The 49,502-nt window shown below is 62.1% G+C and carries 37 protein-coding genes (1 of these 37 cut by a window edge); 24 read left to right on the top strand and 13 right to left on the bottom strand.

The window, feature by feature from the left end:
• Positions 1–210: 210 nt before the first annotated feature.
• From C5J22_RS27700 to C5J22_RS27680, 5 genes are all read right to left on the bottom strand, one after another.
• Positions 211–1,065 carry a dipeptide ABC transporter ATP-binding protein gene (locus C5J22_RS27700; RefSeq protein WP_371412678.1) on the bottom strand — a complete coding sequence of 285 codons (855 nt, stop codon included), beginning with the start codon at positions 1,063–1,065 and terminating at the stop codon, positions 211–213.
• Positions 1,062–1,919: an ABC transporter ATP-binding protein gene (locus tag C5J22_RS27695; RefSeq protein ID WP_080955217.1), complete on the bottom strand. Its 858-nt coding sequence runs from the start codon at positions 1,917–1,919 to the stop codon at positions 1,062–1,064. The genes C5J22_RS27700 and C5J22_RS27695 overlap by 4 nt, the downstream gene beginning before the upstream one ends.
• A gap of 2 nt (positions 1,920–1,921) precedes the next feature.
• Positions 1,922–2,788 carry an ABC transporter permease subunit gene (locus tag C5J22_RS27690; RefSeq protein ID WP_105440875.1) on the bottom strand — a complete coding sequence of 289 codons (867 nt, stop codon included), beginning with the start codon at positions 2,786–2,788 and terminating at the stop codon, positions 1,922–1,924.
• Between the two features lie 77 nt (positions 2,789–2,865).
• Complete coding sequence (locus C5J22_RS27685; RefSeq protein WP_046637329.1) at positions 2,866–3,870, bottom strand: ABC transporter permease subunit; 1,005 nt, start codon at positions 3,868–3,870, stop codon at positions 2,866–2,868.
• A gap of 156 nt (positions 3,871–4,026) precedes the next feature.
• Positions 4,027–5,622, bottom strand: coding sequence for an ABC transporter substrate-binding protein (locus C5J22_RS27680; RefSeq protein WP_105403811.1), 1,596 nt, complete (start codon positions 5,620–5,622; stop codon positions 4,027–4,029).
• A gap of 530 nt (positions 5,623–6,152) precedes the next feature.
• Between C5J22_RS27680 and C5J22_RS27675 the strand changes: the two genes are divergently transcribed.
• The 6 genes from C5J22_RS27675 to C5J22_RS31395 all read left to right on the top strand — a co-directional run bounded on the left by C5J22_RS27675 (position 6,153) and on the right by C5J22_RS31395 (position 12,884).
• Positions 6,153–7,586 carry a M20 family metallopeptidase gene (locus C5J22_RS27675; protein WP_105430725.1) on the top strand — a complete coding sequence of 478 codons (1,434 nt, stop codon included), beginning with the start codon at positions 6,153–6,155 and terminating at the stop codon, positions 7,584–7,586.
• 133 nt (positions 7,587–7,719) lie between these two features.
• Positions 7,720–9,075 carry an aspartate aminotransferase family protein gene (locus tag C5J22_RS27670; RefSeq protein WP_105440869.1) on the top strand — a complete coding sequence of 452 codons (1,356 nt, stop codon included), beginning with the start codon at positions 7,720–7,722 and terminating at the stop codon, positions 9,073–9,075.
• Between the two features lie 75 nt (positions 9,076–9,150).
• Positions 9,151–10,611, top strand: a complete 1,461-nt coding sequence (cls, locus tag C5J22_RS27665; RefSeq protein WP_105403814.1) for a cardiolipin synthase — start codon at positions 9,151–9,153, stop codon at positions 10,609–10,611.
• Positions 10,612–10,674: 63 nt separating this feature from the next.
• Positions 10,675–11,505: an endonuclease/exonuclease/phosphatase family protein gene (locus C5J22_RS27660; protein ID WP_046637333.1), complete on the top strand. Its 831-nt coding sequence runs from the start codon at positions 10,675–10,677 to the stop codon at positions 11,503–11,505.
• A gap of 86 nt (positions 11,506–11,591) precedes the next feature.
• Positions 11,592–12,566: a threonine/serine dehydratase gene (locus tag C5J22_RS27655; protein WP_105440868.1), complete on the top strand. Its 975-nt coding sequence runs from the start codon at positions 11,592–11,594 to the stop codon at positions 12,564–12,566.
• A 180-nt stretch (positions 12,567–12,746) separates the two neighbouring features.
• Positions 12,747–12,884 carry a hypothetical protein gene (locus C5J22_RS31395; protein ID WP_172746018.1) on the top strand — a complete coding sequence of 46 codons (138 nt, stop codon included), beginning with the start codon at positions 12,747–12,749 and terminating at the stop codon, positions 12,882–12,884.
• A 98-nt stretch (positions 12,885–12,982) separates the two neighbouring features.
• Here the strand turns inward: C5J22_RS31395 and C5J22_RS27650 are convergent, their stop codons facing one another.
• A complete protein-coding gene (locus C5J22_RS27650; RefSeq protein ID WP_245440557.1) occupies positions 12,983–14,146 on the bottom strand; it encodes a M20 aminoacylase family protein in 1,164 nt (387 codons plus the stop codon).
• A gap of 353 nt (positions 14,147–14,499) precedes the next feature.
• On the opposite strand from C5J22_RS27650, the gene C5J22_RS27645 reads away from it, so the two are divergent.
• Positions 14,500–23,085, top strand: a complete 8,586-nt coding sequence (locus C5J22_RS27645) for a GH36-type glycosyl hydrolase domain-containing protein (protein WP_371412677.1) — start codon at positions 14,500–14,502, stop codon at positions 23,083–23,085.
• Between the two features lie 124 nt (positions 23,086–23,209).
• Here C5J22_RS27645 and C5J22_RS27640 read toward each other — a convergent pair whose 3' ends face one another.
• A complete protein-coding gene (locus tag C5J22_RS27640) occupies positions 23,210–24,982 on the bottom strand; it encodes a glucan ABC transporter ATP-binding protein/ permease (RefSeq protein WP_105403878.1) in 1,773 nt (590 codons plus the stop codon).
• 311 nt (positions 24,983–25,293) lie between these two features.
• Between C5J22_RS27640 and C5J22_RS27635 the strand changes: the two genes are divergently transcribed.
• The 6 genes from C5J22_RS27635 (at position 25,294) to C5J22_RS27610 (ending at position 34,321) form a co-directional block, all read left to right on the top strand.
• Positions 25,294–26,034 carry a LuxR family transcriptional regulator gene (locus C5J22_RS27635; RefSeq protein ID WP_105403817.1) on the top strand — a complete coding sequence of 247 codons (741 nt, stop codon included), beginning with the start codon at positions 25,294–25,296 and terminating at the stop codon, positions 26,032–26,034.
• A gap of 119 nt (positions 26,035–26,153) precedes the next feature.
• Positions 26,154–29,615, top strand: coding sequence for a pyruvate carboxylase (gene pyc, locus C5J22_RS27630; RefSeq protein ID WP_105440866.1), 3,462 nt, complete (start codon positions 26,154–26,156; stop codon positions 29,613–29,615).
• A gap of 247 nt (positions 29,616–29,862) precedes the next feature.
• Entirely contained in the window at positions 29,863–31,053 is a 1,191-nt protein-coding gene (locus C5J22_RS27625; RefSeq protein ID WP_105440865.1) for an MFS transporter, read from the top strand.
• Between the two features lie 125 nt (positions 31,054–31,178).
• Entirely contained in the window at positions 31,179–32,429 is a 1,251-nt protein-coding gene (gene ispG / locus C5J22_RS27620) for a flavodoxin-dependent (E)-4-hydroxy-3-methylbut-2-enyl-diphosphate synthase (protein ID WP_046626272.1), read from the top strand.
• A gap of 3 nt (positions 32,430–32,432) precedes the next feature.
• Positions 32,433–33,497 (top strand): histidinol-phosphate transaminase, encoded by a 1,065-nt coding sequence (hisC, locus tag C5J22_RS27615; protein ID WP_105440864.1) that lies wholly within the window; start codon positions 32,433–32,435, stop codon positions 33,495–33,497.
• Between the two features lie 164 nt (positions 33,498–33,661).
• Positions 33,662–34,321, top strand: coding sequence for an OmpA family protein (locus C5J22_RS27610; RefSeq protein ID WP_105403880.1), 660 nt, complete (start codon positions 33,662–33,664; stop codon positions 34,319–34,321).
• A gap of 29 nt (positions 34,322–34,350) precedes the next feature.
• Here C5J22_RS27610 and C5J22_RS27605 read toward each other — a convergent pair whose 3' ends face one another.
• Together C5J22_RS27605 and C5J22_RS27600 are read right to left on the bottom strand one after the other, a co-directional pair.
• Entirely contained in the window at positions 34,351–34,992 is a 642-nt protein-coding gene (locus C5J22_RS27605) for a LysE family translocator (protein WP_105440863.1), read from the bottom strand.
• Between the two features lie 19 nt (positions 34,993–35,011).
• Entirely contained in the window at positions 35,012–35,926 is a 915-nt protein-coding gene (locus C5J22_RS27600; protein WP_105440862.1) for a polyprenyl synthetase family protein, read from the bottom strand.
• A 130-nt stretch (positions 35,927–36,056) separates the two neighbouring features.
• On the opposite strand from C5J22_RS27600, the gene mtgA reads away from it, so the two are divergent.
• From mtgA to C5J22_RS27580, 4 genes are all read left to right on the top strand, one after another.
• Positions 36,057–36,803 (top strand): monofunctional biosynthetic peptidoglycan transglycosylase, encoded by a 747-nt coding sequence (mtgA, locus tag C5J22_RS27595; protein ID WP_371412676.1) that lies wholly within the window; start codon positions 36,057–36,059, stop codon positions 36,801–36,803.
• Between the two features lie 71 nt (positions 36,804–36,874).
• The gene (locus C5J22_RS27590; RefSeq protein WP_105440860.1) at positions 36,875–37,522 is read left to right on the top strand and encodes a glutathione S-transferase family protein; all 648 of its coding nucleotides are present in this window, start codon (positions 36,875–36,877) and stop codon (positions 37,520–37,522) included.
• A gap of 149 nt (positions 37,523–37,671) precedes the next feature.
• Positions 37,672–37,857 (top strand): 50S ribosomal protein L32, encoded by a 186-nt coding sequence (gene rpmF / locus C5J22_RS27585; protein ID WP_038546808.1) that lies wholly within the window; start codon positions 37,672–37,674, stop codon positions 37,855–37,857.
• A 138-nt stretch (positions 37,858–37,995) separates the two neighbouring features.
• Complete coding sequence (locus C5J22_RS27580; RefSeq protein WP_105440859.1) at positions 37,996–38,403, top strand: hypothetical protein; 408 nt, start codon at positions 37,996–37,998, stop codon at positions 38,401–38,403.
• Between the two features lie 12 nt (positions 38,404–38,415).
• Here C5J22_RS27580 and phaR read toward each other — a convergent pair whose 3' ends face one another.
• Positions 38,416–38,991: a polyhydroxyalkanoate synthesis repressor PhaR gene (gene phaR / locus C5J22_RS27575; RefSeq protein WP_105440858.1), complete on the bottom strand. Its 576-nt coding sequence runs from the start codon at positions 38,989–38,991 to the stop codon at positions 38,416–38,418.
• Between the two features lie 260 nt (positions 38,992–39,251).
• Between phaR and C5J22_RS27570 the strand changes: the two genes are divergently transcribed.
• Positions 39,252–40,433 carry an acetyl-CoA C-acetyltransferase gene (locus C5J22_RS27570; RefSeq protein ID WP_105440857.1) on the top strand — a complete coding sequence of 394 codons (1,182 nt, stop codon included), beginning with the start codon at positions 39,252–39,254 and terminating at the stop codon, positions 40,431–40,433.
• A gap of 141 nt (positions 40,434–40,574) precedes the next feature.
• Entirely contained in the window at positions 40,575–41,303 is a 729-nt protein-coding gene (locus tag C5J22_RS27565; RefSeq protein WP_046665176.1) for a beta-ketoacyl-ACP reductase, read from the top strand.
• Positions 41,304–41,553: 250 nt separating this feature from the next.
• Here C5J22_RS27565 and C5J22_RS27560 read toward each other — a convergent pair whose 3' ends face one another.
• The gene (locus C5J22_RS27560; protein ID WP_037081355.1) at positions 41,554–41,811 is read right to left on the bottom strand and encodes a YMGG-like glycine zipper-containing protein; all 258 of its coding nucleotides are present in this window, start codon (positions 41,809–41,811) and stop codon (positions 41,554–41,556) included.
• A 41-nt stretch (positions 41,812–41,852) separates the two neighbouring features.
• Positions 41,853–42,008, bottom strand: coding sequence for a DUF3309 family protein (locus tag C5J22_RS27555; protein ID WP_007775119.1), 156 nt, complete (start codon positions 42,006–42,008; stop codon positions 41,853–41,855).
• Positions 42,009–42,732: 724 nt separating this feature from the next.
• Between C5J22_RS27555 and C5J22_RS27550 the strand changes: the two genes are divergently transcribed.
• From C5J22_RS27550 to C5J22_RS27530, 5 genes are all read left to right on the top strand, one after another.
• Positions 42,733–45,963, top strand: a complete 3,231-nt coding sequence (locus C5J22_RS27550) for a helicase-related protein (protein ID WP_245440562.1) — start codon at positions 42,733–42,735, stop codon at positions 45,961–45,963.
• 5 nt (positions 45,964–45,968) lie between these two features.
• The gene (locus tag C5J22_RS27545) at positions 45,969–46,382 is read left to right on the top strand and encodes an RNA-binding S4 domain-containing protein (protein ID WP_105435737.1); all 414 of its coding nucleotides are present in this window, start codon (positions 45,969–45,971) and stop codon (positions 46,380–46,382) included.
• A 203-nt stretch (positions 46,383–46,585) separates the two neighbouring features.
• Positions 46,586–46,924 (top strand): ferredoxin FdxA, encoded by a 339-nt coding sequence (fdxA, locus tag C5J22_RS27540; protein WP_046637350.1) that lies wholly within the window; start codon positions 46,586–46,588, stop codon positions 46,922–46,924.
• Positions 46,925–47,311: 387 nt separating this feature from the next.
• Positions 47,312–47,884 carry a CarD family transcriptional regulator gene (locus C5J22_RS27535; RefSeq protein WP_046605164.1) on the top strand — a complete coding sequence of 191 codons (573 nt, stop codon included), beginning with the start codon at positions 47,312–47,314 and terminating at the stop codon, positions 47,882–47,884.
• A gap of 308 nt (positions 47,885–48,192) precedes the next feature.
• The gene (locus C5J22_RS27530) at positions 48,193–49,059 is read left to right on the top strand and encodes an RNA polymerase factor sigma-32 (RefSeq protein WP_037081362.1); all 867 of its coding nucleotides are present in this window, start codon (positions 48,193–48,195) and stop codon (positions 49,057–49,059) included.
• A 14-nt stretch (positions 49,060–49,073) separates the two neighbouring features.
• Here C5J22_RS27530 and C5J22_RS27525 read toward each other — a convergent pair whose 3' ends face one another.
• Positions 49,074–49,502: the 3' portion of a M48 family metalloprotease gene (locus C5J22_RS27525; RefSeq protein WP_105440855.1), read on the bottom strand. It continues 1,086 nt past the right edge of the window; only the last 429 of its 1,515 coding nucleotides appear in the window; the start codon falls outside the window, past its right edge; its stop codon occupies positions 49,074–49,076.

The raw sequence follows: 49,502 nt of genomic DNA, 5'->3' as shown, positions 1-49,502 counted from the left end.
CCCTTGTGGGGAGGGTGGCCGGCAGGTGGGAGGGGTTTTCATGCTGGATGAAGTCCCCTCCCCAACCCCTCCCCACAAGGGGGAGGGGCTCCACGCGCCGTCCCATACATTCATAGGCGATCCGCTTGAGGTGGGGGTGGCTCGGCTCGCGGGCTTCCTCAAACAGCAGATTTTCCAAGCTTGGAAGCGCCCGGTAGCCAGGTGCTCAGCCTAGGCTGCCGCCGTCGCCTTCTTCTTGGCCACGCGCGCACGGATCGACTCGATGTCGGCCTTCGGCGTCGCCTTGAAAAGCGTGCGGGTATAGTCGTGCTTCGGGTCGGAAAACACCTCTTCGCGGGTGCCGTATTCCACGGCCTCGCCGAAATACATCACCATCACCTCGTCGGCGATGTAGCGCACGACGGAGAGGTCGTGGCTGATGAAGACGTAGGTGAGGTTGAACTCGTCCTGGAGATCGGCGAGCAGGTTCAGCACCTGGGCCTGGACCGAAAGGTCGAGCGCCGAAACCGGTTCGTCGAGCACGAGAAGCTTCGGGTTCATCATCAGCGCGCGGGCTATCGCGATGCGCTGGCGCTGACCGCCCGAGAACATGTGCGGGTAGCGGTTATAGTGCTCCGGGCCGAGGCCGACCTTCGTCAGCATTTCGCTGGCGCGGTCGCGGCGTTCGCCGGCCGACATGTCGGTGTTGATCGCCAAGGGTTCGCCGAGCACATCGCCGATCTTCTGGCGCGGGTTCAGTGAGCCATACGGGTTCTGGAAGACGATCTGCACCTTCTGGCGCATTTCCTGGGTCAGGTGGCCGGGGCGGGTATCGACCTTCTTGTTGTCGATCAGCAGATCGCCGCCGGTCGGTTCGTCGATGAAGGTCAGCATGCGTGCAAGGGTGGATTTGCCGCAGCCGCTTTCGCCAACGATCGCCAGCGTCTTGCCGCGTTCGAGCTTGAAGGAAACGCCCTTCACCGCATGGATGATCTTCTTCGGCTTGAAAAGGCCGCCCGGCAGTTCGTAATCGCGCTTGATGTCGCGCACTTCGAGCATGGTGTTATCGGTCATATTATTGCTCATGCGCGTGCCTCCGGCGCGGGTTCCGGATTGCCGTCGAAGAAGGCGGAAACGGTGGTGAGGCGGTCGCCGGTCGCGTTTTCCGGCAGGGCCGCCAGCAGCGCCTTGGTATAGTTGCTCTTCGGGCTCTCGAAGAGGGAAAGCACATCGGCTTCCTCCATCTTGCGGCCCTTGTACTGCACGATGACGCGGTCGGCGGTCTCGGCGACGACGCCCATGTCATGGGTGATCATGATCAGGCCCATGCCGTTCTTGGCCTGCAGCGCCATGATCAGGTCGAGAATCTGCTTCTGGATCGTCACGTCGAGCGCGGTGGTCGGCTCATCGGCGATCAGCAGTTTCGGATTGCAGGCGATCGCGATCGCGATCATCACGCGCTGGCACTGGCCGCCCGACATCTGGTGCGGAAAGTGGTTCAGCCGCTCTTCCGGGTTGGGCAGGCCGACCTGGCTGAACAGCTCGATTGCGCGGGCGCGACGGGCTTTTGCGTCGAGGCCGAGATGGATGCGCAGCACTTCCTCGATCTGGAAGCCGACCGTGAAGCACGGATTGAGGCTGGCGACCGGCTCCTGGAAGATCATCGCGATATCCTTGCCGATCAGCTTGCGGCGCTCGGCCGGGCTGATGTTCTGGATGTCGCGGCCTTCGAAGAGCATGCGATCGGCGGTGATCTTGGCGGTCCACGGGAGCAGTCCCATGACGGCGAGCATGGCGACGGACTTGCCGGAGCCGGATTCGCCGACGATTGCCAGAACCTCGCCCTTTTCGACCGAGACGGAGACGCCGTCGACGGCGCGGAACCAGCCGGTTGCGGTTTCGAATTCGACGATGAGGTTATCGATTTGCAAGAGCGCCATGATCAGGACCTCTTCAGTTTCGGGTCGAGCGCATCGCGCAGGCCGTCGCCCATCAGGTTGATGGCGAGAACGGTGACGAGAATGGCGACGCCGGGGAAGGTGACGACCCACCAGGCGCGCAGGATGAATTCACGCGCTTCGGCAAGCATCGTGCCCCATTCCGGTGCCGGCGGCTGGGCGCCCATGCCGAGGAAGCCGAGAGCGGCTGCATCGAGAATGGCGTTCGAGAAGGAGAGCGTCGCCTGGACGATCAGCGGCGCGGTGCAGTTCGGCAGGATGGTGCGGAACATCAGGCGCAGCGGCCCGGCGCCGGCAAGCCTTGCGGCAGTCACATAGTCGCGGGACTTCTCGGCCATCACGGCGGCGCGGGTGAGGCGCACGAAATGCGGCTGCAGGGTGAGCGCGATGGCGATCATGCCGTTGGTGAGGCTCGGCCCGAGGATCGCGACGAGCACGAGGGCGAGCAGCAGCGACGGGAAAGCGAGGATGATGTCCATCAGGCGCATGATGACGGTATCGATCCAGCCGCGGTAATAACCGGCGATCAGGCCGACGATGATGCCGCCGGTGAGCGACAGCGTCGTCACGAAGACGCCGATGAACAGCGAATACTGCGCGCCATAGATCAGGCGGGACAGGATGTCGCGGCCGACAGGATCGGTGCCGAGTAGATAGGACGGGTTGCCGCCCTCGGCCCAGGCCGGCGGAAGCAGGGCGAAATCGCGATACTGCTCGAACGGCGAATGCGGGGCGATGAACGACGCGAAGATCGCCACGATGACGAGGGCGACGAAAATGATGAGGCCCAGAACGGCGCCGCGATTTTCGGAAAAGTAGAACCAGAACTCGCGGAGCATCTGGCGGCGCATCGCGGCGCTGGAAACCGGTTCGGCGATCTTGGTAACAGTGGTATCGGCCACGGGATTTTCTCCTTCTTGATGCCGGATCAGTGTCGGATTCTGGGGTTGATCAGGCCGTAGAGCAGATCAACGATGAGATTGACGAACATGATGATGGCCGCGATCAGGAGCAGGCCGCCCTGGATGACGGCGTAGTCGCGGCGGAAGACGCTGTCGACCATCCACTTGCCGATGCCCGGCCAGGAGAAGATCGTTTCGGTCAGGATGGCGCCGGCGAGCATGACGCCGATCTGCAGGCCGATCGTGGTGATGACCGGGATCATCGCGTTGCGCAGTGCATGGATGCCGACGACGCGGAAGGGCGAGAGGCCCTTGGCGCGGGCGGTGCGGACGTAGTCTTCCGAGAGCACCTCCAGCATGGCGGAACGCGTCTGGCGGGCGATGACCGCGAGCGGAATGGTCGCAAGCACGATCGACGGCAGGGCAAGATGGCTGATCGCCGAGGCGAAGGCGCCCTTCTGTCCCGACAGCAGCGAATCGATCAGCATGAAGCCGGTGACCGGCGGGAAGAAGAACATCAGCGAGATGCGGCCGGAAACCGGGAACCATTGCAGGGTGCCGGAGAACAGGATGATCAGCAGCAGGCCCCACCAGAAGATCGGCATCGAATAACCGACAAGCGCGATGCCCATCAGCCCCTGGTCGAAGATCGAACCGCGTTTGATCGCGGCGATCACGCCGGCCGGAATGCCGAGCGCGACGGCGATGACGATGGCACAGAAGGAAAGCTCCACGGTCGCCGGAAACAGCGCCCAGAACTGGTCGAGGATCGGCTTCTTGGATACGATCGACGACCCGAAATCGCCGGTCAGCACGCCGCCGAGATAATCGAAATACTGGACGACCAGCGGCCGATCCAAGCCGAGCTGTGCACTGATCTGGGCATGCCGCTCCGGCGACATGACACGTTCGCCGGAAAGAAGCGCAACCGGATCACCCGGCAGAAGTCGGATAAATGAAAAAGCAATGATCGAGACCCCGATGAAAGTCGGGATCAACACGGCGATACGCCGCAACAGGAAGCCAAACATTCGAAACCTTCGTGGTTTTTGGTTCGTGGCCGATTCACGGTTTTGTCAAGCCATGAAGACGGCAATCGTGGCGTCTTCGCCAAATTTTGGCGTCTCATAAGAAAATGCCGCGGGAAACGCAACGCGTCCCGCGGCAAAATCGTCGTGAAGCAGAAATTACTGCGCGATATCGACCGCTTCGAAGGTGAAGTCGCCGAGCGGGCTCTGGGTAAAGCCGGTCACGCCCTTGCGCATCGGTACGACCGAGAGGGAGTGATCGATGGTTGCCCAGGGAGCGTCCTTCTTGAAGATCGCCTGAGCCTGTTCGTAGAGCTTGGTGCGCTCGGCCAGGTCGGAGACGACCTTGGCCTTCTTCACCAGGGCGTCGAACTCCTTGTTGCACCACTGAGCGCGGTTGTTGCCGCCGACAGCATCGCAGCCGAGCAGCGTATCAAGGAAGTTGTCCGGATCGCCGTTGTCGCCGGTCCAGCCCATGATGGCGGCGCCATCGCGGTTCTTGTCCTTCGAACGCTGCAGGTATTCAGCCCATTCGAAGGAAACGATCTCGACCTTGACGCCGATCTTGGCAAAATCGTCCTGGATGATTTCGGCCGCGCGGCGGGCATTCAGCATGTAGGGACGCGAAACCGGCATCGCCCAGACCTTCATGGAAAGGTCCTTGACGCCTGCGTCGGCGAGCATCTTCTTGGCCGCTTCGAGGTCGTACGTGTCGTCCTGGGTGGCCTTGCTGTAGGACCACATGGTCGGCGGGATCGGGTTGACGGCAGGTGTCGCCATGCCCTGGAAGACGGAATCGACGATCGCCTTCTTGTTGATCGCCTTGTTCAGCGCCTTGCGGACTTCCAGCTTGTCGAACGGAGCCTTGGTCGTGTTGTAGGCGAGATAGGCGACGTTCAGGCCTTCCTGCTCCAGAACCTGGAGGCTGGGATCAGCCTTCATGGCCTTCACATCGGCAGCGTTCGGATAGGGCATCAGGTGGCATTCGCCGGCCTTGAGCTTCTGGTAACGAACGGCAGCGTCGGTGGTGATCGCGAATACGAGGTCGTCGATCTTCGGAGCCGGGCCCCAGAAATCGGCGTTCTTCTTGAAGCGGATGACGGCGTCCTGCTGGTAGCCGACGAAGGTGAACGGACCGGTGCCGACCGGCATCTGGTTCAGCTGTTCCTTCTTGCCGGCCTTGTCGAGGCTGTCGGCATATTCCTTCGACACGATCGAGGCGAACGGCATGGCGAGGTTGGCGAGGAACGGTGCTTCCGGACGGTTGAGCGTGACCTTGACGGTCAGGTCGTCGACCTTCTCGATCGACTTGATGAGCTTCGGAAAGCCCATGCCATCGGCATATTCCCAGGTCGCGCCGGAAATGTACTTGTTCCAGGCGTTCTTCTCGTCGATCTGGCGGCCGATCGAGAAGACGACGTCGTCGGCGTTCAGGTTGCGGGTCGGCTTGAAGAAGTCGGTCGTCTGGAACTTGACGTTCGGACGCAGCTTGAAGGTGTAGACGGTGCCGTCAGCGGAAATCTCCCAGCTCTGGGCGAGGCCTGCTTCCGGCTGGGTCGTGCCCGACTTGAACTCGAGCAGGCGATTGTAGATCGGATGCGCCGAAGCGTCGAAGGTCGTGCCGGCGGTGTAGATGCCGGGGTCGAAGCCTTCCGGAGAACCTTCCGAGCAATATACGAAGGTCTTGGCGCTGGCGCCGCTTGCGAAGAATGTTGCCGACAGCAGCGCTGCGGCAAGGGTGAGTTTATATTTCATTTGGATCTCCCGATGACCTGTGGCCGGCTTATACGCCGTGCCCGGTGGATGTCTTCAGCTGGAATGGCGCGTATATAGCGCCCAACGACTGGTATTCCCGTGTTCACCTCCTGGCCGGCGATATTTCGCTGCGGCCGGCCTACAAAATGCGTTTCTCCTGGCGGGTCCGCGACGGCCTTCTGACCGCGCATGCCCCTGTTACCTGATTCCGATCAACGGCCTCCCGCCGTATCGAATTTCACGCCCGCTTCATTCTTTAGAAAATTTTCCACAAAATTGGCCAAATCTCGGTGCATTCTTATTGGTTTCGGCGCGTTTCGTAGATTTGCCTGCGGGCCGTGGCGCGGGAGCATAACGATTATGATCCGGTTGTCGAGATACTAACATTCGCGTATCAATCACATCCGTATTCCTTCCGCCCCATCCCTCCGCACAGCCTGTTTTTGCTGCAATGCCGCATTGCCATCGGCCAGGAATTGGCTACGGTTCGGACCTTCCGACCAGCATAGATCTATCGAGGCAATGGTTTCATGACGACAGGCAATTCCAATCTCCCGCTCGTTTGGGATTTCATCGACCGCAAAAAAGAGGTCTTCACGGAACTCGCGGACCGCGTTTGGGAGACGCCGGAAACCTGCTACATGGAGACGCTTTCGGCTGCCGCGCATCGCGAGATGCTGGAGGCGCAGGGCTTCAAGATTACCGAAAACGTCGCCGGCATTCCGACCGCGCTGATCGGCGAGGCGGGCGAGGGTGGTCCGGTCATCGCCTTCCTCGGCGAATACGATGCGCTGGCCGGTCTCAGCCAGAAGGCCGGCGTCACCCGGCATGACCCGACGACCCCTGGTGCCAACGGCCATGGCTGCGGCCACAATCTTCTCGGTTCCGCATCGCTGCTGGCCGCGACCGCGCTGAAGGATTGGCTGGAAAAGACCGGCACTCCCGGCCGCGTGCGATACTACGGCTGCCCGGCGGAAGAGGGCGGCGCCGCCAAGGCGTTCATGGTGCGGGCCGGCGCCTTCGAGGACGTCGACATCGCGATCAGCTGGCACCCGAGCAATTTCGCCGGCGTGCAGCGGGAGACCTCGCTTGCCAACTGCCGGATCGACTTCACCTTCACGGGTCGCGCCGCGCATGCGTCCGCCGTGCCCGAACTCGGCCGCAGCGCGCTCGATGCCGTCGAACTGATGAGCGTCGGTGTCAATTATATGCGCGAGCACATGCCGTCCGAGAGCCGCATCCACTATGCGGTCCTGGATAGCGGAGGCATCTCGCCGAACGTCGTGCAGGCGCATGCCAAGGTGCGCTACGTCGTTCGCTCCGCTGACCTGCCCGGGCTTTTCACCCTGATCGAGCGCGTCAAGAAGGTCGCCGAAGGTGCGGCGCTGATGACCGAGACCAAGGTCGAGAGCACGATCCTGGCCGGTGTTTCCAATCTCGTCGTCAACACACCGCTGATGGACGTCATGCAGGACGTCTGGGACAGCATGGGCCCGCCGCCGTTCGACGCGGCGGATATCGAGTTCGCCGAACAGATCCGTGCCACGCTGACGCCGGAAGACATTGCGGCGAGCTGGAACCAGGAGCGCCTGGAGCAGCGGGATATCCCGCTTGCCGACTTCATTCTGCCGGCGCACACCGAAAACCGCCAGATGGGCGGCTCGACCGATGTCGGCGACGTCAGCTGGGTCGTGCCGACCGTGCAGGCCTATGGTGCGACGCTCGCCGTCGGCACCCAGCTTCATACCTGGCAGGTGGTGGCGCAGGGCAAGAGCCCGCTTGCCCACAAGGGCATGGTTTCCGTCGCCAAGGCGATGGCCGCGACCGGACTGGCCGCCATGACAAGCGACCAGCTCCGCGAGGCGGCCTGGGCCGATCTCAAGAAGCGGCGCAAGGGACAGGACTACAAAAGCCCCATTCCGGCCGGCGCCGAACCCCCGGTCGCGGCAATGACGCTGAAATGACCAAATAAACTGATCGACGCGTCAACTATTTTGAACGGTCGACCTCTCTGAAAACGGCGATTTGGGCTGTCCAATATCGCCGTTTCCGCCTATGAAATTTATGCGCCGTTGCGTGTCTCACAGGAGGTCCGTCGTGACTATTCAGCCCAATTCCATCGAAGCCCGGGACAAGGCTTACCAGCTCCACTCCTACACCAATGCCCGCGCGCTGGAGCGTGACGGATCGCTGGTGATCGACCGCGGCGAGGGCATCTATGTCTACGACGTGAACGGCAACAAATATATCGAAGGCATGGCGGGGCTCTGGAGCGTCGGCGTCGGTTTCGGCGAAAGCCGGCTCGTCGAAGCGGCCGCGAAGCAGATGGCGAAGCTCCCCTATTACCATACCTTTACGCTCCGCAGTCACGGCCCGTCGATCGATCTTGCCGAAAAGCTGATCCAGATGGCGCCGGTGCCGATGTCGAAGGCCTATTTCACCAATTCCGGTTCCGAAGCCAACGACACCGCCATGAAGATGGTCTGGTATCGTTCGAACGCGCTCGGCAAGCCGGAAAAGAAGAAGATCATTTCGCGCATCAAGGGCTATCACGGCGTGACGATCGCCAGCGCCAGCCTCACCGGCCTGCCGAACAACCACCGCTCCTTCGACCTGCCGCTCGCCGGCGTCTTCCACACGACCTGCCCCCATTACCGCGCCTTCAAACAGGAAGACGAGACGGAATCGGCCTTCGTCGAGCGTTGCGCCAAGGATCTCGAAGACCTGATCCTCAAGGAAGGTCCCGAGACCGTCGCCGCCTTTATCGGCGAGCCGGTCATGGGGGCGGGCGGCGTCATCGTTCCGCCGGCCGGTTACTGGGATGCCATCCAGAAGGTGCTCAGGAAATACGACATCCTGCTGATCGCTGACGAGGTGATCTGCGGTTTCGGGCGCACCGGCGAGATGTTCGGCACCACGACCTATTCCCTGCAGCCGGACATCATGACGCTGTCGAAGCAGATTTCGTCGTCCTACCAGCCCATCTCGGCGCTGCTGATCAACGAGAACGTCTACGGACCGCTTGCCGACGAATCGGCGAAGATCGGCACGTTCGGCCATGGCGTGACCGCGGCCGGCCATCCAGTCGCCGCGGCGGTCGCGCTGGAAAACCTGGCGATCATCGAAGAACGCGATCTCGTCGGCAATGTCCGGGCGCTGGCGCCAAAGTTCCAGAGCCGGCTGAAGGCGCTGGAAAGCCATCCGCTGGCGATCGAAGCGCGCGGCGTCGGCCTCATCGGTGCCCTGGAACTGAAGCCACGCGACGGGTTCGCGGCCGGCCAGCTCGGCCCTAGGCTGCTGGCGCTCATGCTCGAAAAAGGCCTGATTTCGCGGGCGATCGGCGACTCGCTGGCGCTCTGCCCGCCGATGATCATCAACGAGCAACAGATCGACACGATCTTCGACACGTTCGAAGCTTCGCTCGAGGTCTTCGAGAAGCAGTTCGCTGGCTGATACCTGCCGGAGCCGCGCTAACCTATTGGTGCGGCTCCGATTGCGATTGCGCGAAGCGCGCCTATATTGCTCGCCATGCTGGATCTCATCGAACCCTATTGGCCGCATATCCTCTTCGTTTTGTCGGTCCTGATGGGGGCCGCAGCTGCGATTCACGCAGCGATGACCAAGGAAGAAGTCCGCTCGGCGATCGGCTGGGTCGGCGTCATCGTTCTGTCTCCGATCGTCGGCGCGCTGCTTTACCTGGTCGCCGGGATTAACCGCATCCGACGTTCGGTGATCAGCGACCGCCGCGCGCTGCTGCAGGGAGAAATCCGCGCGCATGTGGTTTCCTATGACGCGACGAACAACCTGATCATCGAGGATTTCGGACACCGCTTCCGGGCGATGAAGACGCTCGGCGACCGGGTGACGCGCCACCGGCTGACGACCGGCAATACGATCGTCGCGCTCGATACCGGCGACGAAGCCTATGGGGCGATGCTGAAGGCGATCGCCAAGGCGAAACGCAGCCTCATCCTCGAGACCTATATCTTCGACCGGGACAGGATCGGCATCCGGTTCGCGGAAGCCCTGATTGCCGCGGTCAAGCGCGGCGTCGAGGTGCGCGTGCTGATCGATGCGGTCGGTGCCCGATATTCGGTTCCGAGCGTGCTCGGCATGCTGAGAGACGGCGGCGTCACCGCCGATGTCTTCAACGGCAACGTCATCATGGGGCTGCGTCTCCCTTACGCGAACCTGCGCACCCACCGGAAGATCCTGGTCATCGACGGTCGGGTGGCGTTTACCGGCGGCATGAACATCCGCGAAGGTTTTTCGAGCGAATTCAGCGGCAACAAATGTTCGTTCGACACCCATTTCAAGGTAACCGGGCCGGTTGTCGCCGACCTGTTCGCAATTGCCGCCGCCGATTGGCGATATGCCGCCGACGAGGCCTTGGAGGGCGCGGCCTGGGCGCTGCAGGCGCCGGAGACGGAGGCCGGTTCGCCGGTCATCATGCGCGCCGTTTCCTCCGGCCCCGACCGGAGCGTCGAGACGAACCACAAGATGCTGATGGGCGCGTTTTCCGTGGCGCGCTCCTCGATCCGCATCGTGTCGCCCTATTTCCTGCCGGACCGCGAACTGATCACCGCGCTCGTCACGGCTGCCCGGCGCGGGGTGGAGGTCGATATCGTCGTGCCGACCGCCAACAATCTCGTTCTGGTCGATCGGGCGATGACCGCCCAGTTCGACCAGATGCTGAAGAACTACTGCCGGATTTGGCGGGCGTCCGGCCCGTTCAACCATTCCAAGCTTCTGGTGATCGATGGACGCTGGGCCTATGTCGGTTCCTCGAACCTCGATCCGCGATCGCTGCGGCTCAATTTCGAGGTCGACCTCGAAGTCCTGGACTGCCCTTTCGCGGAAGCTTTGGAACGAAGGATAGATCTGGCCATTTCTTCCGCAACCGAAGTGACGCTCGATGGGTTGATGGCAAGGCCCTTCCTCGTGCGCCTCATCGAACGCGTGTTCTGGCTTGGCTCACCCTATCTCTAGTTGCTGGATAGATGGGTCGCTTGCCCTATAAATTTCATTGATCGGCGGATAGTCAAAAGAACCATGCGGGAAAAACGTCCCAACCTTCCGAAAAGCATTCTGGCTTCCATCCGGGCTCGAAGGAACCGCGGCGCCGGAACGCATGAGGGGCGCGAACGGGGTCACGGCATGCTGATCGCCTCCTATAACGTTCACAAATGCGTGGGTATCGACGGCAGGTTCGATCCCGCCCGCACCAGCCACGTGATCCGCGAGATCGGCGCCGATGTGATTGCGCTGCAGGAAGCGGATTCCCGGTTCGGCGAGCGACGCGGCCTGCTCGACCTCGCGTGGATGGAGCGGGAGACGGGGCTTTTTCCGGTGCCTGTTTCCGGCGTCGCCAAGGCGCATGGCTGGCATGGCAATGTGATCCTCTTTCGCGAAGGCCTGGTGCGCGACGTTCATCAGGTCAAGCTGCCGGGGCTCGAGCCGCGCGGTGCCTTGATCACCGAACTGGAGCTCAAGGACGGCAGCGCATTTCGGATCATCGCGGCCCATCTCGGCCTGCTCAACCGTTCGCGTCAGCAGCAGGCCCGCATGATCCTCGACATTCTGCGTTCGCGTGACGAGCAGCCGACCGTGCTCATGGGCGATCTCAACGAATGGCGGCTTGGCGACCGTTCTTCCCTGAACACGCTTGCGACCGTGTTCGGTCTCCCGGCTGCGGTGCCGAGCTTTCCCTCGCGCCTGCCTGTCCTGGCCCTCGATCGCATCATGGCGAACCAGCCCGGGCTGATCGATGCCGTCGAAACCCATGACAGCCCGCTTGCGCGGCTTGCCTCCGACCACCTGCCCATCAAGGCGGTGGTGAAGCTCGGTTCCCTGCCGTTGTCCCAAGGAGCGGAAGCCGGCTGAACCGATCTTTTCCGGTCTTTACCGAAACGGAAACCGCCGATAGGTTTGCGGCCTCGCCGCCTCGCCCTCCGAACGGAATTTCCCGCATGACCGATATTGCCATGATCGAAGCCGCCCGTGCCCGTCTCGACGGCCACGCACGCCGCACCCCGCTGCTGTCCTCGCCCTTCCTTGACGACATCGCCGGGCGGCGCATCTTCGTGAAGCCGGAATGCCTGCAGCACACCGGTTCGTTCAAGTTTCGCGGCGCCTGGTCGGCGATCTCGGCGCTGTCGCCCGACGTCCGGGCCAAGGGCGTGATCGCCTTCTCGTCGGGCAACCATGCCCAGGGCGTGGCGCTGGCGGCCAGGATGCACGGCATTCCGAGCGTGATCATCATGCCGTCCGATGCGCCGCGCATCAAGATCGAGAATACCCGCGCCTATGGCGCCGACGTCGTGCTCTATGACCGGCTCAACGAGGATCGCGATGTGATCGGCGCGCGGCTGTCGCAGGAGCGCGGTCTGACGCTGATCAAGCCGTTCGACGAGCCGCTGGTGATCGCCGGCCAAGGCACGACCGGGCTTGAAATCGCCGAACAGGCCGGGGAGGAAGGCATCGAGAAGGCCGACGTGCTGGTGCCGACGGGCGGCGGCGGCTTCATTTCCGGCGTCGCGCTGGCATTGAACGCCAAGGCGCCCGGTTTCGTTGTCCACCCCTGCGAACCGCAAGGCTTTGACGACGTGACGCGGTCGCTGGCCTCCGGACAGATCGAGCGCAATGCCACCCAGGGCGGTTCGCTCTGCGATGCGATCGTCACGCCGCAGCCCGGCAACATCACCTTCCCGATCATGTCGCGGCTTTGCGGCGCGGGTCTCGTGGTGACCGACGACGAAGCGTTGCATGCGGTGGCGCTTGCCTTCAGCCGGCTGAAGATCGTCGTGGAACCCGGTGGGGCGGTGGCATTGGCGGCTGCTCTTTTCCATGGCGAGACGCTGGGCGATACGGTGATTGTCGTCTGCTCGGGCGGCAATATCGACCCGGATATCTTCCGTCTGGCGCTGGATCGTTTCGGCGCCTGAAGGGCTCGCGAGGGGCTTGGGTATAATAAACCGTTAAACACCCGGAAGGGCCGTTAAGAAAAAAGGATTTTCTACGGAACTGGCGGCAGGTTGGAACATTATCTCTATCGGCTTGGTAGAGATAAGCTAGGATAGGCTGAACGTCCGAAAAGGGCGAGAGCAGAACCCGGGAGACATCCAATGCGTCATATTGAGCATCAGACACGGTCTTTCGCAAACCGCGGTATCGCGGGCAAATGGCAGTGGGCGGCGAATACCGTCCTGGTGACGGCAGCCTTCATCTTCGTCGGCGCCGTGACACTCGGCCTTTTCCCATGAGGCCTTCGGGCTTCGCCTTTTGAAATTCGGGCTTGGTCCCCCAAGACCGAAAACACCTCCCGCGCTTCGCCGCCCGGGAGGTGTTTTCGTTTAAGGGCCTATTTCGCCGGGAGATAGGCTTCGGCAAGCTCCACCCAGAAGCTCGTTCCGATCGGCAATGCGTCGTCGTTGAAGTCGAAACGCGGGTGGTGCAGCGGCGGGTCGTTATCGGTGCGCCTGGTGCCGAGCAGGAAATAGGTGCCCGGCCGTTCGGCCAACATATAGGCGAAATCCTCTGCGCCCATGGACGGGCGGGGCAAGTCGACGACCTTGTCCTCGCCGATGACACGACGGGCGAGGTCGCGGACGAAATCGGTTTCCGCCTTGTGGTTGACGGTCGCCTCGTAACCGCGCTTGTAATCGAGCGTGACGCTCATGCCGTAGCTGGCGGCCTGGCCCTCCGCGATCATCCGGATGCGCCTTTCCAGCTCGTTGCGGACGTCCGGGTCGAAGGAGCGGATGGTGAGCAGCATTTCCGCCCGCTCGGGAATGACGTTGCTCGCCATGCCGGCATGGAAGGCGCCGACGGTGATCACCATCTGGTCGAGCGGGTGGATGTTGCGCGAAGCGATCGTCTGCAGCGCCATGATGATGCTCGCGCCGCAGACGATCGGATCCGACGTATCCTGCGGCTCGGCGCCGTGGCCGCCGTGGCCATTGACCGTGATGCGGCATTCGTCGACCGCCGCCATCATCGGGCCTTCCTTGACGCCGATCTGCCCAAAGGCGAGGCTGGGATCGTTATGCAGGCCGAACACGGCATCGCATGGGAAGCGCTCGAAGAGGCCATCCTCGATCATCAGTCTCGCGCCGCCGAAATTCTCCTCCGCCGGCTGAAAGATCAGATGGATCGTGCCGTCGAAATTCTTCCTCTCCGCAAGGATCCTGGCGGCGCCCAGCAGCATCGCGGTGTGGCCGTCATGGCCGCAGGCATGCATCAGGCCTTTGTTCCTGCTTGCATATTCGGCGCCGGTCTCTTCCTCGATCGGCAGCGCGTCCATATCGGCGCGGATGCCGATCGACCGGCCGCCGGTGCCGTTCTTCAAGGTGGCGACAACGCCCGTCTTGCCGAGGCCGCGGGTGACTTCATATCCGAGGTCCGCCAGCTGCCTGGCGACGAAATCGGATGTGTTGAACTCCGAGAGGCCGAGCTCCGGATATTGATGAAGGTAACGGCGGGTGGCCACCACATCGGCCATGTCATTGGAAAACTGGATCGTCATTGCTCAAAACACCGAAAGTTCGATTGGATTGGTTGCGGGGCACGACGAGATCGCCCTTGTGTCATGAGATGAATAGCAGCGCGGCCTTTGGAAGGTAACCCTCGGTGTTAAATTTTGCTCGGTTGGGTTGCCGCAAGACGTTCTGGCGCGCCTGTTGCGCAAGTGCGGAATTCCTCGAATTATCAAGGGCCTGCTTCCGTTCAGGTTTCATTCAGGCTAGGCTCGATAGAGCCGGAATATGTGTCAATCCGCAGGAAGTGAGCAATAGATTCCAGTCAGTCATTTGCAATATCCGGACTGCTCTCTATTTCCCATCCTCGCGGGCTTGCATCCTGCCGGTCACCATAATCCAAATGATGACTGGCGCTTCCGATGCAGGCCGAGTAAGGCGAGGCCGACAAACCCCTCAGAGTTTTCAGCAGAAGCCCGTATCCATGTCATTTCACACTCCGCCGTCAGCTTCCTCGCGCGAAACCGAAGCCAAGCAGATCGATCACAACGATTCGATCCGCTCGACCTATTTCAACATCGATGCATTGCGGGAATGCGGCGAGAAACTCGGCAAGGAGGGCACGCCCAGCTTGCCGGGCCTGATGGAGTTCGAGTTCTTCAAGCGGCATCATGAAAACGAGAAGGAAATCCTGCGGGTCTATCGGGCGACTGCGACCGACGTCGATGCCGGCGCGTCGATTACGCCCGCCGCCGAATGGCTGCTCGACAATTATTACATCGCCGAAGAGGCGATCCAGGAAGTCCGCCGCGACTTCCCGAAAAAATTCTTCCGCCAGTTGCCCACGATGACGGTCGGCGGCCAGGAATTGCCGCGTGTACTGGTGCTCGCCTGGCTCTATGTCGCCCATACGCACAGCAGCGTTTCCCGCGAGGCGCTGGCCGCCATGGTCCAGGGTTTCCAGGTCAAGGAACCGCTCGAGATCGGCGAGCTCTGGGCGCTGCCCTCGTTCATCCGTTTCGTGCTGATCGAGAACCTGCGCCGCATCGCGACCCGCGTCGATCGCTCGCGCAACATGCGCCGCCGCGCCAACGAGACGGCCGACGAGATCATCCGCCTCAATAACGAGGAGGCGAGCGCCGATGTCCTGAAGGGCATCGAGAGCCTGACGAACGACAATACGTTCACGGCACAATTCCTCTATCGCCTTCGCAACGCCTCGCAGACATCGGGGTTTGCGGTCGCCTGGCTCGAGCAGCGGCTCGAACAGGCGGGCACCGACGTCGAAGAGGTGATGCTCGCCGAGCAGAACCGCCTTTCGTCTGGCAACGTGACGATGGGCAACATCATCAAGAGCCTGCGCGAGATCGACGATACGGAATGGAGCGTCTGGTTCGAAGACGTCTCGCAGATCGACAAGATCTTCCGCCTGCGCACCGATTATCAGGCCCTCGATTTCGGCTCGCGCAACGCCTATCGCAACCGTATCGAACAGATTGCCCGCCGCTCTCGCAAGAGCGAGGCCGAGGTTGCGGAAGCTGCCATCCAGCTCGCCGAAAAGGCGTCGGCGGAAGAAAATGCCGATCCTCGCGAGACCAATGTCGGCGCCTTCGTCGTCGGCCGCCGCCGCCGGGAGCTGGAAGCGGCCGTCGGTTACAATCTGCTGTTCGTCCAGAAGGTTGTCCGTCTTGTCCGCCGCCTCAACTGGTTTGCGATCGCCGGCCCGGTCATCCTCATTACCGTTCTCGCGATGGCGATCGCGGGCTGGTTCCTGGTGCAGGCGGATATTCCGCTGCCGGTCGTCTTCTGCTTCCTGCTGATGTTTGCGCTGCCGGCTTCCGAAGGCGCAACCGGCCTGTTCAACACGCTGGTGACCTATGTGGTGAGGCCGGCGCGGCTGGTCGGCTACGAATTCAAGGAAGGCATTCCGGAAGCGGCAAGAACGCTCGTCGCCGTACCCTGCCTGATCACCGACCGGGATACCGTGGACGAGCTCGTCCGCAACCTCGAGGTCCACTATCTCGCCAATCCGCATGGCGAAATCTACTTCTCGCTGCTCAGCGACTGGCGCGACAGCAAGTTCGAGGAGACCGATACCGACCTCGAAATCCTCGATTATGCGAAGCGCGAGATCGCGGCGCTCAACGCCAAGTATGGAGAAGACGGCAGGGTGCGCTTCTATCTGCTGCATCGCCGTCGTCTGTTCAATCCCGCCGAAGGCGCATGGATGGGCTGGGAGCGCAAGCGCGGCAAGCTGCATGAGCTCAACATGCTGCTGCGCGGCGATCGCGATACCAGCTATCTTACAGGCGCCAACACCGTGCCGGCCAACGTCCAGTATGTCATGACGCTCGATGCCGATACCCGCCTGATGCGCGATGCGGTGACCAAGCTCGTCGGCAAGATGCACCACCCGATCAACCAGCCGGTGCTCGATCCGAAAACCAATCGCGTCATCCACGGCTATGGTCTGATGCAGCCGCGCGTGACGCCGTCGCTGACGACCGGCAAGGAAGCTTCGGTCTTCCAGCGCGTCTTCTCCGTAGGCCGCGGTCTCGACCCCTACGTCTTCACCGTCTCCGACGTGTATCAGGACCTGACCGGCGAAGGCAGCTTCACCGGCAAGGGCCTCTATCACGTCGATGCCTTCGAGGCCTCGCTCAAGGGCCGGATCGACGAGAATTCGGTCCTCTCGCATGACCTTCTCGAAGGTTCGTTCGCACGCTGCGCTCTCGTCACCGACGTGGAACTGGTCGAGGACTTCCCGGTTCGCTACGAGGTCGAAGTCTCGCGCCAGCATCGCTGGGCCCGCGGCGACTGGCAGCTCCTGCCCTACATCCTCGATCCCAAGCGCGGCGTGACTGCGCTCGGCCGCTGGAAGATGGTCGACAACCTGCGCCGGTCGCTGACCCCGATCGCCTGGTTCTTCGCTTCCGTGCTCGGCTGGTATTTCATGGATCCGCTCGGCGCGCTGATCTGGCAGATCCTGCTGATCTTCTCGCTGTTCGTCGCTCCGACCCTCAGCCTGGTCACCGGCCTCCTGCCGGGCTCCACCGACATCGTCCCCGGCGCGCATTTCTATTCCGTCTGGTCGGACATGCGCTCCGCCAACGCGCAGGTCGCGCTCCGCGTCGTCTTCATCGCGGATTCCGCCTGCATCATGACCGATGCGATCGCTCGGTCTCTCTACCGCCTGTTCTTCAGCCGCAAGCTGATGCTGGAATGGCGCACCGCCGCCTCGATCCAGTCGAGCGCGCAAGGGAGCCCGCAGGATTATTACAAGACGATGTGGCATGCGCCGGCGATCGCCGTGCTCAGCATCATCCTGGCGGCCATGCCGGGCGACAACGCGTTCCTGGTCGGCATCCCGTTCGCCGTGCTGTGGATCTTCTCGCCGCTCGTCGCCTGGTATGTCAGCCAGTCGGCCGAGACCGAAGACCGGCTGTTCGTGCCGGAACCCGTGTCGGTCGAACTGCGCAAGATCGCCCGCCGCACCTGGCGGTATTTCGAGACCTTCGTGACGGCAGAACAGAACTACCTGCCGCCGGACAATTTCCAGGAGAAGCCGAACCCGGTCATTGCCAAGCGGACGTCGCCGACCAATATCGGCGTCTACCTGCTGTCGACGATCTCGGCGCGGCATTTCGGCTGGATCAGCTTCACCGACACGATCGAGCGCATCGAGCAGACGATCTCGGCGGTTGAAAGAGCCGACAAGTTCCGCGGCCACATGTACAACTGGTATCATACCGACACGCTGCAGCCGCTGATGCCTCGCTACGTCTCGTCGGTCGACAGCGGCAACTTCGCCGGCCATCTGATCGCCATCTCGTCGGCCTTGCGCATCTGGGCCGAGGCACCTTCGGCGCACCTTCAGGGCAATCTCGACGGTATCGGCGACGTTTGCGGCATTCTGGCCGAAACGCTGAAGGCTCTGCCGGACGACCGCAAGACCGTGCGCCCGCTGCGTCGCCGTCTGGAAGAACGTATCGTCGGCTTCGGCAACGCGCTTGCCGCGGTGAAGCGCGAGCATGAATTCGCCTCGATCCGGATCATCAACCTCGCCGTGCTTGCCCGCGACATCCAGAAGCTCGCGGTCAACCTCGACCAGGAAGTCCGTTCGGCGCAGAGCGACGAAGTTACCCGCTGGACGGCGTCTCTCGTCGCCGCCTGCGAGGTGCATATCGCCGACAGCGTCTTCGACAATGCCAATATCGAATCGCTGCGGGAGCGGCTCGGCGTGTTGCGCGACCGAACCCGCCGGCTCGCTTTTGAGATGGATTTCAGCTTCCTGTTCCGCAAGGAGCGTCGTCTTCTGTCGATCGGCTATCGCGTCGAAACCAACGAGATCGACGAAGCCTGCTATGACCTGCTCGCATCCGAAGCGCGCCTGACCAGCCTGTTCGGGATTGCCAAGGGCGACCTGCCGACCGAGCACTGGTACAAGCTCGGCCGCCAGGTGGTGCCGATCGGTGCGCGAGGCGCCCTGGTCTCCTGGTCCGGCTCGATGTTCGAATACCTCATGCCGCCGCTCGTCATGCAGGAGCGCCAGGGGGGCATTCTCAACCAGACCAACAATCTGATCGTGAAGGAACAGATGAACCACGGCCGCCGCCTCGGCACGCCATGGGGCATCTCGGAAGCGGCGTTCAACGCTCTCGACCATCAGATGTATTATCAATATTCGAACTTCGGGGTGCCGACGCTCGGCCTCAAGCGCGGTCTCGGGCAAAACGCCGTCATCGCTCCCTACGCGTCGATCCTGGCCAGCCAGTACGACCCGATCGCCGCTTCGGAAAACCTGACAGAACTGCGCTCGCTCGGAGCGCTCGGGGTGTTCGGCTTCTATGACGCGGTGGATTTCACGCCGACCCGCGTGCCGGAAGGCAAGCGTTATGCGGTAGTGTTCAACTATTATGCCCACCACCACGGCATGTCGATCGCCGCGATCGCCAACGTCGTGATGAACGGCCTGCTGCGCGAGCTCTTCCATTCCGACCCGACCATCGAGGCTGCCGAACTGCTGCTGCAGGAAAAGGCGCCGCGCGACATTCCGGTGATGAGCGCCAAGCACGAAGAAACCCCCGGCAAGGGCCAGGGCGAACTGTTGCGCTCGGAAATCCGCACCATCACCAACCCGGCCACCAAGGATCGGGAACTGGCGCTGCTCTCCAACGGTCACTACTCGGTCATGCTCACCGCGACCGGCTCGGGATATTCCCGCTGGAACGGACTGTCTGTCGCCCGCTGGAAGCCCGACCCGACCGAAGATCGCTGGGGCCAGTTCCTGTTCCTGCGCGACACCACGAACGGCGAATGGTGGTCTGCCACCGCCGAACCGCGACGTATCGAAGGCGAAAAGACCAGGGCGATCTTCTCCGACGAACGGGCTGAATTCCACAAGACGGTCGGCGACCTCACGAGCACGGTCGAATGCATCGTCGCCAGCGAACACGATGCCGAAGGCCGCCGCCTGACGCTGCTCAACATGGGTACCGAGGATCGCTTCATCGAAGTGACCTCCTATATGGAACCCGTGCTGACCACCGAGGACGACGACAACGCCCACCCGGTCTTCCAGCGGATGTTCGTCCACACGGAAATCGGCCGCCGCGGCGACGTCATCCGCGCTTGGCGTAACAAGCGCGCGCCGAACGAGCCGGACATGGTGATCGCCCATCTGGCCGCCGACAATGCCGGTTCGGCTCGCCCGACCGAATTCGAGACCGACCGCCGCAAGTTCCTCGGCCGCGGCCGCACGCTTTCGGAAGCTGCAGCCTTCGATCCCGGCGCGACGCTGTCGGGTACCGACGGCTTCACGCTCGATCCGATCCTGTCGCTGCGCCGCGTCGTGCGGGTGCCGGCCGGCAAGAAGGTGAGCGTCATCTTCTGGACGATCGCAGCGCCCAAGCGCGAGGAGCTCGATCAGGCGATCGAACGTTATCGCCATCCGGATGCCTTCCAGACCGAGCTCACGCAGGCCTGGACACGCACGCAGGTGCAGATGCGCCATCTCGGCGTCTCGTCGCAGGATGCGGCGGCGTTCCAGCACCTGGCGCGTTATCTCATCTATCCGGACATGCAGCTGCGCGCCGACCAGGCGACCATCCACGCCGGTATGCAGCAGCAGTCGTCGCTCTGGCCCTCGTCTGTTTCGGGAGACTTCCCGATCTTCACGCTGCGCATCAACGACGACAACGACATGCCGGTCGCCAAGGAAGCGATGAGCGCCCAGGAATATCTGCGCTCGCGCGGCGTCATCACCGATCTCGTGATCTTCAACGAGCGGGCGGCCTCCTACGCACAGGAAATGCAGCAGGCGCTCGAACATCTCTCCGAAAGCGCCCGCCGCCTCAGCCAGCAGGAAGGCCAGCGCCAGCATGTCTTCTCGCTGCGCCGCGACATCATGGATGACGAAGGTTCGGAAGGCCTGATCGCCGCATCCCGCGTGGTTCTGCACGCCCGCAACGGCAAGATCAGCGACCAGCTCAACCGCACGGCAACGATCTTCGCGCCGCCGAAGGACCAGCAGATCGAGGTCGATCGTCGTCCGCTGCTGAACGGCGAGATCTTCCAGCCTCCGGCTCCGATCGAGGCGCCGGCGGATCTCGACTTCTGGAACGGTTTCGGCGGTTTCACCAAGGACGGCAGCGAATATGTGGTGCGCCTGCACGGCGGCCAGTCGACGCCGCAGCCGTGGATCAACATCATCTCCAACGACAAGTTCGGCTTCCACATTTCGGCGGAAGGTTCAGGCTTCACCTGGGCCAAGAACTCCCGCGACTATCAGCTGACGACCTGGACCAACGACATGGTCATCAACCGTCCCGGCGAAGCATTCTACATCGCCGACCGGGATAACGGCGCTGTCATGACGCCGTTCGCGGTTCTGTCGCGCAAGCCGGAGGTCAAGTTCGAAGCCCGGCACGGCCTTGGTTACTCCGTCTTCTCGAGCGAAGAAGAAGGCCTGAAGATCAGGCTGACCCAGACGGTCGACAGGACAAGGGCGGCAAAGGTCTCGTCCATCCTCCTCCATAACGGCGGTTCGGAAACCCGCAGGCTGCGCGTCTACGGTTATGTGGAATGGCTGCTCGGCGCCAATCCGGCCCGGTCCATCCCGTTCATCCTTTCCAGTCGAGACGAGGAAACGGGGACGCTCTTCGCCACCAACTCCTACAGCATCGACTACCGCCGCTTTGCCTTCATGGGCATGAAGGAGACGCCGGTCGGCTTCACGGCGAGCCGCCGTGAATTCATCGGCCGTTTCGGTTCGATCCAGATGCCGGCGGCGGTGATGTCCGCTTCCGCGCTCGGCAACGCTCTCGATCTCGACGGCGACCCCTGCGCGGCGCTCGCCTACGACATCGAGCTCGCGCCGGGCGAAGAGCGGACGGTGACCTTCTATCTCGGCGATGCCGATACGAAGGAAGAGGCCCAGGCGCTGGCGGCCCAGCTGCGCGGCGAGGAGTTCGCTCCGATCCTCGCGGCGAACCGCGACTTCTGGACCGGCTTTACCGGCCGCCTGAAGATCTCGACGCCGGACAAGTCGCTCGACAACATGGTCAACCACTGGCTGCCCTACCAGGCGCTCGGCTGCCGCATCATGGCCCGCACCGCCTTCTACCAGGCATCCGGCGCCTTCGGCTTCCGCGATCAGCTGCAGGATACCTTGGCCTTCCTGGTGCACGAGCCGTCGCTCGCCCGCCGCCAGATCGTCAACGCAGCTTCGCGGCAGTTCAAGGAAGGCGATGTGCTGCACTGGTGGCTGCCCGGCTCCGGCGCCGGCGTCCGGACGATGATCTCCGACGACGTCGTATGGCTCGCCTACGGTATCCACCAGTATGTCTCGGTAACCGGCGATGCATCGCTGCTCGACGAGGAACTGGCGTTCATCGATGGTCCGGTGCTCGAAAAGAACAAGCACGACTCCTTCTTCCAGCCGACTATCTCGACTGAGATCGCGACTGTCTACGAGCATGCGGCAAGGGCGCTGGACCTGGCGATCACGCGCACCGGCGACAAGGGCCTGCCGCTCATCCTCGGGGGCGACTGGAATGACGGCATGAACCGCGTCGGCATCGGCGGCCGCGGCATGAGCGTCTGGCTCGGCTGGTTCCTGGCCGCGGCGCTGCGCAACTTCCTGCCCTATGCGGAAGCCCGCAAGGACAAGAAGCGCATTCAGCGCTGGACGGATCATATCGAGACGCTCAAGCAGGCGCTCGAAAAGGCCGGCTGGGACGGCACCTACTATCGCCGTGGCTATTTCGACGATGGCTCACCGCTCGGCTCGAGCACCAGCGACGAATGCCGCATCGACTCGCTTGCCCAGTCCTGGAGCGTGCTCTCGGGCGAAGGCGATCCGGAGCGTGCCGCCCAGGCGATGGATGCGGTGCTCGAAAAACTGGTCGACAGCCAAGCGGGCATCATTCGCCTGTTCACGCCGCCGTTCCAGGATACCCGCAAGGACCCGGGCTATATCAAGGCCTATCCGCCGGGTGTTCGTGAAAACGGCGGCCAGTATACCCATGCGGCGATCTGGGTCGTGCTGGCGCTGGCCGCGCTGAAACGGGGCGACGATGCCTGGAAGTGCTTCCAGATGCTGAACCCGATCAACCATGCGCTGGACCGCGACTCGGCCGAGACCTATCGCGTCGAACCCTATGTGGTCGCGGCCGATGTCTATGGTCACGGTTCCCATACCGGCCGCGGCGGCTGGACCTGGTACACGGGTTCCGCGGGCTGGCTCTACCGTGCGGCGACCGAGGGCATCCTCGGCATCCGCCGCCAGGGCGACCGGCTGTTCGTCAATCCGGCGCTGCCGACCGACTGGGATGGCTTCACCGCCGAACTGACCATCGACGACACGGTGCACAAGATCACCGTTGAAGGCGACAAGGTCACGATCGACGGTCAGGCGGTCAATGAAACGGAAGGTTTCCTTCTTGCCGGAGCCGCTGCCAAGCGTCTGCCGGAACCGGCCAACAGCTGAGACCTCGGCCGACCGGGAAGCTGAAACTGTCAAAAGAAAACCCGCCGCCATGCGAATGGCGGCGGGTTTTTCATTGAAGTTCCCCTAGCGATCGGGCTGGGAGCAGCGATCAGACGGGTAGCGATCAGGCGGGCTGTGCCAGCGTCCCGCCAGGGTCGGCCGCTTCCTCGTCGTCGGTCAGGATGCCGCTTGCCTTCAGCAGCGAGGCGAAGCGTCCGCCGCTGGCGCTGAGTTCCTCATAGCTGCCCATTTCGGCGACGCGTCCGTTCTCGAGGAAGATCACCTTGTTCGCGTCGCGAACGGTCGAAAGCCGGTGGGCGATGATGAAGGTGGTGCGGTTTTCGCGGAGGCGGTCTATGGCCGTCTTGACGCGAGCCTCGGTCTCGACGTCCAGCGCACTGGTCGCCTCGTCGAGCACAAGGATCGGCGCGTTCTTGAGGATGGCGCGGGCAATGGCGATACGCTGGCGTTCGCCGCCGGACAACCGGTTGCCGCGCTCGCCGACCGGAGTCTCGTAGCCGTTCAACCGCGTTTCGATGAACTCGGTCGCGGCGGCGGCTTCCGCAGCCCTGGCGATGTCCTCTTCGCTGGCGCCCTCGCGGCCGAGGCGGATGTTCTCGCTGATCGACCGGTTCAGGAGGCCTGCATCCTGGAAGACGGTGGCGATCGAATGGCGCAGCGATTTCCGCGTCACCTTGCCGATATCGATGCCATCGATCAGGATCTTGCCTTCCTGGGGGTCGTAGACGCGCTGAAGGAGGTTGATGAGCGTGGTCTTGCCGGCGCCGGTCGGCCCGACGATGGCGACGGTTTCCCCGGCTTTTGCCGTGAAGGAGACGTTGTGGACGCCTTGGCTCGTGCTGGCAAAGCCAAACGAGACATCGCGGAATTCCACCTCGCCGCGGACCTCGCCGAGGTCGGCGGCATCCGCCGGCTCGGCGCGCTCCTCGACGGAATCCTCGAGGATGAAGAAATCCTCGAGCTTGGCGCGGGCTTCGAAGATCTGGGTCGCGAACTGGCGCAGGAGGTCCAGTCGGCCGATCAGCAGGTTGGCGAAGCCGATGAAGGCCACGACATCGCCGACCCGGATTTCGCCGCGCTGAACCAGAAGCGTGCCGATGACCAGGATGACACCCATGGAGACTGTGGACGCGGTGCGGTTGAGGGCACCGGCCAGAGCCCACCAGTCGAGTACCGGATACTGGGCGGCAAGCAGGTCCTTGGTATAGTCCTTGAGCGCCAGGGTCTCGGCCTCGATGCGATTGTAGCTGTGCAGCACCGATACGTTGCTGATCGCGTCGCTGACGTGGGAGAAGACCGTGTGGTAATGGTTCTCGACCGACGCCTGCCCCTCCTTGGTGCGGTTCATCACGGTCACGCCGATGATCCAGTAGAGGATGCTCAGCACCAGAAGGACGAGGCTCAGCCGCCAGTCCATCGAGATCGCCGTCGGGACCAGCAGGACGAGCGCCACTGCGGTCGCAAGGTGGGTACGCATGAATTCGAGCCACAGGCCGAACAGGCTCTCGGCCGCACGCAGCAGGGTGTGCAGCGCGTTGGAGGTGCCACGGGTATGGTGCCAGGCGAGCGGCATGGAGATGATGCGTCCGAAAGCCTCGGTCAGCAGCGATGCGCGTCGGCCATGGGCGAGCCTGTCGGCCTCACGGGCGACAAGCACATAGGCAACGGTATTGAAGACACCGAAGCCGGCCCATAACATCAGCACCGGCGTAACGGTAGTGCCGGACGAAATGGCATCGATGATCCGGCCGAAAAGGATCGGTTCGGCAATGGTGATGACGGCAAGCACGATATTGGCGATGACGACCGCGGCGACGCGCCACTTGTTCTTCGCCAGATATTGGAGGGCTCGTGCGTAAACCTGGAACAGCGTCAACTGGCGCAACCTCTTTCAAGTGGAGCCGCCATCGGGGCGGCGCCGGTAATCTAGTGATCGGAAACGGCAATTCCGCGACGGAAGCCGGAGATAATACTCTTCTGCCAGAAATGTTTCATCGAGGGCAAGGCTTCCCGCATTCAGTGTCTTGAACCAACCCACGGCTTATTGCACAAAACCGTCAAGGGCTAGATTTCGCGGTATACCTTCAAAGAATGATAACTATGCTAATCGATTGTGAATAAGGGAAGTTACTGAAATTTAACATAAAGACAAGAATCGCCCGGAAAGAACGCGGCGGGGAGCAAGCCTTGAACATTCAGCTGGTCGTGCAACTCTTGGTACTCGTCGGGGAAATCAAGACCGAGGCGGAGCTCACGGCCCAGCTCGAATCTCTGCTGAAAGCCTATGGATTCGAATATTACGGACTGGTCATCCGGCCGCGCTCCCTTCAGAATCCGGGCGGCCTTGTCCTGGCCGGCCGTTGGCCGGAAGGCTGGCAGGAAATCTACGAAGCCCGCAAATATGCCCTGGTCGATCCGACCGTTCGCATGCTCAGCATCGCGCAAAGGCCCTTCCGTTGGCGGGATGCGGTGCTCAGGCTCCGGAACGATCCGCATCGGCAGCGCATGCAGCGGATGATGCAAGAAGGGGCACGTCACGGCCTCCAGGACGGCTACCTGTTTCCGGTCCATGGCCGCAACGGCCTGCTCGGCAACATGACGCTTGGCGGCCGCCCGGTGGATCTATCGCCCGCCGAAATGGCGCTGTTCGATGCCGCCGCCAAGAAGGTGTTCTGGCGCTTTCTGGACCTGCGCGGACAGGCGGAGGAGCTGGAGGCCGTCGCCAAGGTGGACACCCAGCTTACCCGCCGCGAGATGGAAGTCATCGTGCTGCTCGCCGACGGCCTGACCTCCAACGAGGTCGCGAAGTCGCTGGATATCTCCAGCCATACGGTCGACTGGTACATCAACGGGCTTCAGGAGAAGCTGCGCGCCAAGAACCGCCAGCATGTGGTCGCTTCGGCATTTCGCCTCGGTCTCATCGCCTGAGCGATTGCTCTCTTTGCGACGCATACGGTCTCCCCGAGAAATTGCGCTTGCCTGATTAAGGCAATACTGATTTCTTTGCAGTGCAGCATTATTCTCGATGGCGTCTGAGGAGATCCGTCTTGCCCATTTCCAAGATCCTAGTTGCCAACCGCTCCGAAATAGCGATCCGGGTCTTCCGTGCCGCCAATGAGCTCGGCATCAAGACTGTTGCGATCTGGGCGGAAGAGGACAAGCTTTCGCTGCACCGGTTCAAGGCCGACGAGAGCTATCAGGTCGGCCGCGGCCCGCATCTTTCCAAAGACATGGGGCCGATCGAGAGCTATCTATCGATCCCGGAAGTGATCCGGGTCGCCAAGCTTTCCGGCGCCGATGCCATCCATCCGGGATACGGCCTGCTTTCCGAAAGCCCGGAGTTCGTGGAGGCCTGCAACGATGCAGGCATCATCTTCATCGGTCCGCGACCGGACACGATGCGCCAGCTCGGCAACAAGGTTGCGGCCCGCAACCTGGCGATTTCGGTCGGCGTGCCGGTGGTGCCGGCGACCGAGCCGCTGCCGGACGATATGGCCGAAGTCGCCAGGATGGCCGAGGAGATCGGTTATCCGGTGATGCTGAAGGCGTCCTGGGGCGGCGGCGGGCGCGGCATGCGCGCCATTCGCGATCCGAAAGACCTTGCCAAGGAAGTGGTGGAAGCCAAGCGCGAGGCGATGGCCGCTTTCGGCAAGGACGAAGTCTATCTCGAAAAGCTCGTCGAGCGCGCCCGGCACGTGGAGAGCCAGATCCTCGGCGACACGCACGGCAATGTCGTTCATCTCTTCGAGCGCGACTGTTCGATCCAGCGCCGCAACCAGAAGGTCGTGGAGCGTGCGCCGGCTCCCTATCTGTCGGAGGCTCAGCGGGCCGAGCTTGCGGCCTATTCGCTGAAGATCGCGGCGGCGACCAACTATGTCGGTGCCGGCACGGTCGAATACCTGATGGATTCCGATACCGGCAAGTTCTACTTCATCGAGGTGAACCCGCGCATCCAGGTCGAGCATACGGTGACCGAGGTCGTCACCGGCATCGATATCGTCAAGGCGCAGATCCATATCCTCGAAGGTTTTGCGATCGGCACGCCTGAATCCGGCGTGCCGGCCCAGGGAGACATCCGCCTTCACGGCCACGCGCTGCAATGCCGGATCACCACCGAAGACCCCGAGCATAACTTTATCCCGGATTACGGCCGCATCACCGCCTATCGTTCGGCCGCGGGTTTTGGCATCCGTCTCGACGGCGGCACCGCCTATTCCGGTGCTGTCATCACCCGCTATTACGATCCGCTGCTGGTCAAGGTGACGGCGGCCGGCTCGACGCCGGCCGAAGCGATCAGCCGCATGGACCGGGCGCTCCGGGAATTCCGCATCCGCGGCGTGGCCACCAACCTGACCTTCCTCGAAGCGATCATCGGCCACCCGAAATTCCGCGACAATTCCTATACGACGCGGTTCATCGATACGACGCCGGAACTGTTCGAGCAGGTGAAGCGGCAAGACCGCGCAACCAAGCTCCTGACCTATCTCGCCGACGTCACCGTCAACGGCCATCCGGAAACCAAGGGTCGGCCGGCACCGTCCGAACATAGCGCCAAGCCTGTCCTGCCCTATATCAACGGCCCGGTCCCGGACGGCACCAAGCAGCTGCTCGACACGCTTGGTCCGAAAAAGTTCGGCGAATGGATGCGCAACGAAAAGCGCGTGCTGATCACCGATACGACGATGCGCGACGGCCATCAGTCGCTGCTCGCCACCCGCATGCGCACCTATGACATCGCGCGTGTCGCCGGCGTCTATGCGCGGGCGCTGCCGAACCTGTTCTCGCTGGAATGCTGGGGCGGGGCGACCTTCGACGTCTCCATGCGGTTCCTCACCGAAGATCCGTGGGAACGCCTGGCGATGATCCGCGAGGACGCGCCGAACCTTTTGTTGCAGATGCTGCTGCGCGGCGCCAACGGGGTCGGCTACAAGAACTATCCCGACAACGTGGTGAAGTATTTCGTCGCCCAGGCCGCCAAAGGCGGTATCGATCTCTTTCGTGTCTTCGACTGCCTCAACTGGGTCGAGAACATGCGCGTCTCGATGGATGCGATCAACGAAGAGAACAAGCTTTGCGAGGCGGCGATCTGCTATACGGGCGATCTCCTGAACTCCGCGCGCCCGAAATACGACCTCAAATATTACGTCTCGCTGGCCGAAGAGCTGGAGAAGGCGGGCGCCCATATCATCGCGCTGAAGGACATGGCCGGTCTCCTGAAGCCGGCTGCGGCGCGGGTGCTGTTCAAGGCGCTGCGCGAGGCGACCTCGCTGCCGATCCATTTCCACACCCACGACACGTCCGGCATTTCGGCCGCAACCGTGCTTGCCGCGGTGGACGCGGGCGTCGATGCGGTCGATGCGGCGATGGATGCGGTGTCCGGCAATACGTCCCAGCCGTGCCTCGGCTCGATCGTCGAAGCGCTGTCCGGCTCCGAGCGCGATCCGGGCCTCGATCCGGAGTGGATCCGCCGCATCTCCTTCTACTGGGAAGCGGCGCGCGGCCAGTATGCCGCCTTCGAAAGCGACCTCAAGGGCCCGGCCTCGGAAGTCTATCTGCATGAAATGCCAGGTGGCCAGTTCACCAACCTCAAGGAACAGGCCCGATCGCTCGGGCTTGATACCCGCTGGCACAAGGTCGCCCAGACCTATGCGGACGTGAACCAGATGTTCGGCGACATCGTCAAGGTGACGCCGTCGTCCAAGGTGGTTGGCGACATGGCGCTGATGATGGTCTCCCAGGACCTCACCGTCGCCGACGTCGAAAACCCGGCAAAAGACATCGCGTTTCCGGATTCGGTCGTATCGATGCTGAAGGGCGATCTCGGCCAGCCCCCCGGCGGCTGGCCGCAGGCGCTGCAGAAAAAGGCGCTGAAGGGCGAGGCGCCCTATACGGCAGTACCCGGCTCACTTCTCCCGCCGGCTGATCTCGCCGCGGAGCGAAAAGTCATTGAGGACAAGCTGGAGCGCAAGGTCAACGATTTCGAGTTCGCTTCCTACCTGATGTATCCGAAGGTGTTTACCGACTTCGCGCTGGCTTCGGACACCTACGGTCCGGTCTCGGTGCTGCCGACGCATGCCTATTTCTACGGGCTCGGCGATGGCGAGGAAATGTTCGCCGATATCGAGCGCGGCAAGACGCTTGTTGTCGTCAACCAGGCGATGAGCGGTACCGATGCGCAAGGCCTGGTCACCGTCTTCTTCGAACTCAACGGCCAGCCGCGCCGCATCAAGGTTCCGGACCGGGCCCACGGGGCTTCCGGCAGTGCGGTGCGCCGCAAGGCAGATATCGGCAATGCCGCTCATCTCGGCGCGCCGATGCCGGGCGTCATCAGCCGCGTCTTTGCGACGACCGGCCAGGCGGTCAAGGCCGGCGACGTGCTGCTGTCCATCGAGGCGATGAAGATGGAAACGGCGCTGCATGCCGAAAAGGACGGAACCATCGCCGAGGTCCTCGTCAAGGCCGGCGACCAGATCGACGCCAAGGATCTGCTGATCGTTTATGGCGGCTGATTTCGGCCGCCTTCTCCAGCTGCCCGACCTTCCAGCCAAACCCTTCGCCGAAGATGAGCATCGGGCCTGCGCCGTCCTTCAGGATTGCGCCGGGCTCCATGCTGGCCCGCGGCGAATGCTGCGGCCGTGAACTTTTTCCGCGTTGCAGGTTTCGCCTCGATACAATTTGTGAGAGGGAGTGCTTCTTCGCGGCGTTGCAAATTCAATCGATTTAAATATGTTCGCGACGATTGAAAGGAACCTATCCATGGACAGTCGCGCACCCTCAAACGCCTCCTCCAGCTCCCGAGCTTTCTTCACCCGCGAAAGGGCTGGCGTGTCGCTGCTCTTCCTGATGAACGGCTTCATGATCGGCGCCTGGGCGCCGAAAATCCCGGAATTTGCGAGCCGATTGAGCTTGAGCGAAAGCGCGCTCGGATTGATGATCCTGACGTTTGGCCTCGGTTCGCTGCTGATGATGCCGCTTGCCGGCAGCCAGATCGCCCGCTTCGGGTCGAGCCAGGTTTCCAAATACACCTCGGTATTGCTGACGCCGACATTGCTCCTTCTCACCTTGGTCGGCAGCATCTGGTCAGGCGCCGTGGCAATCTTCCTGTTCGGCGGCCTGATCGGCGCCATGGACGTGGCGATGAATGCCAATGCGGTCTCGGTCGAGAAGAGCATGCGCCGCGCGATCATGTCATCCTGCCACGCGTTCTGGAGCCTCGGCGGACTGCTCGGCTCGTCGACGGGCGGTTTTCTCATCGAACATATCGGCGTTTCCGCGCATGCCATTCTGGTCACGGTGCTGGCCGCGGTGATGATCGTCGCCGCCTGGCGGATCGTTTTGCACGACGCGCCGCATCCGGACGAAGCCAGGCACGGCGGAAGCCGCCTGCCGCGTTCGCCGCTGCCCTGGCTGATCGGCATCATGGCGCTGTTCTGCATGATCCCGGAAGGCGCGATCCTCGATTGGGGTGCGCTCTACCTCCGCAACGAGCTCGCGGCTTCCGTCACGCTTTCCGGCTTCGCATTCGCAGCCTTCTCGCTCACCATGGCGGCGATGCGCTTTGCCGGCGACCTGATCCGCGACCGTTTCGGCGCGGTGAAGACGCTGCGGGTCTGCGCCGTCATCTCGATCTTCGGCCTGCTGCTGATCGGCTTTGCGCAAAATGCACCGATGGCGATCGCCGGCTTCGCGCTGACGGGCATCGGCATTTCCAACATCGTGCCGATCGCCTTTTCGGCGGCCGGTAACCTGCCGGGCATGGCAGCCGGCGTCGGCCTCTCGGTGGTCACGACCATGGGCTATTCCGGCATCCTGGTTGCGCCCTCCGCAATCGGCTTCATCGCCGAATATACCGGGCTTGCCATCATTTTCGCCGGCCTGTCGGCGCTGATCGTCGTGGTCCTGCTGCTGTCATCGCTCGCCAAACATGCGGACACGGCGCATAACTAGCTGCGTCAGCCTGCCGGCTGGAACGGGAAAGGCCGGTGCGATAAAGTGAGCGTCGCGGCGGTTGACAAGCCGCGAGCCATACGCCACCTGAAAGGCGCTTCATTCCCAAGGCGACGAGACTTCCGATGACCGCACCCATCGATTACGACCCGAAACCGCGCCGTGCCACAGTCGCCGTCGATGTCGGCGGCGTCATCGTCGGCGGAGGTGCGCCTGTCGTCGTGCAGTCGATGACCAATACGGACACTGCCGATATCGACGGAACGGTCGCCCAGGTCGCGGCCCTCTACAAGGCAGGCTCCGAGCTGGTGCGAATCACCGTCGATCGCGACGAGAGTGCCGCCGCGGTGCCAAAAATCCGCGAGCGACTGCTGCGTCTCGGCATGGACGTGCCGCTGATCGGCGATTTCCATTATATCGGCCACAAGCTGCTCGCCGATCATCCGGCCTGCGCCGAGGCGCTGGCGAAATACCGCATCAATCCCGGTAATGTCGGTTTCAAGGACAAGAAGGACAAGCAGTTCGCCGACATCATCGAGATGGCGATCCGCTACGACAAGCCTGTGCGTATCGGCGTCAACTGGGGTTCGCTCGACCAGGACCTGTTGACCACACTGATGGACCGCAATGCGGCGGATGGTTCGCCGCTGTCGGCTCGCCAGGTCATGCACGAGGCGATCGTCCAGTCTGCGCTGATTTCCGCCGAGCTTGCCGAGCAGATCGGCCTGCCGCGCAACCGCATCATCCTGTCGGCCAAGGTCAGCCAGGTACAGGACCTGATCGCCGTTTATTCCATGCTCACAGAGCGCTCCAACCACGCTCTGCATCTCGGTCTCACCGAAGCCGGCATGGGCTCCAAGGGCATCGTCGCCTCTTCGGCGGCCATGGGCTACGTGCTGCAGCACGGGATCGGCGACACGATCCGTGTTTCGCTGACGCCGGAGCCGAACGGCGACCGTACCCGCGAAGTGCAGGTGGCGCAGGAACTGCTGCAGGTCATGGGTTTTCGCCAGTTCGTTCCCGTCGTCGCCGCCTGTCCGGGCTGCGGACGGACGACCTCGACGGTATTCCAGGAGCTTGCCCAGAACATCCAGAACGACCTGCGCAAGAACATGCCGGTCTGGCGCGAGAAATATCCGGGTGTCGAAGCACTCAACGTCGCGGTCATGGGCTGCATCGTCAACGGTCCGGGCGAGAGCAAGCACGCCGATATCGGCATTTCGCTGCCGGGCACCGGCGAAACGCCGGCTGCCCCTGTGTTCATCGACGGCAAAAAGGCGCTGACCTTGCGCGGCGTGAACATCGCCGCCGATTTCGAAAAACTCGTCATCGACTATATCGAGCAACGCTTCGGCCAGCGCACGGCTGCCGAATAAATCATGAGCCGATACTGGTCGCCGATCGTCAGCACGTTGAAACCCTATGTCGCGGGCGAGCAGCCGCGCATCCAGAACCTCGTGAAGCTGAATACCAACGAGAACCCCTACGGGCCGTCTCCAAAGGCGGTCGCCGCTATCCAGGCGGCGGCGGACGATGCGCTGCGGCTTTATCCGGATCCGTCGGCAACCGCATTGCGCGAAGCGATTGCAAAGCGGTTTGGGGTAGACGCGGATCAGGTCTTCGTCGGCAACGGTTCGGATGAGGTGCTGGCGCACACATTCCAGGCTCTGCTGAAGCACGACAAGCCACTGCTCTATCCTGACATCACCTACAGCTTCTATCCGACCTATAGCCGGCTCTACGATATCGACGTCGTCGAAATCCCGCTCGATGAAGGCTTCCGGATCAGGCTTGCCGACTACGACCGGCCCTGCGGCGCCATCATCATTCCGAACCCGAATGCACCGACCGGGATCGGTCTTGCCCTCCCGGAGATAGAGGCGCTGGTGGCGGCGCATCCCGACGTACCGGTCGTGGTGGACGAGGCCTATATCGATTTCGGCGGCGAGACGGCCGCCAGCCTGATTGCCCGCTATCCAAATCTCCTCGTCATCCAGACGCTGTCGAAATCCCGTTCGCTGGCGGGCATGCGTGTCGGTTTCGCGCTCGGTGAGCGGCATCTGATCGATGCTCTGGAGCGGGTGAAGGACAGTTTCAATTCCTATCCGCTCGACCGGCTGGCCCAGGTGGCCGCGACCGCCGCGATCGAGGACGTCGAGTGGTTCGAGACCTGCCGGCAGAAGATCATCGCGATGCGCGACCGTGTCAGCGACGAATTGCTCGCGATGGGTTTCGATGTGCTGCCGTCGCAGGCGAATTTCGTCTTCGCCAGGCATCCGGCCCTGTCGGGCGCCGAAGTCTATTCGGCGTTGCGGGCCGAGGGCGTTCTGGTGCGCCACTGGAACAAGCCGCGCATAGAAGACTATCTGCGCATCTCGATCGGCACGGATGCCGAATGTGGCCGGTTGCTCGACGTGTTGAAAAGCCTGCCGGCCGCCGGCTGATCGCGGTTCTTCTTTCTCCACATCGGATCTCTCTGCGGGGTGTCTTGATCGGTCCGGTTCCGGCCGGCCTTTGGGTCAATGACGAAGATATGCCGCCCTCCTCGCTATTGCCGCAATTCATGGTAAATGAGGTGGCACCACTGACGACGGGGACATTTGTTTACATGCTGAAGAAAATCGCAATCGTCGCACTTTGCGCGACCTATCTTTCCGCCTGCACCACGACCGACCCCTATACGGGTGAGCAGAAGGTTTCCAACACGGCCGGCGGTGCTGCCATCGGCGCAGGCCTCGGCGCGCTTGCCGGCGGCTTGACCGGCGGACGCCATGCGGGCCGCAATGCGTTGATCGGTGCCGGTATCGGCGCGCTCGCCGGTGGCGGCATCGGCGCCTATATGGACAATCAGGAAGCGGAATTGCGCGCCCAGCTGCAGGGCACCGGTGTTTCGGTGACCCGCGTCGGCGACCGCATCATCCTCAACATGCCGTCGAACATCACGTTCGCCACCGACCAGGACCAGGTCATCCCGCCGTTCTACCGGACGCTGGATTCCGTCGCGATCGTGCTGAACAAGTTCAACCGCACCCTGATCGACGTCAACGGCCATACGGACTCGACCGGCAGCCTGCAGCATAACCAGGCGCTCTCGGAACGCCGTGCCGGTTCCGTCGCCAACTACCTCGGCAGCCGTGGCGTGGACCAGCGCCGCATGTCGACGATGGGCTTCGGTCCGTCGCAGCCGGTTGCTTCCAACGCGAGCTCGGACGGCCGCGCGCAGAACCGCCGCGTCGAAGTGGCAATCGCGCCGCTCACCCAGGGCTGATCATAAAAGCCTGATGAAAGGCGAGCCGCTCAGATGCGGCTCGTCAGCAGCTTCAGGCCGGCGACGCTGTAAAAAACCGCCATCGTTCCTTCGATCCAGCGCCTTGCGGCCTTGTAGCCGCGCAGCGCATGGGATGTCGAAAACACCATCGCATAGGTGGTGAAGATCAGCAGGCTCGAGCTCATGCAGACGGCGATGATCAAAAGGATCGCCGAGGTCGGCGCATTTTCCGGCAGGCCGAGCGAAATGATCGCCAGCCATGCAAAGATCGCCTTCGGATTGGTGACGTGGACCGCATAGCCGCGCAGCCAGAGCTGGCGGGCGGTATAATTCGTCCGGGCATTGCCGAGGGCGACCTTGGAATCCGGCAGGCGCGCGGATTTATAGGCCTTCCAGGCCAGGTAGATCAGGTAGATGCCGCCAAGCACCTTCATGATCTCCAGCGCGATCGCATAGTTGCGCAGCAATGCCGCAAGACCGAGCGCTGCGGCGCAAGCCCAGGTGAAAGAACCGCAGGCGATGCCGAGCGCCGTGATCAGGCCGGCGCGGCGGCCTTGGGAGATCGAGGTGCCGATGATGGCGAAATTGGCCGGGCCGGGGCTCGCGACGTTGATGACATAGGCGACGTAGGCCGGCCACATGTAGGGCAGATAGCTCAGGACATCCGGCATTGTCGTTTCCTATCCCTGTCTAGTTTTCCCGGCTGGCGATGAAGCGCGCGGTCTCCTGCAGAATGGACGCCCTTTCGCCGTAGGGCGCAAGCAGTTCCACGGCCTCGGCCGTCAAAACGTCCAGCCGGTCTTCCGCCCAGCCGATGCCATGCAGGGCGACGAGGGTGCCCTTGCCGCGGCCGGCGTCCTTTCCGGTTGCCTTGCCCATGGTTTCGGCATCCGAGGTCAGGTCGAGCAGATCGTCGGCGAGCTGGAAGGCGAGGCCGATCTTCTGGCCGAAAAGCCGCAGCCGCTGGCGATGCTCCGGTTCGGAGCCTGCGATGATCGCACCCGCTTCGCAGGCAAACCGCAGCAGGGCACCTGTTTTCATTGCCTGCAATGTGGTGATGCCCGTCTCATCGGGCAGCGATTTTTCTGCTGCGAGATCGAGCGCCTGGCCGCCCGCCATGCCGCCCGGTCCCGCGGCGCGGGCAAGCGACAGGACGAGTTCCGTCTTCAGCCGGTCGGCGAGCATGGTCTCCGGTGCGGCGACGATGTCGAAGGCGTAGGTCAGCAGGCTGTCGCCGGCGAGGATGGCGGTAGCCTCGTCGAAGGCCTTGTGAACGGTCGGCTGGCCGCGGCGCAGGTCGTCATTGTCCATCGCCGGCAGGTCGTCATGGATCAGCGAATAACAATGCAGGCATTCGAGCGCCACTCCGACCCGAAGTGCTGCCTCTGCCGGCCCGCCGAGCAACGCCGCGCTCTCGCGCACCAGGAAGGGCCTCAGCCGTTTCCCGCCGTTCAGCGACCCATGCCGCATGGCGGCCATCAGATGCGCCGGGCGGGTCGTCTCGTCGGAAAGAGGGGTATCGGACAGGAGAGACGAAAGCAGGGCTCCCGTCTCGGCGGCGCTCTGCCGCAGGCGTGTTTCGAATGCCGTTTTCGCGTCCGTCATGGCCGCTGTTTGGCATGCCGAGTGTTGGCTGGCAACGGCGATTCACCAGGACGTGCGAAGTTTTCGGCGCCAGACTCGCCTTGGCCACGTTGAACGGTTATGAAACTCAAAACGAGGGACGAGTGCGATATTGGACATCACACCCGAACAGCAGTTGCAGGAGGAGGAGCCCGTGAGGGCCGGGTGGAGACGGCGCCGGGTGTCCGGCAATCTGATCCGCCGGATCGTGCTGATCGCGATCGCGCTGGTGGTGCTGCCCTATCTGTTGATTTTCGTCTACGCGCTGCCGTTCACCCGCCCGGTCTCGACGCTGATGCTGTCGGAACTGGCGCTGTTTCGCGGATACGACCGGCGCTGGGTAAGCCTCGAAGAGATTTCGCCCAACCTCGTCCGATCGGTGATGATGTCCGAGGACGGCCAGTTCTGCTTCCATGGCGGCGTCGACTGGAACCAGATGCGCGGCGTGGTCGAGGATGCGCTCGACGGCGAAGCGACGCGCGGCGCGAGCACCATTCCGATGCAGACCGCCAAGAACCTGTTCCTGTGGAACGGCCGCTCCTTCATCCGCAAAGGCATGGAACTGCCCCTGGCGCTGGGCGCAGACCTCGTCCTGTCGAAGTGGCGGATGATGGAAATCTATCTGAACATCGCCGAGTGGGGGCCTGGCATCTATGGGGCGGAGGCGGCCGCGCAATATCATTTCAAGGTGCCGGCTTCGAAACTGAGCCCCCGGCAGGCGGCGCTTCTGGCCGTGGCGCTTCCCAATCCGATCACCCGCGTCGCAAGCAGGCCGAGCCGCGGCGTGCAGCGGCTGGCCGGTGTCGTCGAGCGCCGGGCGCGCGGATCCGGCGACTACATCAAATGCATTTATGAGTAAGGTTCATCGATTTCATTGGTCGCACCCAGCAGGGGCCATTATAGGCTAATAAACCAACCGGAGAGCGGCCCATGGAAAAGCTTACCCTTTATATCGGCAACAAGAATTATTCCTCCTGGTCCTTCCGTCCCTGGATCGCGCTGACGGCGGCCGGCATTGCCTTCGAAGAGGTGCTGATCCCGTTCGATTTTCCCGCAGGCAATCCGAAATTCAAGCCGATCTCGCCGACCGGCAAGGTACCGGTGCTGCACCAGGGAGACATCCGGGTGTGGGAATCGCTTGCGATCATCGAATATGCCGCGGAGCTTTTCCCGGAGAAGGGCGTCTGGCCGGAAGCTGCCGCCGATCGCGCGGTCGCGCGCTCCGTCTCGATGGAAATGATTTCCGGCTTCCGGGCGCTGCGCAATGCCTGCCCGATGAACATGCGCCGTCCGAAGGGTAGGATCGAACTTGCCGACGGAGTGATGGACGACGTTGCGCGCATCGAGACGATCTGGCGCGAGCTGCGGGCGAAATCCGGCGGGCCTTTCCTGTTCGGCGAATTTTCCGGAGCGGATGCAATGTTTGCGCCTGTCGTCAGCCGTTTCGACGTCTACGATCTGACGAGCAATGTGGAGACGCTCGCCTATATGTCGGCAATGAAATCTCATCCGGCCTGGCTCAAGTGGCAGGAGGCCGCACTTGCCGAAACCTGGGTCGTCCCGGAGGACGAGGCTTAAGTCGCATATTTCTCAAAAAATCCGGGCAGGGACTGGTCAAAGCCCGGTAGGGCATGTATAAGCCGCCCAAATTTCCGAGATCGAGACATGTCCAATCGGCCTCAGTTCCGGCCGGGGATTATGTTTTGCACGCAAGTGGAGTAACGAAAATGGCTGTACCGAAGAGAAAAACGAGCCCGTCGAAGCGCGGTATGCGCCGCTCCGCAGACGCACTCAAGGCTCCGACCTATATCGAAGACAAGAACTCCGGCGAACTGCGCCGTCCGCACCATGTCGATCTGAAGACCGGCATGTATCGCGGCCGTCAGGTTCTGACGCCGAAGGAAAGCGCATAAGCGTTTTTCGTTCTATTGCATCAAAGGTCGGCTCCGCCGGCCTTTTTTGTTGCGCGAAGACTTGTTTTGCCGCGCCCAAGACTTGCGAAAGCAAGGCAAGCACGTACAGTCCGGCCAAATCGACTGGAGTCCGAGACCATGCTTGCCGCATTGCCGCTGATGATCATCCCGTTCATTCTCTATAACCTAGGCATGCTCGGCATTCTGGGCGGCGGCGGGGTCGCGTCGCTCGGCAACGTCGTCAGCTCGCTTCAGATGCTCTCAGGTGCCGTCTGGACCATGACGCTCGGCGACGTGATTATCGTCATCTCGCTGGTCTTCCTGTTCGTGGAAATCCTCAAAGCCAGCCGCAACGGCCGCGGTTCGCTGATCAACCACATGCTGTCGATGCTGGTCTTCATCGCCTATCTGGTCGAATTCCTGCTGGTGCGGGATGCCGCGACGCAAATCTTCTTCATCCTGATGACGATCACCTTCGTCGACGTCATCGGCGGCTTTGCGGTAGCAATCCGCTCGGCCGGCCGCGACGTGTCGATCGGGCTCTAGGCGCCCTTCAGGTCAGAGATTATCGAGGCGGCTCTGCAGGTTGCGGAGCTGTTCCTTCAACTCGTCGATATCCTTGGCGTCGGTCTTCTTGGCGGCAGGCGCCTGGGGCTGCCCCGCAAACGGCGAGAACATCTGCATGGCCTGGCGGAACATGTCCGTGTTGCGGCGCACCTGTTCTTCCATCATCTGGATCGGCATCTGCAGGTTCTTGCTGAGCGGCGTATCGCCGAAGGCGCGCGTCATCTGTTCGCGCATCTGAACCTGCTGGTCGGTGAAAGCCTTCATCGAGTGTTCGAGGAAGGTCGGAACCACCATCTGCATCTGGTCGCCGTAATAGGAAATCAGCTGCCGCAGGAAGGAAATCGGCAGCAGCGTGTTGCCGGTCTTCGATTCCTGTTCGAAGATGATCTGCGTCAGAACCGAATGGGTAATATCGTCGCCGCTCTTGGCGTCCTGAACGGTGAAATCTTCACCCTTCTTCACCATCTTCGCCAGGTCTTCCAGCGTCACGTAGGTGCTGGTGCCCGTGTTGTAGAGGCGCCTGTTGGCATATTTCTTGATTATGATTTCGCCTTCGGTCTTTGCCATGATTGCCTCCTGCTCCCGTCAATATGGTTTGGTCATTATCGACTGCCATGCTTCTCCCGACAGGAATGTAAGCCTAAATGACGAGGACTTACAAACGATTTGTGCGGCGCGGCGACGGGTTTGTTGCGCAGCAAACCCGTGAAATCTAACGGGCATTTTCGAAACGCCCGACGGGTTGGCAGCGGTCCCCGGCTGCCGTTTGACTCTCGGCTCAAGCTTTGCCAGTCTCGCAGGCAAATAACGGATAAGAGGAAACGTCCATGTCCAATCCATCCATCGTGATCGCAGCCGCTGGCCGTACGGCGGTCGGCTCCTTCAATGGCGGCTTTGCCAATGTCCCGGCGCATGAACTGGGTGCGGCGGCGATCAAGGGTGCGCTCGCGCGCGCCGGCGTCGAGGCGGCTGAGGTGGACGAGGTCATCCTCGGTCAGGTCCTGCCGGCGGGCGAAGGCCAGAACCCGGCCCGACAGGCGGCGATGAAGGCCGGCGTTCCGAAGGAAGCCACCGCCTGGGGCATCAACCAGCTCTGCGGCTCGGGCCTGCGTGCCGTAGCCCTCGGCATGCAGCAGATCGCGCTCGGAGACGCGAAGATCATCGTTGCCGGCGGCCAGGAATCGATGTCCATGGCGCCGCATTGCGCGCACCTTCGCGGCGGCGTGAAGATGGGCGATTTCAAGATGATCGATACGATGATCAAGGACGGCCTGACCGACGCCTTCTACGGCTACCACATGGGCATCACGGCGGAGAACATCGCCCGCCAGTGGCAGCTCTCCCGCGAGGAGCAGGACCAGTTCGCGGTGTCTTCGCAGAACAAGGCGGAAGCCGCGCAGAACGCCGGCCGCTTCAAGGACGAGATCATCCCCTATATCATCCAGACGCGGAAGGGTGACGTGACCGTCGAGAACGACGAATACATCCGCGCCGGCGCGACGCTCGATTCGATGGCCAAGCTGCGGCCGGCCTTCGACAAGGAAGGCACGGTCACGGCGGGCAACGCATCCGGCCTCAACGATGGTGCGGCGGCTGCCGTGCTGATGACGGAAGCCGAAGCCGCCCGCCGCGGCATCACGCCGTTGGCCCGTATCGTCTCCTGGGCGACTGCCGGCGTCGATCCGCAGATCATGGGAACGGGTCCGATCCCGGCCTCGCGCAAGGCGCTTGAGAAGGCCGGCTGGCGCGTTGCCGATCTGGAGCTCATCGAGGCCAACGAGGCGTTCGCGGCCCAGTCCTGCGCCGTCACCAAAGATTTGGGTTTCGATCCGTCGCTCGTCAACGTCAATGGCGGGGCGATCGCGATCGGCCATCCGATCGGCGCATCGGGTGCGCGCATCCTCAACACGCTTCTTTTCGAGATGAAGCGCCGCAACGCAAAGAAGGCACTCGCAACGCTCTGCATCGGCGGCGGCATGGGCGTTGCCATGTGCCTCGAGGCCATGTGATGCGATAGGATGATTGTGGATAATCCCGCCGGCGTTGCAAAACTTCGCGGCGGGCCTATCTCCCCGACGGAAGCATGTCCAACTAGGTAAGTATCCAGTCACATAGAAGGACCGGATCACAACTCAAAAGGGGAAGACCGCATGAGCAGGGTTGCATTGGTTTCGGGAGGAACGCGTGGGATCGGGGCAGCCATCTCCGTCGCGTTGAAGGCGGCAGGTTATCGTGTCGCGGCAAATTTTGCGGGCAATGAGGAAAAGGCGAAAGCCTTCCATGACGAGACCGGCATTCCGGTCTTCAAGTGGGATGTCTCCAGCTATCAGGCCTGCGTCGAGGGAATAGCAAAAGTGGAGGCCGAACTCGGCCCGATCGAGGTGCTCGTCAACAATGCGGGCATCACCCGTGATGGCATGTTCCACAAGATGACGCCTGAGCAGTGGAACGAGGTGGTCGGCACCAACCTGACCGGCCTTTTCAACATGACGCATCCCATCTGGAACGGCATGCGCGACCGCGGGTTCGGCCGGGTCGTCAACATCTCGTCGATCAACGGTCAGAAGGGCCAGATGGGTCAGGTGAACTATTCGGCGGCCAAGGCTGGCGATCTCGGCTTCACCAAGGCGCTGGCCCAGGAAGGCGCTTCAAAGAACATCACCGTCAACGCCATCTGCCCTGGCTACATCGCTACGGAAATGGTGCGGGCGGTGCCGGAAAAGGTGCTGAACGAGCGGATCATTCCGCTGATCCCGGTCGGGCGCCTCGGCGAACCGGAAGAGATTGCCCGTTGCGTCGTATTCCTCGCCTCCGACGATGCCGGCTTCATCACCGGTTCGACGCTGACGGCGAATGGCGGCCAGTTCTTCGCGAGCTGATCTCCGGCATTAACCTTTGAGCGGGTTTCGGCGCATCGTGGTGTGCCGAAACGGCGGTCTCTATGGTTAACAAATTGTTTTTGCACGACATCTTGCGGTGAACAAACCGCGAAACGGGTGATGTCGCCGATTCGTCGGCGATTCGTTCCGGCTTTGGCCAAGGGTTAACGGCGACGATCTCTCAGGGCAAAACAAAACCGGCGCCGATTGCTCGGGCGCCGGTCCTGAGGGACTGGATTGTTGCGCGCGATTAGCGGCAACGGGCCTCGTAACGGCGGCCGTAACGGTCGCGATAGATGCAGTAGCCGCGGCGTTCCGAGGACTGGCCGATCGCAGCGCCGACAAGGCCGCCTGCAACTGCGCCAACCGCCGCGCCACCCCAGCTATTCGTCACGGCGCCACCGATAACCGCACCCGTGCCGGCGCCGATTGCGGTGCCGCGTTCAGTTGCAGTACAGGAGGCGAGCGTGCCGATCATGCAGCCCGCAATCAGAATCTTCTTCATCATGTCAGTTTCCCTTCCCTTTGGTACACACGGCTACGCCGCTTTTAAATCCTGCCCATCAGCAGCAGGATAATGATGATAAGCACGACAAGGCCCAATCCGCCCGACGGACCATAGCCCCAGCCTCGGCTATAGCCCCAATTCGGCAACGCGCCAATGAGTAGCAGGATGAGGATGACGAGCAACACGGTTCCGAGCATGATTTTCTACTCCGCTAGACAATCCAGTATGGATTTGGCGAGGAAACGTAGCGCCGTGATTTTTGTTCCATCGGCTTGCAAACGTGTGCTCTCACGTGTGGTTAAACTGCGTTAGCCAATGTTAATGGCACCTGAACACATTCGCTTCCGAAGTCTTTACCGCGACGATTTTCTTGCGGGTCTCTCGTGATGAGACCTACCATATCTTGTGAGAACAAATAGCGAAGATAGAGATGTCTGTGATTCGTCGGCGATTCGTTCCGCCTTTGGCCTGAATCTTAATTTCGTGCTTGAAGGAGGGCGGAACAGCCTGAATCGGTTGATGAAACATTAACCATATCAATGAATTGACTCTTACGATTCTTCGTGAAAGCGCAGCTTCGGGATGAGTCACGCGGTTGTATGCATCCAATCTTGATGCAGATTCACGATGTCGTGGGGAAATCCGGAGTCGCATCAATATATAGCGGTGAACAAAAGCTGAATCTTCTTGAGTCTGCGATTCGTCTCCGATTCGTTCGCGTCTGTTCCTTTACGTTTAAAATTCGAATCGCCGAGCGTTGATTTGCGGCCTTCAGCGATCACTCTTCGGCCGCAAAACTATTCTTCAGGCTTGCGTTTGCCTGACTAGATCGCCATGTGTTGCGTGGCTTCCAGTTTTGGGCGAAGGCGCGAGACCGAAGCCGTATGTGATGCGCGGAACCAGGCATTGAATTTCCAGCCCATGATGCTCAGCGGGCGCGGCGTCACCGCCGTCCTCGGACCCACCAATACCGGCAAGACCCATTATGCCATCGAGCGCATGGTGGCGCATGGCACCGGTGTGATCGGCTTGCCGCTTCGGCTGCTGGCGCGGGAGGTCTATACGCGCCTCGTCGAGAAGGTCGGTGCCTCGCAGGTGGCGCTTATCACCGGCGAGGAAAAGATCACTCCGCCCAACGCCCGCTTCTCCGTCTGCACCGTCGAGGCCATGCCACGCGAGACGAAAGCCTCGTTCGTCGCGATCGACGAGGTACAGCTCGCGGGGGATCTGGAACGCGGCCATATCTTTACCGACCGTATCCTGCATCTGCGCGGCCGCGATGAAACGCTGCTTCTGGGGGCGGCGACCATGCGGCCGATCCTCGAAAGGCTGTTGCCAGGGATAACCGTCGTCGAGCGGCCGAGGCTCTCGCAGCTCTTCTATTCCGGGCAGAAGAAGATTACCCGCCTGCCGCAGCGGTCCGCGATCGTGGCGTTTTCAGCCGACGAGGTCTATGCGATCGCCGAGCTTATCCGCCGCCAGCGCGGCGGCGCGGCGGTGGTGCTGGGTGCGCTCAGCCCGCGTACCCGCAACGCCCAAGTCGGCCTCTACCAGTCCGGCGACGTCGAATATCTCGTTGCGACGGATGCGATCGGCATGGGGCTCAATCTCGATGTCGATCACGTGGCATTCGCCCAGGACCGGAAATTCGACGGTTATCAGTTCCGCAGTCTCAATCCGGCAGAACTGGCGCAGATCGCCGGCCGCGCCGGGCGGCATGTGAGGGATGGGACGTTCGGCGTGACGGGGCAGGTCGCGCCTTTCGAGGACGAATTGGTCGAGCGAATCGAAAGCCACCACTTCGATCATGTCAAAGTGCTGCAATGGCGCTCGAAGGCCCTCGATTTTTCGTCGCTCAAGGCTCTGCGGGAAAGCCTCGATGCGTCGCCGACGCTGCAAGGATTGACACGGGCGCTTCCCGCGACGGACAGCCAAGCCTTTGATTATCTTTCGCGTTATCCCGAAATTAAGGACATCGCGACGACTCCCCAGCGGGTGGAGAAGCTCTGGGAGGCCTGCGCGTTACCGGACTATCGACGAATTGCGCCGGCGCAGCACGCCGACCTTATTTCGACTCTTTTTTCCGATCTTGTACGCTTCGGGACGGTGAATGAAGAATTCATGGCGGAACAGGTCCGCCGCGCCGACCGCACCGATGGTGAAATCGACACATTGTCGGCCCGCATAGCGCAGATTCGGACCTGGACCTACGTCTCTAATCGCCCTGGTTGGCTTGCCGATCCGACACACTGGCAAGAAAAGACACGGGAAATAGAGGATAGGTTATCGGACGCGCTACATGAAAGGTTGACGAAACGCTTTGTTGATCGCAGGACATCTGTGCTCATGAAGCGCCTGAGAGAGAATGCGATGCTGGAAGCTGAAATCAGTGTGAATGGCGATGTCTTTGTAGAGGGACATCACGTCGGGCAATTGGCCGGTTTCCGGTTTACGCCCGTTTCGGGAACCGAGGGGCCCGACGCCAAGGCGGTGCAGGGTGCCGCTCAGAAAGCGCTGGCGCTCGAATTCGAGGCGCGGGCCGCGAGGCTTTATGCCTCCGGCAACAGCGATCTGGCGGTCGGCTCCGACGGGTCCGTTCGCTGGCTCGGCGAGCCCATCGCCCGTCTTGCGCCGACCGAGCATGTCATGCGGCCGCGCGTCATCCTGCTCTCCGACGAGCAGCTGACCGGCAATGCCCGCGAACATGTGCTCGCCCGCCTCGAGCGCTTCGTCAACCATCACATCGCCACGGTTCTGAAGCCGCTCGACGATCTGTCGCGCGCCGAAGACCTGCAGGGCCTGGCCAAGGGCCTCGCCTTTCAGCTCGTCGAAAGTCTCGGCGTACTGTTCAGGCGCGACGTCGCGGACGACGTGAAGTCGCTCGATCAGGATGCGCGCGCCTCGATGCGTCGCTACGGCATCCGTTTCGGCGCCTATCACGTCTTCATGCCGATGCTTCTGAAGCCGGCACCGGCGGAGCTCATCACGCTCCTCTGGGCGCTGAAGAACGACGGCCTCGACAAGCCCGGTTACGGCGATCTCATCCCGGCGCTTGCCGCAGGGCGCACTTCGGTAGTCGCCGATCCGACGTTCGAACGGATGTTCTACAAGCTTGCGGGTTTCCGCTTCCTCGGCAAGCGCGCCGTGCGTATCGACATCCTGGAACGACTTGCCGATCTCATCCGTCCACTCCTGCAGTGGAAGCCGGGCTCGACGCCGCGTCCGGAAGGGGCATATGACGGCCGCCGCTTCACCGCCACGACCGCGATGCTCTCCATTCTCGGCGCGACGCCGGACGATATGGAAGAAATTCTCAAGGGCCTCGGATATCGTGCCGACGCCGTGAAGCCGGAAGAAGCGCAGGCATTCCTGGCGGGCCAGGATGCAGGTTCCGTGAGCGCTGTTCCTGCAGCCGCTTCGGCGTCGGCAGGAGACGCGCCGGAAGCCTCCGACGGCGATGACGCCGATGCGAGCGACGCTTCGGCCGAGACAACGGCAGAAACCCCTTCGGCAGACGTTGCGCCTGAAACCGCCCCGGCAGAGGCCGTGGCTGATGCTGCGCCGGCTGAGACGGCTACTGCTGAACCGGTTGCTTCGGAAGAAGCTCCCGCTGAGCAGGCTGCGGCTGAAGACGTCACGGACGAGGCAAAGGCTGCCGAGACTGGAGAGCCGAAGCCGGTCCTGCTGTGGCGTCCGGGCGGCGGTCGTGAAAACAACCAGCGCGGCGGACGCCCTCAGCAGCATGGCGATCGCCGTGGCCATGGCGGCCAGCGCAACAATGCCGGTGGCGAAGCCGGCCAGCCGGCCCAGGGCCGTCGTGATGAGCGTCGCGACGGTGGTGGCGAGCGGCGTGATGCGCGCCCGGCCGGCGAACGTGGTGGCGAGCGCAGCGGTGGTGAACGCAAGGATGGCGGTAAGCCGAACCGCGACAACAACCGCCGGCCAGATAACAACAATACCAACAACCGCGGGGGCGATCGCCCCAACCGCGGGGAGCGCCACGAAGGTGGCCCGCGTCCGGACCGCAACGACCGCGGCAAAGGGTCGCAGCCTGCGCGCTTCGAGGCCAAGCCGCCCCGCAAGGAGAAGCCGATCGATCCGGATTCGCCCTTTGCAAAGCTTGCAGCTCTCAAGGAGCAGATGAAGAAGTAAGGCCCATGACGGAAAAACAGCCACAACCCGGTTCGCGCCAGCGCATCGACAAGTGGCTGTTTTTTGCCCGCATGGCGAAGTCACGGTCGATCGCCCAGGATCTCATCCGCTCGAACCACGTGCGGGTGAATGGAGACCTGGTGTCCCAACCCAGCTCCCAGGTGAAGCCGGGGGACCGTATCGACCTCAAGCTCGAGCGTCGCGATCTCGTGCTGGTGGTCAAGGCCGGCGGGGAAAGGCGAGGACCTTTCGAAGAGGCCCGGCTGCTCTACGAAGATCTCAGTCCGCCTCCCGAAGAAGCCAAGAGGCTGACGCTGTTCGAACAGGCGCAACGCGCGCAGGGAAGCGGCCGGCCGACCAAGAAGGAGCGCCGCGACACCGATCGGCTGTTTCCGGGTATCGACGCGGACCTAGATTAGAAAAAACGACCCGCTGCGCCTAGGTTTTCAGCACGGATATCCTTGCTAAGCCAAGCCAAAGGCTTTACCTGACTGTCGAAAAGCCGGATCGCCTACCTCCTGTCATTTTTGCAGTTGGGTTTTCGCCTCTCCCGGCTTTCCGGTGTGCCGGCGCTTCCCATCCGTCGACGTGCCGCTGATCCGCGATAGTCCTGGAGTGCCGCATGACGTATGTCGTGACCGACAATTGTATCCGCTGCAAATACACCGACTGCGTCGAGGTCTGCCCGGTCGACTGCTTTTATGAAGGCGAAAACTTCCTCGTCATCCATCCCGACGAGTGCATCGATTGCGGCGTCTGCGAACCGGAATGTCCCGCCGAGGCGATCAAGCCGGACACGGAACCAGGCCTCGACAAATGGCTCAAGATAAACACCGAGTTCGCTCAGATCTGGCCCAACATCACGGTCAAGCGCGATGCGCTGCCCGAGGCCAAGGAGATGGACGGCGTCACCAACAAGTACGAGCAGTATTTCTCCGCCGAACCCGGCAAGGGCGATTGAGATTTGCCGCGACGGAATGGCTCGGAAGCAGTTTCGAATCACTTTGCCTTTTTGTTGGGCAGAGCGCGGCTATAGTGCTCTGTGCACCTGCAAAAGCAAATTATTGATTTCCGCACTTTTTTGTGGTAGACAATAAGAACTGTTCCACAAGGCGGCACGTGCGTGCCCAAAAAACATCACGAAAGCAACAGACCACCCAAAGCGCGGTTTCCGTGACATTGCAACGCTTGAATGTTGTCGGTCGCAGTACCCCGATGGGTGTTTTTTCGCTCGCGTTGGTCGGACCAGTATGGAGTGACCCGACGGTTTCCCCCGTCTCATCCGGGCCTGACAGACCCGGTTCCCCCGACCCGGCAATGGGTGAGTAACAGGGAGTTTGTGAAACGAATGACGACTCAGCAGAAAAAGACTTCTCCCGCACGCCAGGGCTTCAAGACTGGTGAATCGATCGTATACCCCGCTCATGGTGTAGGCACTATCTCTGCGATTGAAGAGCAGGAAGTTGCCGGTATGAAGCTTGAGCTTTTCGTAATCGATTTCGAAAAGGACAAGATGCGCCTCAAGGTGCCAGTCGCAAAGGCCGTCAGCATCGGCATGCGCAAGCTGTCCGAAACGGATTTTGTCGAACGCGCTCTCAAGGTTGTTCAAGGCAAGGCTCGCGTGAAGCGCACCATGTGGTCGCGCCGCGCCCAGGAATATGATGCAAAGATCAATTCCGGCGATCTGATCTCGATCGCGGAAGTGGTTCGTGACCTCTATCGCGCCGACAACCAACCGGAACAATCCTATTCCGAGCGTCAGCTTTACGAAGCCGCTCTCGACCGCATGGCTCGTGAAATCGCTGCCGTGAACAAGATGTCCGAAACCGAAGCCGTCCGCCTTGTCGAGGTCAATCTCGCCAAGGGTCCCAAGCGCGGCAAGAACGTAGAGGAAGATGAGGCGCAGGAAGAAGCGGCCTGATCATCCATCCATAGTTCTCCCAAAAACCCGGCCTTCGTGCCGGGTTTTTTATTGGAACTTTTTCCCCGCCTCCGCGTTAACCCGCCGGAACGGCGAACTGATGTGCGTCGGTTTGCGTTCGGGACAGCTAAGTGCGGGGCGGAAGATCGGTCTCTCGAGCCGGTTGTGAATCCCCCGCGGAACATAAGACGAGGGGAGCAAAAGCGGCAGGATATTCATTCCATCATCGTTCGGGCTTGTCGCGTGCACGGTGTCCCTGGTTTGTGCCTCGCTGTTTTTGTCGGATCAGACCGTTCACGGAGAACACCATGACAGCCATGTCCGCAGACCGCACGATGATCAAGATAGCAATGTCCGCTCCATATCTCGCCCGCGAGGAGGAGCGCGATCTGGCGGTCCGCTGGAAGGACGATCAGGACCAGGATGCCCGAAACCAGATTGCCCTTGCGCATATGCGTCTGGTGATCGCCATGGCCTCGAAGTTCCGTGGCTTCGGTTTGCCGATGAGCGATCTCGTACAAGAGGGCTATGTAGGGCTGCTCGAAGCGGCGGCAAGGTTTGAACCGGCCCGCGACGTGCGTTTTTCCACTTATGCCAGCTGGTGGATCCGAGCCTCGATGCAGGATTACATCCTTCGAAACTGGTCGATCGTGCGGGGCGGCACCAGTTCCGCGCAGAAAGCGCTGTTCTTCAATCTTCGCCGGCTGCGTGCCAAGCTCGCCCGCGGCGATTCCAATCTCACCGCCCGGGCAATTCATGAAGAGATCGCAGTGGCACTCGGCGTCAGCGTCTCCGATGTCCAGACCATGGATGCCCGCCTTTCCGGCAACGATTCCTCGCTGCAGGCGCCGTCGATCGCTGGCGATGCGGATAGCGGCGAACGGCTCGACATGCTGGCCAGCGCCGAACCGCTGCCGGATGAGCAGGTTTCCGGGATGATCGACGGCGAGCGGCGGCTGAAATGGCTGCAGGGCGCGCTCACCAAGCTCAACGACCGTGAAAAGAAGATTATTCGGGCCCGCCGCCTGACGGACGATGGCGCGACGCTCGAAGCGCTCGGCGCCGAACTCGGCATTTCAAAGGAACGTGTGCGCCAGATCGAGAGCCGGGCGATCGAAAAGCTCAAGTCGGCGCTGGTGTCGGCCAATCCGCAGATGGCTGCGGCCGCCTGCTGAGGCGGCCCCCGATCTCATTCGGAAATGATCTTGAACTTCTGGCCCGGGGAGATCGTCGCCCCGGCCGGTAATGCGTTGATCATCTTGAAAAGGTCGAGCTTGCGATCCGTTCCCATCACACGCGCCGACAGCGATGCGATGGTGTCGTCCTTGGTTGCCGTGACGATGCGTACCCGCAGCGGCTTCAGCGTCGCGATTTCCGGAGGCGTCATCCGGCGGAAGGTCGAACGGAGAATCTCGGAAGTCGTATCGAGCGCCGGACTGCCCTTCGGCACCGCCGTCAGGAAGCGGAAGATCTGATTGTCGACGCGGATGACGGTCACATCGAAATCCCAGCGTTCGGCGGAAGCCCGTGCGGTTGCCGCGGGCATGCCGTTCACCTGGATCTCCCGCACCGTCTCCGGCTGCAGGCCCGCCACCCAGCCGCTCGTCAGATAGTTCGG

The sequence above is a fragment of the Neorhizobium sp. T25_13 genome (genome assembly GCF_002968675.1).
GTDB classification, from domain to species: Bacteria; Pseudomonadota; Alphaproteobacteria; order Rhizobiales; family Rhizobiaceae; genus Neorhizobium; species Neorhizobium tomejilense.
Note: the sequence above shows the minus strand (reverse complement) of the source record. Positions and strands in the feature narration are given on the sequence as shown.

Excerpts from the sequence above, each read along its gene's own strand:
- cls (WP_105403814.1), top strand. The coding sequence starts at position 9,151 with ATGCTGGATCTCATCGAACCCTATTGGCCGCATATCCTCTTCGTTTTG.
- C5J22_RS27625 (WP_105440865.1), top strand. The coding sequence starts at position 29,863 with ATGGACAGTCGCGCACCCTCAAACGCCTCCTCCAGCTCCCGAGCTTTC.
- C5J22_RS27700 (WP_371412678.1), bottom strand. The coding sequence starts at position 1,065 with ATGAGCAATAATATGACCGATAACACCATGCTCGAAGTGCGCGACATC.
- C5J22_RS27610 (WP_105403880.1), top strand. The coding sequence starts at position 33,662 with ATGCTGAAGAAAATCGCAATCGTCGCACTTTGCGCGACCTATCTTTCC.
- C5J22_RS27535 (WP_046605164.1), top strand. The coding sequence starts at position 47,312 with ATGACGACTCAGCAGAAAAAGACTTCTCCCGCACGCCAGGGCTTCAAG.
- C5J22_RS27685 (WP_046637329.1), bottom strand. The coding sequence starts at position 3,870 with ATGTTTGGCTTCCTGTTGCGGCGTATCGCCGTGTTGATCCCGACTTTC.
- C5J22_RS27545 (WP_105435737.1), top strand. The coding sequence starts at position 45,969 with ATGACGGAAAAACAGCCACAACCCGGTTCGCGCCAGCGCATCGACAAG.
- C5J22_RS27680 (WP_105403811.1), bottom strand. The coding sequence starts at position 5,622 with ATGAAATATAAACTCACCCTTGCCGCAGCGCTGCTGTCGGCAACATTC.
- ispG (WP_046626272.1), top strand. The coding sequence starts at position 31,179 with ATGACCGCACCCATCGATTACGACCCGAAACCGCGCCGTGCCACAGTC.
- C5J22_RS27580 (WP_105440859.1), top strand. The coding sequence starts at position 37,996 with ATGCTTGCCGCATTGCCGCTGATGATCATCCCGTTCATTCTCTATAAC.
- C5J22_RS27590 (WP_105440860.1), top strand. The coding sequence starts at position 36,875 with ATGGAAAAGCTTACCCTTTATATCGGCAACAAGAATTATTCCTCCTGG.
- C5J22_RS27690 (WP_105440875.1), bottom strand. The coding sequence starts at position 2,788 with ATGCGCCGCCAGATGCTCCGCGAGTTCTGGTTCTACTTTTCCGAAAAT.
- hisC (WP_105440864.1), top strand. The coding sequence starts at position 32,433 with ATGAGCCGATACTGGTCGCCGATCGTCAGCACGTTGAAACCCTATGTC.
- fdxA (WP_046637350.1), top strand. The coding sequence starts at position 46,586 with ATGACGTATGTCGTGACCGACAATTGTATCCGCTGCAAATACACCGAC.
- C5J22_RS27555 (WP_007775119.1), bottom strand. The coding sequence starts at position 42,008 with ATGCTCGGAACCGTGTTGCTCGTCATCCTCATCCTGCTACTCATTGGC.
- C5J22_RS31395 (WP_172746018.1), top strand. The coding sequence starts at position 12,747 with ATGCGTCATATTGAGCATCAGACACGGTCTTTCGCAAACCGCGGTATC.
- C5J22_RS27645 (WP_371412677.1), top strand. The coding sequence starts at position 14,500 with ATGATGACTGGCGCTTCCGATGCAGGCCGAGTAAGGCGAGGCCGACAA.
- C5J22_RS27605 (WP_105440863.1), bottom strand. The coding sequence starts at position 34,992 with ATGCCGGATGTCCTGAGCTATCTGCCCTACATGTGGCCGGCCTACGTC.
- C5J22_RS27560 (WP_037081355.1), bottom strand. The coding sequence starts at position 41,811 with ATGATGAAGAAGATTCTGATTGCGGGCTGCATGATCGGCACGCTCGCC.
- C5J22_RS27650 (WP_245440557.1), bottom strand. The coding sequence starts at position 14,146 with ATGACGATCCAGTTTTCCAATGACATGGCCGATGTGGTGGCCACCCGC.
- rpmF (WP_038546808.1), top strand. The coding sequence starts at position 37,672 with ATGGCTGTACCGAAGAGAAAAACGAGCCCGTCGAAGCGCGGTATGCGC.
- C5J22_RS27695 (WP_080955217.1), bottom strand. The coding sequence starts at position 1,919 with ATGGCGCTCTTGCAAATCGATAACCTCATCGTCGAATTCGAAACCGCA.
- phaR (WP_105440858.1), bottom strand. The coding sequence starts at position 38,991 with ATGGCAAAGACCGAAGGCGAAATCATAATCAAGAAATATGCCAACAGG.
- C5J22_RS27660 (WP_046637333.1), top strand. The coding sequence starts at position 10,675 with ATGCGGGAAAAACGTCCCAACCTTCCGAAAAGCATTCTGGCTTCCATC.
- C5J22_RS27600 (WP_105440862.1), bottom strand. The coding sequence starts at position 35,926 with ATGACGGACGCGAAAACGGCATTCGAAACACGCCTGCGGCAGAGCGCC.
- C5J22_RS27675 (WP_105430725.1), top strand. The coding sequence starts at position 6,153 with ATGACGACAGGCAATTCCAATCTCCCGCTCGTTTGGGATTTCATCGAC.
- C5J22_RS27530 (WP_037081362.1), top strand. The coding sequence starts at position 48,193 with ATGACAGCCATGTCCGCAGACCGCACGATGATCAAGATAGCAATGTCC.
- C5J22_RS27550 (WP_245440562.1), top strand. The coding sequence starts at position 42,733 with ATGATGCTCAGCGGGCGCGGCGTCACCGCCGTCCTCGGACCCACCAAT.
- C5J22_RS27655 (WP_105440868.1), top strand. The coding sequence starts at position 11,592 with ATGACCGATATTGCCATGATCGAAGCCGCCCGTGCCCGTCTCGACGGC.
- C5J22_RS27565 (WP_046665176.1), top strand. The coding sequence starts at position 40,575 with ATGAGCAGGGTTGCATTGGTTTCGGGAGGAACGCGTGGGATCGGGGCA.
- C5J22_RS27570 (WP_105440857.1), top strand. The coding sequence starts at position 39,252 with ATGTCCAATCCATCCATCGTGATCGCAGCCGCTGGCCGTACGGCGGTC.